48 protein-coding genes, 3 tRNA genes and 4 pseudogenes (2 of these 55 cut by a window edge) are annotated in these 56790 nt (G+C 68.9%); 18 read left to right on the top strand and 37 right to left on the bottom strand.

Annotated features, from left to right (window positions below):
• Positions 1–360, bottom strand: the 5' portion of a protein-coding gene (locus tag FHS42_RS00725; RefSeq protein ID WP_184569002.1) for a DUF2243 domain-containing protein. It extends 129 nt beyond the left edge of the window; the window shows 360 of its 489 coding nt (coding positions 1–360); its start codon is at positions 358–360; its stop codon lies beyond the left edge, outside the window.
• 169 nt (positions 361–529) lie between these two features.
• Between FHS42_RS00725 and FHS42_RS00720 the strand changes: the two genes are divergently transcribed.
• The gene (locus tag FHS42_RS00720; protein WP_184568511.1) at positions 530–1063 is read left to right on the top strand and encodes a hypothetical protein; all 534 of its coding nucleotides are present in this window, start codon (positions 530–532) and stop codon (positions 1061–1063) included.
• A 324-nt stretch (positions 1064–1387) separates the two neighbouring features.
• Here FHS42_RS00720 and FHS42_RS00715 read toward each other — a convergent pair whose 3' ends face one another.
• The 3 genes from FHS42_RS00715 to FHS42_RS00705 all read right to left on the bottom strand — a co-directional run bounded on the left by FHS42_RS00715 (position 1388) and on the right by FHS42_RS00705 (position 3438).
• Entirely contained in the window at positions 1388–2443 is a 1056-nt protein-coding gene (locus tag FHS42_RS00715) for a hypothetical protein (RefSeq protein WP_184568510.1), read from the bottom strand.
• Entirely contained in the window at positions 2434–2820 is a 387-nt protein-coding gene (locus FHS42_RS00710; RefSeq protein ID WP_184568509.1) for a hypothetical protein, read from the bottom strand. Before FHS42_RS00710 ends, FHS42_RS00715 begins: the two co-directional genes overlap by 10 nt.
• Before the next feature lie 462 nt (positions 2821–3282).
• Positions 3283–3438, bottom strand: coding sequence for a hypothetical protein (locus FHS42_RS00705; protein WP_184568508.1), 156 nt, complete (start codon positions 3436–3438; stop codon positions 3283–3285).
• A gap of 161 nt (positions 3439–3599) precedes the next feature.
• Here FHS42_RS00705 and FHS42_RS00700 point away from each other — a divergent pair, with 161 nt between their 5' ends.
• Complete coding sequence (locus tag FHS42_RS00700; protein ID WP_184568507.1) at positions 3600–3806, top strand: hypothetical protein; 207 nt, start codon at positions 3600–3602, stop codon at positions 3804–3806.
• A gap of 592 nt (positions 3807–4398) precedes the next feature.
• On the opposite strand, the gene FHS42_RS38450 is transcribed toward FHS42_RS00700, so the two are convergent.
• Positions 4399–5256 carry an RHS repeat domain-containing protein gene (locus FHS42_RS38450; RefSeq protein WP_312866645.1) on the bottom strand — a complete coding sequence of 286 codons (858 nt, stop codon included), beginning with the start codon at positions 5254–5256 and terminating at the stop codon, positions 4399–4401.
• A gap of 384 nt (positions 5257–5640) precedes the next feature.
• Positions 5641–6018: a hypothetical protein gene (locus FHS42_RS00690; RefSeq protein ID WP_184568506.1), complete on the bottom strand. Its 378-nt coding sequence runs from the start codon at positions 6016–6018 to the stop codon at positions 5641–5643.
• 29 nt (positions 6019–6047) lie between these two features.
• On the opposite strand from FHS42_RS00690, the gene FHS42_RS00685 reads away from it, so the two are divergent.
• Positions 6048–6497: a hypothetical protein gene (locus FHS42_RS00685; RefSeq protein ID WP_184568505.1), complete on the top strand. Its 450-nt coding sequence runs from the start codon at positions 6048–6050 to the stop codon at positions 6495–6497.
• Positions 6498–6531: 34 nt separating this feature from the next.
• Here the strand turns inward: FHS42_RS00685 and FHS42_RS36070 are convergent, their stop codons facing one another.
• The 8 genes and pseudogenes from FHS42_RS36070 to FHS42_RS36060 all read right to left on the bottom strand — a co-directional run bounded on the left by FHS42_RS36070 (position 6532) and on the right by FHS42_RS36060 (position 16456).
• Positions 6532–7116, bottom strand: coding sequence for a PDDEXK-like endonuclease domain-containing protein (locus FHS42_RS36070; protein ID WP_221475934.1), 585 nt, complete (start codon positions 7114–7116; stop codon positions 6532–6534).
• Between the two features lie 311 nt (positions 7117–7427).
• Complete coding sequence (locus FHS42_RS36065) at positions 7428–7799, bottom strand: DUF6093 family protein (protein WP_221475933.1); 372 nt, start codon at positions 7797–7799, stop codon at positions 7428–7430.
• Positions 7800–7850: 51 nt separating this feature from the next.
• Positions 7851–8972 carry a hypothetical protein gene (locus tag FHS42_RS00675; RefSeq protein WP_184568504.1) on the bottom strand — a complete coding sequence of 374 codons (1122 nt, stop codon included), beginning with the start codon at positions 8970–8972 and terminating at the stop codon, positions 7851–7853.
• 99 nt (positions 8973–9071) lie between these two features.
• The gene (fxlM, locus tag FHS42_RS00670; protein ID WP_184568503.1) at positions 9072–11153 is read right to left on the bottom strand and encodes a methyltransferase, FxLD system; all 2082 of its coding nucleotides are present in this window, start codon (positions 11151–11153) and stop codon (positions 9072–9074) included.
• A gap of 23 nt (positions 11154–11176) precedes the next feature.
• Positions 11177–12448, bottom strand: a pseudogene (locus tag FHS42_RS00665) (lanthionine synthetase C family protein).
• Positions 12445–15516 carry a lantibiotic dehydratase gene (locus tag FHS42_RS00660; RefSeq protein ID WP_184568502.1) on the bottom strand — a complete coding sequence of 1024 codons (3072 nt, stop codon included), beginning with the start codon at positions 15514–15516 and terminating at the stop codon, positions 12445–12447. The pseudogene FHS42_RS00665 and the gene FHS42_RS00660 overlap by 4 nt, the downstream one beginning before the upstream one ends.
• 86 nt (positions 15517–15602) lie before the next feature.
• On the bottom strand, positions 15603–15776 hold the full coding sequence (locus FHS42_RS00655; RefSeq protein WP_184568501.1) for an FxLD family lanthipeptide: 174 nt from the start codon (positions 15774–15776) through the stop codon (positions 15603–15605).
• Positions 15777–16018: 242 nt separating this feature from the next.
• Complete coding sequence (locus FHS42_RS36060; RefSeq protein ID WP_221475932.1) at positions 16019–16456, bottom strand: DUF6082 family protein; 438 nt, start codon at positions 16454–16456, stop codon at positions 16019–16021.
• On the opposite strand from FHS42_RS36060, the pseudogene FHS42_RS38935 reads away from it, so the two are divergent.
• Positions 16340–16621: pseudogene (locus FHS42_RS38935) on the top strand (Arm DNA-binding domain-containing protein); the annotation flags it as partial. The gene FHS42_RS36060 and the pseudogene FHS42_RS38935 sit on opposite strands and share 117 nt — an antisense overlap.
• Before the next feature lie 251 nt (positions 16622–16872).
• Here FHS42_RS38935 and FHS42_RS38930 read toward each other — a convergent pair.
• On the bottom strand, positions 16873–17292 hold the full coding sequence (locus tag FHS42_RS38930) for a hypothetical protein (RefSeq protein WP_184568499.1): 420 nt from the start codon (positions 17290–17292) through the stop codon (positions 16873–16875).
• A 192-nt stretch (positions 17293–17484) separates the two neighbouring features.
• Here FHS42_RS38930 and FHS42_RS38925 point away from each other — a divergent pair.
• Both FHS42_RS38925 and FHS42_RS36050 read left to right on the top strand, forming a co-directional pair.
• Positions 17485–17724: pseudogene (locus FHS42_RS38925) on the top strand (site-specific integrase); the annotation flags it as partial.
• A 69-nt stretch (positions 17725–17793) separates the two neighbouring features.
• The gene (locus tag FHS42_RS36050; RefSeq protein WP_221476099.1) at positions 17794–17964 is read left to right on the top strand and encodes a hypothetical protein; all 171 of its coding nucleotides are present in this window, start codon (positions 17794–17796) and stop codon (positions 17962–17964) included.
• Positions 17965–18087: 123 nt separating this feature from the next.
• Here FHS42_RS36050 and FHS42_RS00635 read toward each other — a convergent pair.
• The 3 genes from FHS42_RS00635 to FHS42_RS00625 all read right to left on the bottom strand — a co-directional run bounded on the left by FHS42_RS00635 (position 18088) and on the right by FHS42_RS00625 (position 18522).
• A tRNA-Ile gene (locus FHS42_RS00635) sits at positions 18088–18164 on the bottom strand.
• 207 nt (positions 18165–18371) lie between these two features.
• A tRNA-Asn gene (locus tag FHS42_RS00630) sits at positions 18372–18444 on the bottom strand.
• Between the two features lie 5 nt (positions 18445–18449).
• Positions 18450–18522, bottom strand: a tRNA-Asn gene (locus tag FHS42_RS00625).
• A 235-nt stretch (positions 18523–18757) separates the two neighbouring features.
• Between FHS42_RS00625 and FHS42_RS00620 the strand changes: the two genes are divergently transcribed.
• Both FHS42_RS00620 and FHS42_RS00615 read left to right on the top strand, forming a co-directional pair.
• Positions 18758–19057 carry a YtxH domain-containing protein gene (locus FHS42_RS00620; RefSeq protein ID WP_184568497.1) on the top strand — a complete coding sequence of 100 codons (300 nt, stop codon included), beginning with the start codon at positions 18758–18760 and terminating at the stop codon, positions 19055–19057.
• Positions 19058–19345: 288 nt separating this feature from the next.
• Entirely contained in the window at positions 19346–20788 is a 1443-nt protein-coding gene (locus FHS42_RS00615) for an FGGY family carbohydrate kinase (RefSeq protein ID WP_184568496.1), read from the top strand.
• 135 nt (positions 20789–20923) lie between these two features.
• Here the strand turns inward: FHS42_RS00615 and FHS42_RS00610 are convergent, their stop codons facing one another.
• The 5 genes from FHS42_RS00610 to FHS42_RS00590 all read right to left on the bottom strand — a co-directional run bounded on the left by FHS42_RS00610 (position 20924) and on the right by FHS42_RS00590 (position 28266).
• Positions 20924–22279, bottom strand: coding sequence for an RNA polymerase sigma factor (locus tag FHS42_RS00610; RefSeq protein WP_184568495.1), 1356 nt, complete (start codon positions 22277–22279; stop codon positions 20924–20926).
• Between the two features lie 80 nt (positions 22280–22359).
• On the bottom strand, positions 22360–24333 hold the full coding sequence (gene dnaG / locus FHS42_RS00605) for a DNA primase (RefSeq protein WP_184568494.1): 1974 nt from the start codon (positions 24331–24333) through the stop codon (positions 22360–22362).
• Positions 24334–24378: 45 nt separating this feature from the next.
• Positions 24379–24933: a GNAT family N-acetyltransferase gene (locus FHS42_RS00600; RefSeq protein ID WP_184568493.1), complete on the bottom strand. Its 555-nt coding sequence runs from the start codon at positions 24931–24933 to the stop codon at positions 24379–24381.
• Between the two features lie 253 nt (positions 24934–25186).
• On the bottom strand, positions 25187–26476 hold the full coding sequence (locus FHS42_RS00595) for an NAD(P)/FAD-dependent oxidoreductase (RefSeq protein ID WP_184568492.1): 1290 nt from the start codon (positions 26474–26476) through the stop codon (positions 25187–25189).
• A gap of 413 nt (positions 26477–26889) precedes the next feature.
• The gene (locus FHS42_RS00590) at positions 26890–28266 is read right to left on the bottom strand and encodes a deoxyguanosinetriphosphate triphosphohydrolase (RefSeq protein ID WP_184568491.1); all 1377 of its coding nucleotides are present in this window, start codon (positions 28264–28266) and stop codon (positions 26890–26892) included.
• 76 nt (positions 28267–28342) lie between these two features.
• Here FHS42_RS00590 and FHS42_RS00585 point away from each other — a divergent pair.
• Positions 28343–28624 (top strand): annotated as a pseudogene (locus FHS42_RS00585) (molybdopterin dinucleotide binding domain-containing protein); the annotation flags it as partial.
• Between the two features lie 150 nt (positions 28625–28774).
• Here FHS42_RS00585 and FHS42_RS00580 read toward each other — a convergent pair.
• The 3 genes from FHS42_RS00580 to cutA all read right to left on the bottom strand — a co-directional run bounded on the left by FHS42_RS00580 (position 28775) and on the right by cutA (position 30928).
• On the bottom strand, positions 28775–29230 hold the full coding sequence (locus tag FHS42_RS00580) for a MarR family winged helix-turn-helix transcriptional regulator (RefSeq protein ID WP_184568489.1): 456 nt from the start codon (positions 29228–29230) through the stop codon (positions 28775–28777).
• 141 nt (positions 29231–29371) lie between these two features.
• On the bottom strand, positions 29372–30373 hold the full coding sequence (locus FHS42_RS00575; RefSeq protein ID WP_184568488.1) for an adenosine deaminase: 1002 nt from the start codon (positions 30371–30373) through the stop codon (positions 29372–29374).
• 180 nt (positions 30374–30553) lie between these two features.
• Positions 30554–30928, bottom strand: a complete 375-nt coding sequence (gene cutA, locus FHS42_RS36465; protein ID WP_376772489.1) for a divalent-cation tolerance protein CutA — start codon at positions 30926–30928, stop codon at positions 30554–30556.
• Between the two features lie 163 nt (positions 30929–31091).
• On the opposite strand from cutA, the gene FHS42_RS00565 reads away from it, so the two are divergent.
• Positions 31092–31436: a cupin domain-containing protein gene (locus tag FHS42_RS00565; protein WP_184568487.1), complete on the top strand. Its 345-nt coding sequence runs from the start codon at positions 31092–31094 to the stop codon at positions 31434–31436.
• A gap of 196 nt (positions 31437–31632) precedes the next feature.
• Here the strand turns inward: FHS42_RS00565 and FHS42_RS00560 are convergent, their stop codons facing one another.
• Complete coding sequence (locus FHS42_RS00560) at positions 31633–32064, bottom strand: ATP-binding protein (protein WP_184568486.1); 432 nt, start codon at positions 32062–32064, stop codon at positions 31633–31635.
• A 317-nt stretch (positions 32065–32381) separates the two neighbouring features.
• Here FHS42_RS00560 and FHS42_RS00555 point away from each other — a divergent pair, with 317 nt between their 5' ends.
• Complete coding sequence (locus tag FHS42_RS00555; protein WP_184568485.1) at positions 32382–33350, top strand: helix-turn-helix transcriptional regulator; 969 nt, start codon at positions 32382–32384, stop codon at positions 33348–33350.
• A 22-nt stretch (positions 33351–33372) separates the two neighbouring features.
• Here the strand turns inward: FHS42_RS00555 and FHS42_RS00550 are convergent, their stop codons facing one another.
• The 4 genes from FHS42_RS00550 to FHS42_RS00540 all read right to left on the bottom strand — a co-directional run bounded on the left by FHS42_RS00550 (position 33373) and on the right by FHS42_RS00540 (position 36230).
• The gene (locus tag FHS42_RS00550; RefSeq protein ID WP_184568484.1) at positions 33373–33912 is read right to left on the bottom strand and encodes a hypothetical protein; all 540 of its coding nucleotides are present in this window, start codon (positions 33910–33912) and stop codon (positions 33373–33375) included.
• A gap of 2 nt (positions 33913–33914) precedes the next feature.
• Positions 33915–34418, bottom strand: a complete 504-nt coding sequence (locus FHS42_RS00545; protein ID WP_246494130.1) for a SigE family RNA polymerase sigma factor — start codon at positions 34416–34418, stop codon at positions 33915–33917.
• 64 nt (positions 34419–34482) lie between these two features.
• On the bottom strand, positions 34483–34956 hold the full coding sequence (locus tag FHS42_RS36460) for a hypothetical protein (RefSeq protein ID WP_246494086.1): 474 nt from the start codon (positions 34954–34956) through the stop codon (positions 34483–34485).
• Positions 34957–35192: 236 nt separating this feature from the next.
• Entirely contained in the window at positions 35193–36230 is a 1038-nt protein-coding gene (locus tag FHS42_RS00540) for an AraC family transcriptional regulator (RefSeq protein ID WP_184568482.1), read from the bottom strand.
• Positions 36231–36335: 105 nt separating this feature from the next.
• Between FHS42_RS00540 and FHS42_RS00535 the strand changes: the two genes are divergently transcribed.
• Positions 36336–37199, top strand: coding sequence for an NAD(P)H-binding protein (locus FHS42_RS00535; protein ID WP_184568481.1), 864 nt, complete (start codon positions 36336–36338; stop codon positions 37197–37199).
• Between the two features lie 181 nt (positions 37200–37380).
• On the opposite strand, the gene FHS42_RS00530 is transcribed toward FHS42_RS00535, so the two are convergent.
• The 3 genes from FHS42_RS00530 to FHS42_RS00520 all read right to left on the bottom strand — a co-directional run bounded on the left by FHS42_RS00530 (position 37381) and on the right by FHS42_RS00520 (position 40241).
• Positions 37381–37842, bottom strand: a complete 462-nt coding sequence (locus tag FHS42_RS00530) for an ATP-binding protein (protein ID WP_312866643.1) — start codon at positions 37840–37842, stop codon at positions 37381–37383.
• Between the two features lie 437 nt (positions 37843–38279).
• Positions 38280–39059 (bottom strand): sulfite exporter TauE/SafE family protein, encoded by a 780-nt coding sequence (locus FHS42_RS00525; RefSeq protein ID WP_184568480.1) that lies wholly within the window; start codon positions 39057–39059, stop codon positions 38280–38282.
• An 87-nt stretch (positions 39060–39146) separates the two neighbouring features.
• Positions 39147–40241, bottom strand: coding sequence for a TauD/TfdA family dioxygenase (locus FHS42_RS00520; protein ID WP_246494085.1), 1095 nt, complete (start codon positions 40239–40241; stop codon positions 39147–39149).
• A 170-nt stretch (positions 40242–40411) separates the two neighbouring features.
• Here FHS42_RS00520 and FHS42_RS00515 point away from each other — a divergent pair, with 170 nt between their 5' ends.
• The 6 genes from FHS42_RS00515 to FHS42_RS00490 all read left to right on the top strand — a co-directional run bounded on the left by FHS42_RS00515 (position 40412) and on the right by FHS42_RS00490 (position 51613).
• On the top strand, positions 40412–41677 hold the full coding sequence (locus FHS42_RS00515) for a cytochrome P450 family protein (protein WP_184568479.1): 1266 nt from the start codon (positions 40412–40414) through the stop codon (positions 41675–41677).
• 564 nt (positions 41678–42241) lie between these two features.
• Entirely contained in the window at positions 42242–43174 is a 933-nt protein-coding gene (locus FHS42_RS00510; RefSeq protein WP_184568478.1) for an oxidoreductase, read from the top strand.
• 219 nt (positions 43175–43393) lie between these two features.
• Positions 43394–44809 (top strand): helix-turn-helix domain-containing protein, encoded by a 1416-nt coding sequence (locus FHS42_RS00505; RefSeq protein WP_184568477.1) that lies wholly within the window; start codon positions 43394–43396, stop codon positions 44807–44809.
• A 359-nt stretch (positions 44810–45168) separates the two neighbouring features.
• Entirely contained in the window at positions 45169–48681 is a 3513-nt protein-coding gene (locus FHS42_RS00500; RefSeq protein ID WP_184568476.1) for a M28 family peptidase, read from the top strand.
• A gap of 336 nt (positions 48682–49017) precedes the next feature.
• The gene (locus FHS42_RS38060; protein WP_184568475.1) at positions 49018–49872 is read left to right on the top strand and encodes a PepSY domain-containing protein; all 855 of its coding nucleotides are present in this window, start codon (positions 49018–49020) and stop codon (positions 49870–49872) included.
• Positions 49873–50455: 583 nt separating this feature from the next.
• A complete protein-coding gene (locus FHS42_RS00490; RefSeq protein WP_184568474.1) occupies positions 50456–51613 on the top strand; it encodes an alkaline phosphatase PhoX in 1158 nt (385 codons plus the stop codon).
• Here the strand turns inward: FHS42_RS00490 and FHS42_RS00485 are convergent.
• From FHS42_RS00485 to dusB, 3 genes are all read right to left on the bottom strand, one after another.
• Positions 51579–52655, bottom strand: a complete 1077-nt coding sequence (locus FHS42_RS00485; RefSeq protein WP_184568473.1) for an ArsR/SmtB family transcription factor — start codon at positions 52653–52655, stop codon at positions 51579–51581. The genes FHS42_RS00490 and FHS42_RS00485 overlap by 35 nt on opposite strands.
• A 531-nt stretch (positions 52656–53186) precedes the next feature.
• Complete coding sequence (gene ppdK, locus FHS42_RS00480; RefSeq protein WP_184568472.1) at positions 53187–55919, bottom strand: pyruvate, phosphate dikinase; 2733 nt, start codon at positions 55917–55919, stop codon at positions 53187–53189.
• A 451-nt stretch (positions 55920–56370) separates the two neighbouring features.
• Positions 56371–56790: the end of a tRNA dihydrouridine synthase DusB gene (gene dusB, locus FHS42_RS00475; protein ID WP_184568471.1), read on the bottom strand. It continues 816 nt past the right edge of the window; the window shows 420 of its 1236 coding nt (coding positions 817–1236); its start codon lies off the right edge, out of view; its stop codon occupies positions 56371–56373.

Raw genomic sequence — 56790 nt, 5'->3', positions numbered from 1 at the left:
GTGCAAACGCAGCAGTTTGTGGTCCACGATCCCGTCGAACAACTGGAAGGTCCCCAGGCCCAGGAAGAACCCGGCCCAGGCGCGGACCGGGACCAGGGCACGGCGGCGGCGCAGATCGGCGTACAGGAAGAACCCGGCGACCAGGGCCAACAGCTCAGCGGTGTGCAGCAGCCCGTCCGAGAGCAGACCCACGCTGAGGGTGGAGCGGTCGTAGAAGTGGTGCCAGCCCAGGAGCTGGTGAAAGACGATCTCATCGACCGCGGCCATTACCGCCACCCCGATCACTCCGCACACCACCATTGACCTGCGCGGCTCGGGCCGTGCACCGGGGACCGTGTGCGGGTGGTCCGATGCGCTCATGAGTCTGCCTTCCTGCCGTACCGGGACCAGTTCGCTGCCCGTCACGCCTACCCCCTCGCCCAAGCCGCGCACCCGCCAGCCGCGGTATATGGGCGAATCGTCCGGCGGTGGGGTGGAGTCCCGCCCCGACCGGTGGGTCAGAGCACTGGCACCGGGTACCCGCAACAGCATGATCAAGCGCGCACTGTGGCAGGGACTGATCGCTGGCACCGCCGGCGGCGTCGTCATGACTCTCGGCGAGAAACTCGAACAGGCCATCACAAAACGGCCCGACTCCCACGTACCCGCGCGGGTCCTCCAACGCCTGACCGGCATGCCCGAACACCCCGGAAAGCAGCCGCTGCCGGTGAACTGGGCCATGCACTTCGGCCAGGCCGCCCTCCTCGGCGTGCTGCGCTCGACCATGGCCCACTCCGGACTGCGCGGACCGGCCGCCTCGGCGAAGTTCACCGTCGTACGCCTCACCAACGACCAGATCCTCGAAAACGCCACCGGTGTCGGCGCCCCGCCGCACACCTGGCCCCGCAAGGAACTCGTCATCGACGTGCTGCACAAAGCTGTCTACGCCTTCGCTACCGGCGCCATCGCCGACGCCCTCGCCGCACGAAGCGGCCCCGGCCCCGGACAAAGCCACGCCGCCATTCGCCCCGGTCGGCATGCCGATGTCGGGCCCCTCCCCCGCCACGAGGCTCACGGCCGATAGCCCCGCAGTGCGCCGCATGACGAACCGAGACCCCGCGTCAACCCTGCGCCTCTCTCCACGCACGGTGGAGCAACACATCGCCCGTGCCTTGCGCACAACCGACGCGCTCTCCCGACAAGACGTCGCCCGCCTTCACCTGTGACAAACACCGCGGGGCTCTGAGACGGTTCGGCGCAGCCGGTGACAGGTGCGCGTTTCCCGTCCCGTTTCACAGACGATGTTCTATCCGTCCTCTTCCGAACGGTGAGAGACGGCCCGAGAGCGAGCCGAACCGTCGCCGTGCGTCAGTGCTGCGGCATCTAGGCGTTCCTCGTGGCTTGTCGTTCAGATGTCGGATGAGGCGAAGTCGAAGGCACGGCCGTCGATGGTGATGGTCCACGCCACGGCGTCGCGGGGCCCGGACACGAGCCCGAGGACGATGGCGGGCATGTGCCACTGGTAGGACAGCAGGTGGCCCCGTTCGGGATGTTCGGCACGTCCGCTGAAGAGTGTCACGTCTCCGTAGTTGTTGACGAAGCAGCGGCTGGGCAGGTCGTGCAGTGCGGGCAGCACCGCTTTCCCGGCGGTGCGGAAGGCTTCGTCGCTGTCGAGGGCGGCGATCTGCCGCAGCACGATGTCTTCCTGGGCTCGGCAGTACGCGCGAAGGCCGTTGCCGTCGGTGGAGTGGACCACGTCGGCGGGGACGTTCAGGAAGAGCATGAAGCTGCCGAGGGGGACGGTCGTCGCCCGCAGGGCGTTTTTGACAAAGATGAGGTTTTCGCAACCCCGGCGTGAAAACCGCTGGACCACGTTGTCGAGGTAGGGGCCGGCTGGGGTGGCGGGACGAGTGGATTCTTCGATGGCGAACGGAATCTTCTGGGCGGTGGCCGACTGCGGGTCCTTTTCCCACCGGGGGACCTTCCGGGCCAAATCCGCCACGTCAATGCCCAGTTCATCCAGTCGCTGGGAGATGCGGAAAGTGTCCTGCCCGGCTTTCAGCGTGCTCATGAGCTGCTGGTGGAAGTGGAAACAGCGGTAACCGTCCTGGAGTCCCATCGGGAAGGAGGTGAAGATTCCTTGCAGGGTGGGGTCGCTGCGGAAGGTCACGGACGCCAGGAGGAAACCGTCGGCGCACGCGGGATACCACCGGTTCACCGTGTCCTGGAAGCTGGAGACAGGGAAGTCCTCGGGACTGTCGAACGTCCAGTGCGCGTGGTGGACGGAGTGGAACAAAGGATTCCCGCGCAAGAAATACGCGGCGGCTCGGTCGAGCTCTTCCGCCGAGTAGGGGCGCTCGACGCGATAGAGGGAGAGTGCCGGGTAGAACTGGACCAGGGAGAAGGGAGCCGGATGCGTCTGGAGCGACAGCCGCATGACGGCATCGGCGAGGCTTAGCTGCATGATGCCTCCACGAAAGCGAGCTGCTCGTGCGGCATCGCGGTGAACAGAGCGAATAGGCGGTCGGCCATCGCCACCGCGTCCCCCGGCTGATTCCCGGTCGGCGTGACGGGACTCAGTTCGCGGTCGATGTCGTCGGCGCCGATGGCGTGATCGGTGCCCAGCTCGGCTTGTTCGGCACCGAAGTGGTGCAAGGTGTGCCCGGTGGCGTGGGTACAGGCGTTAGCCGCAGGCAGGAATGCCGGCAAGGTGGTGACTTCGAAGCCTTGTTCGGCACGGTAGACGGCGTGCGTCACGGTGCCGCAGTCCGCGTCTGGGTACAGGGCCTCGTATTCGGCATGGGTCGGTTTCACCTGATTGTCGGCGTGGACTTGTGGCATGACTGGGGCACCTTCGGGTGGGAGCTTTGCTTATCGGATAGGTCCGGGAGCCGGCGGGCAGAGCAGGTAAGCCAGACGTGGCCTAGGTCAAAGCCTTCTCCATACGGTTGAGGGCTTCTTCCGGGAGGAGGAGGCGACTAGTCGCGTAGCTGATGCGGATGCGGGGCGAGGCTGCGGGGCGTACGCAAGGTGAATTCGAAGAAGACTGATCCGAGCAGATTGGGCGGACTGCACGAGCAGTTGACGCTAGTACGCGCGACATCAGCGAGGCGAATGGGTCGGGGGCGAGGCGTCCGGTGGTCTTGCCCATTGGGCAGTACGCGGGAGTGGCTCCGGCTGCCTCAATGGTCTGGCCGAAAAGTGGAAACACGGGGTCCAAAAGGAGGCACTTGCGGCGCAGAGAATCGCGGTAAACGTGGGAGTCGCGCACCACCCGGGTGCCGAGGAGGCGGGCATCGGCCATCATTCTTGCTGGTAGCGCACGGGCGGAAGACGGTCACACAGCTCGGAGGACCGGCAGACGGTGACACGGGGCAGGCCCGGCTGGGTGCGCAGTGAGGCCTGGATGTGGATGCCTCGGGCCAACTCCAGCAGATACCGTAAGACTTGATCGAGCATCGCCAGGTACGGCCCGTGAGGCAGCCCCGTTTCAGTGAGTGCGTGCGGGACACGATCACAGATGACGGCGTCGCTGTCCGCGTAGGGCCACAGCGGCACGTAGGCGGTAGCGGTCGCTGCCTCGGCATGGGTCTACCGTAACCGAACCTCACCTCTAAGTGGTGAAGTTCTGGGGAGAGTTGGCGCCACATCGCCTCACCTGGGCCCGGTCGCGGCTGTTCTGTCTCGCCGCATCGACCGGATTGGTCGGCGACGCATACGACAACACCCTGATGGAGTCCGTGATCGGCCTGTTCAAGAGCGAGCTGATCAGGCCCCGCCGCCCTCGGAAAACACCCTCCGAAGTCGAGCTGGCCACCGCCGAGTGAGTTGACTGACATTGCCACCACCGGCTCCACGGTGGAATTGGGCACATCTCAACCGTCGAATACGAGACCGACTATTACAAAAAGATCGCAAAACGCCAGGCCATAGTCAGATCCCGAGCCTCGATTGCACCCGGAACGACTCACTGTGCCCATAGCGGCAAATGCCGCGCGTCCCCCACCCACTCCCAGCTCAACCACCCGAAATCACAAGCGTTTCGGATCAATAGTCTCGATCGTCCATGAGGGTCTCATGAACGATCGCGGCTAGTCTCCAGAGATCCAAAGATACCCCCTCTGCTTGATTACCTCTTCAATTAGCTTCGCTACTCCAGTAGCTGCCGAACTCAGCTTTGGCTGTTCTGCAGAAATGCGCTCAATCTCGACTAGCAGCCAACGTAGCTGGACGACGTTAAACATGGTGTCACCGTAAACGTGCACACCTGCCAGTTGCCCATGCCCTGCTGCCGCTGATACCAGACTGCTCAGCCACTTTCCTGCCTCGGGGCCCGCGTATGAGCGCCCGTGTACTTGATCTTCTATATAGACTGCTAGTCCCATGCGAAACCCTCTGAGTCTGCTAGTATTTTTCGCCTCAGCTGGCAGGCTTAGATATCGGGTGCATGGTAATCACTCCACCCCACTTGTCCTGCACGACCCGATACCACGTGGTGGGCAACCCTCCGACATCCGGAGAGAGATTGCCAATATCACGCTTGGCATCAACATCACGTTCGTAGAATCCATTCTCGTTCGGGCCGCGAGGTTCAACCTTGCCGGCAGTTTCAACCAGGTCGTCAAGATCTTCATCGGATCTGAATATACTTTTGTCGCTTGTGGCACTTGCGCCGCCAGGCATATGCTTACCTCTAATGTATTCTTCGGATGCGTCATCCAGCCCCGGCTTGTCGCATGAATAAAGGCCAAGGGGGTCAATCTGGCGGAGAGGGTTATCTATATACCTGTGGTGATCGGGACCGGCCGCGAGACCGAGGGGGTCGGGACTGATATAGCGGGCGGTTTCGGGGTCGTAGTAGCGGAAGTAATTGTAATTCAGGCTCGTTTCGCGGTCGGTATACTGGCCCGGGAAGCGTAGCGGGCAATCCACCCCATCCGCCGGGGCAGGCAACGGTGAGCCCCAGAGGTTGGTGCGATGTTGCCAGGCCAGGTTGCCCGCTGGCGTGACCAGTTCCGTTGGGGTGCCGACGAGGTCGGTAATGATGGCGTGGAATTGGGCGTCCACCTCGGTTTTGGAGAGCTTCGCAGCACGGGGTATCGCGCCTTTGCCTGGCTCTCCCTCTCCTGGTTCTCCCTCCCCTGGCGTGTAGCGCGATGTCTGGGTCAGCGGCCGGTGTGTCCCCGGCATGTATTCCCATGTGGTGGTCCGGCCGTCCAGCGCGGTCTGTTCGGCTATGCGTGTGCCGTCCCACGTGAACCGAACTTCCTCCAGCACCGTGCCGTCGTCCGCTATGCGGCGCTTACTGGCTCGGCGGCCTAGCGGGTCGTACGTGTAGCGCCAGACTGCACCGTCTGGGGTGACGGCTTCTGTGAGGCGGTCCTCCGCGCTCCACCGGTAAGTTCAGGTACGGCGCTGGCCGTTGAGTAAGCGACGGGTACGGCGGGTCAGGCGGCCTTGGGCGTCGTGTTCGTACGTGGTGCGATCGACGCGCCGGATCAGGGTGCCGGTGAATACGCGTTGGGCAAAGGAGGGGTGGGCGGGAACATCAGCCGCTGCAGCACGACGCCTGTCCAGCGGCACGCTCGAATGCCGAGGGCGGGGGGCCTGGCACACGGAGCCCACCTCATCAACTGCGGGAAGTTGACCTTCCAGAATGCACTAGCGGCGCCAATCCTGAACATCTTCTTCGCTGGACGCTGGCGCCTGATCATGCTCGTGCACGCTTCGACAAGTGCAACCGTGGGTGGCTTGCCGCCAGGTCATTGAGAACAGCGTTGACTGCGACCAGCACAGATCGGCCGTGTCGAAGTCTGCTCTGTGCTTGGTTCGCTTCTCCGCGAGGGGATGGACCAGGGTGCGATAGGTCCGGAACAGCTCCGATGCCAGCTTGGCGTCGTGGTCGATCCCCTCCTTGGTGTGCGCGTGCTGGACGAGTTCCTGCAACCCAGCGGCTCGTAGCGGCTTGGGGAAGGGCAGGTTTGCCTGCCTGGCTTCGGCTGCATGGACCAGGGCGCCTTCGAGAAGGCTACCGAGCATGACGACCGCGCCGTGTAGGCATCCTGTTCTTGACAGGTGCGTGCCTCATCGAGGCGCAGTTGCACCGCGCGAGCCAGATACGGGTCGGAGACGATGTCGGTAATGGCGACCTTGAGTTCCACACGTTGTACGCGTGGCGGCTCTTCGGGGTCGTACTCGACAAGGAGGGGCTGCCCGCCTCGGTAGTCGATGCGGCGGCCTTCCAACTCCAGAACTTCTTGGAAGCGTTCGATGACAGGGTCGTACTCACTGGGCTGTTGCTGATACTCCCGTCGATCAGCCAGGCGCAGGACAACGTGCTCAATGTCGCCGGCGTTGCCCTCTTTCCGTTCGCGCAGGATGTCGAGGGTCCAACGATGGCGTGGACTGCCGTCGTGATCGGGGACGTCTTCCCAGCCGGTCCGTCGCAGGAAGAGCGCCAGCTCCCAGCCACGCCGTCGTTTCACGCCGGGCTCGTCACCACAGATCAAGGCGGCTAGTTCGTCGAGGGTGCTGTCGTCGAAGTTCTCCATGTCAGGCCGCCTCGCCGTCGTCGTCCGATTCACCGTCGTAGGCATCCATGTCTTCGTCGTCGGGCTCGGCTTCAGCTAGCCCGACCGGTGTCCATGACCCGTGTGGTTCTGCGTCCTCCTCAAGGATCTCCGGCGTAGCGCGTGGGTGAATGGCCAGCTCGGTCAGGCGTTTCCACAATGGCGCCAGGGCCTCTTCCGGCGACATAGCAAAGGCACTGCTGCGTACACGGCAGAATGTCCAGCCAGCGCGCCGGAGTTCACGCTCCCGCTCTGCGTCGTCGTGCATCTGCTGGCGGGTGGAGTGGTAGGGGCTTCCGTCGCACTCGACGGCGAGGCGCCTGTGGTCGCCAGTGACGACGAGGTCGATGTATTTACCGTCGACTTCCCACTGCGGCACCACGTCGTAGCCGCGTTCCTTGATGCGCAGAGAGACGCTCTGTTCGAAGAGCGACTGGAAGGGGGCGCAGACTCGATCGGGGCTGACATGAACCGGCTGGTGGGCGTGGGTGTAGGGCGGAGGCGGGCTCTGCATGTAAGTGAGCAGCGAGTGCCGCAGCTCCTTGCTGCTGAGCTGGTCGGCAGCCATGGAGTGGAAGAGCCACATCTGGTCGCGGGCTCGGCTGGCGGCGACGTTGAAGCGTCGTTCGTGATGGCGGCCAGTCGCGGCGATATCATTGCGGCCATCGAGAGCAGGATGATGTCGCGTTGATCGCCCTGGAACTCTTCGGGTGTGCCGATCTGGATGTTGTGGCGCTCTCGGGCGGGCATCGGGATGCGTTGATCAACGAGGTCTTGAACGAGTCGTGTCTGGGCGCCGTGGCGCAAAATGATGATTCCCATGGTGCGATCGGCGTAGGCCGGGTCCTGTGTGAGGCGGTGAAGTTGGCCGACGACCTCTTACGCTTCTGGCCGGTTGATCAGCTTGTCTCTGCGTCCTTCGCAGTGGCCCTCGGGCACGACCACTTTGACCACGGTGTCCTCGCGCCAGGCGACCGGCGCCGACAGCGGGGTAAGCAGTCGGTAGCGGGACAGGGTGTCGTCCACGTACGCCTGTCCCGCGAGGTGGAGGACGACGGAAGGACCGCCAGTGGGGAAGATTGCCCCTGGGCCTTCGTAGATGGTGACGGGCGGACCGGGCTCGTACTGCCCCGTGTCCGGATTGAAGACCGGCTCGCCAGGCCGATAGATGCGGATCTTGTTGGTGAGGATCTTCTTCTCGACGATCGCGCTGACGGCCCCCAGAGTCAGCCCCTCAGTAGGCACGCTCATGTGTTCGAGCGTAGCCGCGTCTACCGACAGGCCGAATCCTCAAAGCCCGGCTCAACCGGTCGCCGTGTGCAACGCAGACTGGGTGCCCAGAGAGCGAGTGATCACCGCTTCACTGGAGTCGAGCGCGGCGGATAGACCGGCGGACAGATCGTCAGGGAGAGTGCCGCTCCCCAGTCCACAGGACCGAATTAGGTCTCGGCAGTCCCGGGCTTGGTTGCCTGTGAGGAGTGTGCTGCACATAGCGTGGGCCAGAATCTCGCGGGCTGCGTATCCGTTGAGCGTATCCGTCGTACGTCGGAGCAGGTCCTCCACGAGCCGAGGCGCCTCGTAATGGTTCGGGCCGATCACGTCCAGGACTGTGAGGCCGAGGCGGATATCGAAGACGGTCAGCCCTGGTTGCTCATCGTGGTCGAGATAGGTGCTCACCAGTCCGGTCGCGCGGGCATCGAGGTCCTGACTGGTGCCGCGTCGGCACAGTGCGGTGAGACACGCGGTGACAGCCTGTTCCCACGGATCGCCTGGCGTCGTGCTGCTGAGCAGTCCGACAGCGCGTTCGGTGTCGCCTGCGGTGAGTGCTGCGACTACGGCGACTTGGCGTCCGTCGAGCATCCGTGTGCCGACGCCGCGGTGCAGCTCGATGTGCGCGAGGGCTTCGGACCAGCGGCCCGTGGTGGTGAGGCTGCGCGTGCCGTCGGCGAGCACTACGCGCCACAGCCAAGCGTGGACTTCCCGCCGGTCCTCGTCGGAGCGAGTAAGCCTCCCCGGCACGGTGATGCCCTCGAAAACGGCGGTCCGGTCCGCACCGACGGCCTCGTACAGGTCCAGTAGTCGTTGGCGGCCGTCGTCGTTGTGGCCGGCGCGGATCTGCAAGCGTGCCAGGTTGACCAGAGGTTCCAGCCCACGGATGGCGCTCATGGCGGGCAGCGGGCCTGCGCGCAGGTACGCCTCGGCGTGCCAGTGGCACATGGAGCGGGCGAGGTCGGGGAGGTCGATGTCGGAGGCGAGTAGGGCGGCCTGATTGAAGACGGCCGAGGCAACGCCCTGGTCGCCACGTTGCACCGCTTTCTCAGCCAGTTCCACCAGAGCCGTCACGCGGGCGTGCAGCGGCAGGCAGGCGGGCCGGAATCGAGCGACGAGCGGAAAGCGCCTGGCTATCGGGCCGTGCGAGTCCATGTGTGCCCCCTGGAGCAACGTGACGGGATGAGCTGGGGCGAACCGGTGGTGCCCGTCGGATACGCGACGGGCACCACTTCCTTCACTGCCGGGCGGGTATCACCGCCAGTCGACGACGATGCGGTTCAGCGGGGTGTCGAGAGCGAACAGGCCGGGGGCCTGCTCGATGGCCGGGGCGTCGAGGGACTGGATCTCGAACGTTGCTTCGCGGTCGCGGTACTCGCGGTCCCAGGTACGGATGGAGTCTGCGACCCGCGCGGCCAGCTCGTCACTGCCGGGGCCGTGGCCGATGACGCCGAACTCCCACAGCTTGCCGCCCTCTGGAGTCTTCTTCTCCGACAGTCGGCGGGCGAGGTAGGTAACGGCGCCCTTGTCGACCACGGCAGTTGAGGACGGGTAGGGGTCTTCGGTGAGCAGCGCCCCCTTGGCTTCCTTCGGGAACAGCATCCGCATCAGGCCGCTGGGCAGCGAGCAGGTGACGAACAGCTCCATCCACTCCGGGGACTCCATGACGCGGACCATCATCCCGGTCCACTCCTCGGTGCGCGGCTGCTCCAGCACTGCGGCCAAGGCCCCAGCGTCGATGGGCTGTCCGGCGGAGGTCTGGAGCCGTACGGTGCCGTCGGCGCTGAGCGGGATGACGGGTCGGGCGTCGTCGGCGATGCCCCTGCGCAGCGGCATGAAGGTGTTCATCTTGCTGCTGACGCTGGTCCAGCGGCCGTCGCGCTGCTCGTAGGCGATGGATCGGGACACGCTGCCCTTGAGGCGTTGGGGAACCACGAGCCTTCCACCGGGCGCGAGTTGGTCGATCCAGGCGTGAGGGACGCCGTGTGCGCCGACGGTAGCGATGATCCGGTCGTACGGTGCGCCCTCGGCGTGACCGATGGCTCCGTCGCGGGTCAGCGCCTCGACGTTGGTGAACCCGGCTGCGGCAAGGTGCGCACGCGCTCCTTCCACGAGGTCGTCGTCCACATCGATGGTGGTGACGTGGCCGGTCTCACCGACGAGATGAGCGAGCAGCGCGGCGTTGTAGCCGGTGCCGGCGCCGAGTTCGAGGACGCGTTCGCCGGGCTGGACCTCCAACTGGTCCAGCATGATCGCGACGATTTGCGGCTGGGAGGCGCAGGAGATCGACGTGCCGTCGGTGTCGAATTTGACGTCGACCACCGTGTTGGCGTATGCGTCTTCAAGCGTCGCGTCGGGCACGAACAGGTGGCGGGGCACGGTGCGCAGCGCGGTCTCGACCGCAGGGGTGCGGGCGTAGCCGGATTCGCGGATCTTGTCGACCAGGGCGTTGCGGAGCTGGGCCGCGTCGGCCTCGGAGTTGGCGAGCGTGTCGGTATTCACCACCTTGACGCTAGTGGTTTCGGGCGTCCCCTCGGCGGACGACGCGGTGTTGTCACTCGATCCCATGACTGCCTCTCGTGCGATGTTGAACAGGGCGCTCTGGTCATCGGGAAGAAGACCGGCGCGGTTGGCGTGGAAGATCAGGTGGTGGGTGATGACGGTTCGTAGGCCGCGCCTGATCCCACCGTTGGCGGCAAGGTCGGCCAGCGTGGCACCCGCCCGTTCGAAGGCAGCTACCCACTCGTCGTGTCCGGCCATTGGGCCGGCCGGGCGGGACAGGCTGCGCGTGTCAACGGTCATCAGCTTCTTGACCGCCGCGCCCAGGGCAATTGCGCGATCAGGTGGCAGTGTTCCCGGCACCGATCGGAGTGCGGCTGCCTTCGCCCAGACGTCGCCTTGCTCGAACCAGTCCAAGCTGGCGGCGCGCATCATGGCGCTGATCAGGAGGACGGCTGTCTCCAGGCGGCCCACGTGCCCAGGACCTGGCTGATAGATGAGCAGGTGGCGGCTGTCCTCGTGGAACAGTTCGTGGGCGGCGTTCATGGCACATGGACCGCCGAAGGCAGCCGTCTCCGGCTCGTAGATACCGGGCAGCCAGGTCTTCACCAGCCCGCTCTCTACGAGTTCACTCAGGACTGACTGGGCCGTCGGCGACGGCCGGGTGGCGCGATACCGGAGCGGCCAGGGCTGCTTGTTCATGAACCACCAGCCGTCGAGCTCCCCGGCCTCCTCGGCCGCGAGCAGGGCCGGGCCGAGGTGTTCGGCGATGGCGCGCTTGCCGGTGTCGCGGTCGGCGAAGGTGATGTTGTGCTGGTGCCAGCGGTCCGGGGCCATAGTGAGGTCCTTCGGTCGGTGGGTCAGGCGATGAGGAGGCAGGTGTCCCAGCCGGATTGGGGCGGGGCGGTGGTGGCAGGGGCCAGCAGCGCCAGCGCCATTCCGGCGGCGCCGTTCAGGAATCCGGGCCCTGCTTCCTCGTCCTTGATGACCGCCCCTGCTGTCTCCTCCGGGACGGTTCCGGGCGGGCAGGCGGTAGCCAAAAGCGGGGGTATCGCCGCGCGGAGCTACCCGACCGTGGAGGGGTGCGCGTCGTCGGCGATCCGGGCCGCGATGTGGGCGAGGCCGGCGGAGCCGTGGCACAGGCCGTTGTCCGTGGTCGCCTTGAGCTGCGCACGATCGGTGAGGGCGGACACAACCGCGTTCTCCGCTTCGACCTGGCGGCCGGTGTCGCCGAGGGCGAGTGCGGCAAGTTGCCGGGCACGGGCCAGACCGGCGGTTCCGTAGCACCACGACGGTCGCCGCGGCGGGGACGGGTCGAGACGTCCGGTGCGCAGCTCGTCTCTCCTGACCCAGTACGGCCACGCTTCGCCTTGGCCCGTCCTCTCTTGCCACCGGCCCAACCAGGCCAGGATGGTGCGGACGGCGTCTCGGTGGCCACCGACGGTGACGCCCCGTCGGGCGGCGAGGGCCAGCAGGGCGAGCACACCGCCGATGCCGTGCGCCATACCGTTGTTGGCGTGACCGCCCGGATAGCGGTCGTCTCGTCGGCCGGTGGGTCCGCTGAGGGTCCACCACCCCGGCAGGGCGTCGCCGTCGTGGTTCGTCGATTCGGTGAGGCGTACGCAGTAGTCGAGAACAGCACGTACGTCGATGCCGTTGGGGTCTCGGCGCAGAGCGTAGGCACCGTAGCCCGCCAGACCCCGGATCGTGTCGAACTCCGCGTACTCCGGGAGGCGTCCCGTGTCGATGCGCCGGTGCGCGGCCTCCAAGCGGCGGCGGATGTCGGCCCCTACCTGCTGGTCCAGGGTGGTCAGGGCGCGCCGATAGGCGCCGGGAAGCTGGTCAGCGGCACAGGCCATGACGTGCGCGAGGGCGGGCGCACCGTAGAAGGGGTGGCTGTCGGGGCCGCTGGTGATCGGCTGCCGGGTGGCCGCGGCAAGCCAGTCGTGGGCGCGCTGCCAAGGTCCCAGGCCGGCGGCGGCCCGTTCGATGTGCAGCAGGGCAATACCGGTCGGCCCGTACGCGAGGTGCTGGCGGTGAAGCGGCGCGTCCGGCCCCAGAGGTGCGGTCGCGGGGTCGGCCAGGAGGTCGGCGACGGCGTCCGCGGTCTTGAGCGCGACGGGGTGGGTCATCGTTCCCTCCGGGCCATCCAGGCCAGGGCGGCGGCGCGGGTGAGATAGAGGCAGATCTCTTCCTCGGCGAAGTCGACCGCCACGTGCCGTACGAAGTGCACATGCAGGAGCGAAGAGAGGACGTCGTCCAGGCCGATGCCCTTGGTATCCGGGCCGGGGAGGTGCGACCGGTAGGCGCTGAGTGCCATGTCCCGTTCGGCCCACGCCTCTACGATGGTGTGCCCGCCGGGCGCGCCGCGCAGCGCCGACCAGTTGCCGGACGGATCGGCCAGCCGTACGGTCTCGGTGAATTCCGGGCGCGGCACCGTCGCGGGTGCGGCGGGCGGGATGTGGTCGATCAGCCATGGCATTGCCTTCTCCGTGCCACCGAGGAACGCGGAGGCGATGGCAATGGTGTGCGCGGCCACCAGTGCACGTCGAGGCGGACGGTGCGGCTGGGAGAGCTGGGCGACGACGACACGCGAGTCCGCGCGGAACACCTCCTCGGCCGCGTTCCAGGCATTCCCTGAACCCCAGCGCCCCATTTCACGGTAGGAGGTGGGGAAGCGCATGTCCGACAACAATCCGATGGTGCGCAGCTCATCGGCCCAGGTGCCGACCGTACGGGCCGCAGCGGCGAAGGCGTCGGAATCAGGCAAAGCGATCCGCAGCCGCACGTGCTGATCCGGGTCGCGGAAACGGATGCACCACCACGGCGGGCCGCCGAGCCGATCCAGCAGGACCGGGAGGTGCTGGGCGAGCAGGGCATCTTGACGGCGTAAGTCGCCGTACAGGGTGGCCAGCAGCAGGGACGAGACTCCGGGCGTTTGGATCTGCTCCGGCGAGAAAGCGCGGGCTGGTGTGGGGGTCGGCAGCGCGGGCCACGCCGGCGGTCGTGTCGCCTTGAGCGGCATGACGACCTCATGCGCACGGCCGTCGGACCAGCCGTACGCGTCGGTCGCCTCGGCTTCCACGAACACCGCCAGGGGGGCGTGGTTCAGGTGCTGGCGCAGCAGGGTGCGGTGTCCGGCCTGGTCGAGGTCGAGGTGAAGGCGTCGGTCCTCCTCGGCCATCAGCACTCGCTGCGGCATCCGACGCCGCGTCCGCCATTCCTTCAAGACGGTGTCCCACTGGTCCTGGGGCCGGTCGCGGCCGGGTAGCTCGGCCGCCCCCAGCCGCCACCGTGCGGGGGCGAGCACCGTGCGCCCGTAACGGAGCCGGGGCAGGAACGGCATTGCGCTCGCGGCGCCCCAGTTGAACAGGGTGACCTGCGCGCACTGGGCGCGGGACAGCTCCGTGAGGAACCGGACCAGTGGCGGGGTGTGCGTGGTGAGGTTCAGCGCGTGCATCCCCACGGCCTCGACGCGCTGACCGAGTTCGGGTGCCGCCAGATACATACGGCGCCCGTCGCACGCCACCGCCAGGTCGCCGGGCGTCAGGACGTCGCTGCTGGTAGCGCGGTGCTCCTGGACGCTGATCACTGTGGGCAGCACCTGCGGAGTTCGCGTGACGTGGGCGCTGGTGGACAGCAGAGGAGGGAACGACAACTGCGCGGCGATGGTGCCGCCGTCAGCGGTCGGCAGATCGGCCAGCTCCGCCGACAGCACATCGCGGTCCTCGGGAGCCAGCACGCTGAGGAAGCGGCCGGTGGTGACCCCAACACCACGGGACACGCTTGTGATCTCCAAGCGAAAGTGCCCGCGGTGCAGCTCCTCGATGCTGGCCGCGTGCACGTGAACGCCGACCTCTAGGTGCGGCGGCACCCTGGGGCGCTCCGGCCCCAGGTCCATCGCGGCGATCAGATCATCGGTGAGCACCACCTCGTTGCGGCCGTCGAGAGCGGCGGCCTGCGCCAGCCGAACCAAGGTGTCGTCCCGCTCGGAGAGGCGGGAGCGGTCTTCGGCGGTCTGGGTGCCCGGGTACCCGTCGGGAAAGCCGGTACCACTGTCGGCGACGACCTCGCGGAGCGGCACCATCGTGCCGATGCCGTACCGCTCGTAGAACCGCCGCTGGTACGCCTTCCAGGCCGTTGTTCCGTACGGGTGGGCGCTGATCCGGGTCAGGACGCTGGCGGCACGCTCGATCTCCTGCGCCACGGCTTCGGGCAACTCGACCTGAGCGTCCAGCCGCAGATCCAGCGCCAAGGGGTGCCGCTTCAAGTCCGGGACCAACGCCCGCATCCGGGCACTGGCCCGGGCCCGGCCCCTTCGGGAACCGCATCCGCTGAGTTCGTTCTGCACGGCGCGCAGTTCGCGGACCGTCTCAGCAACCGGTGCCACACTGTCGGCACCCACCTCGTCGAGCCGGGTCACCAGGTAGCGCAGAGCGTCGGTCTCCGTACTCGGTGCGTGCAGGTTCGTGATCAGCACCTGGTGCTCAACCAGTTCTCGTACCAGTCGTTGAACCTTCTCCGCCCCTGCTGCGGGGAACTCGGCAGCGAGCTTGTCCGCGAGGATGCCCGCAGGGATCGGCTCGCGTGCTGCGTCCAGGACTGCCCGCACCGGACCGGTCAGAGCCACCGATGCCTCGACCGCGCGCCGACGGGCGCCCTGGGGGTCGGACTTGTACGGCACGATGAGCCGGTCACCGCGTTCCGCCGTGGTGTTGTTGACGGCGACCATAAGCCGTTCCATCAGTTCACAGCAGGACTCCAGCCGTTCGACCACGGCGGTCAGCCACTCCGCACTCGCCCGGCCGACAACCGTGTGGTCCGTGCCCCACGCTGCCTGCGCCCTGTGCCCGACGGTGGCCGGGGCCACGCCGGCGAACAGGCCGAACGGTGTCGCCCGGTGTTCGGCGCGCAGCACATAGCGCGCCACTGAGGCCACGGCGCGCCGCACGTCACGCGCTGCCGGATCGCTGGACGAGCACAGTGCGCGCACCTGCGAAGCAAGAGCAGGGCTGGCGTGCTCCAGAGCCTCAGCGATGTCCGCCTCGGACCACACCTCGCGCAGCCATTTGAGCCGGGCAGCCGTGCTGCGAGGAGAGGGGTCATCAAGGTCCGGGCACACCGAAATGGGAAGTTCCGGGTGGGCGACCGCGCGGAGGAGAACGGCCCTCCCGGCGCGAAACGCAGTGCTCGAAGCCATCACAACCTCCGTGGTCCTGGCGGGCGGCAGGTGCCTTCGCGCGGTGAGTCGCGAAGGCACCGGCCTGAGATGACGTGCGCCTCAGATCAGGCGACGTTGGTGGTGCAGGCGCCGCAGGTCTCGCCGCAGCCGTCGTTCGTCAGGCTGATCAGGCCGGCGGTGTCGGAGACCTCCACCAGGGAGACGTCCAGGTCGAAGCCGTCCGTCGTACCCGAATCCTGGGGGGTCACCTGCGTGGTGTGTGCGATCTGGGGACTCATACGAACTCCCGTTTTTTCGAATCGAATTGCGGATGGTGGTACTGCCGGGCCCTACGTGCGGAGCGTATGGAGACCGCAACGCAGCAGGAGTGCTTCCCGGCCACCCGACCCGGCCTCGGCGCTGATCGCGCGGACGCATCAACTCCGCTTTCCGGAGCGGGAGTGCTACCGCCTCGACGAGCCGGGCTCAGGGCAACCGGCCCGCCGGGGCGGAGTCTGTGGGCGGCAGTCGGCTGGAGGGGTCAGGCCGCTGCCTTGTCCGTGGCGTTCAGCTCGAACTCGTCAGCCATGACCGCGTTGAAGGCTCGGTCGATACGGTCTGCGGCCTCTTCCTCGCGGAAGGAGCCGAATCGCGACCAGTATGAGCGCGCGATGCCGCGGTCCATCAGCCGGCGAACGTTCGTCCGCAAGGACTGACGATCGAGCAGGCCGACGCGGTACTTCACCGCGAGGAAGGCGACCAGGCGGTTGCACTGCGCGTACTCCTCACCGGTGGCCTCTCCGGGGATGGCCCACACGGCCTGATGGTCGGTGTCGGCGGCCACGTCGGAGATCCACTTCGCGTGCATGGACGCGGCGTCCAGAGCGAGCTTCTGCCGGTGCCGGTGCTGCCCCCCGGAGAGCACGAGTTGCGCGGTGCCGACGGCGGCGACGATCAGCAAGGCGTGCGCCAACTTCATCCAGCTTGGCCTTTCATCGTTGTGGGTGCGGGAACCGCCCCGGTGACGCCGCAGAAGGGGCACGGCACCTGGTACTTCTACTTCGAACTCGAAGCCGGGGAGGGCGGCAAGCGTCGGCACGTACGACGAGGGGGATTCGCCACCAAGAACGACGCGAAGGCGAAGGCCGAGGAGATCTACCGCGACGCTGTCGGAGGCGCTGACGTCCTCAGAGACGCCACCGTGGGCGAGGACCTGCACACCTGGCTCAAGAGGAAGAGGGGCCTGGCTCGCACCACCCGGCACGGGCACGAGGAGCACATCGCGCTCTACCTCGAACCGCACCTCGGGCACATCAAGCGTCGCGACCTCAAGCTGCGCCACGTCGAGGCTCTGTACGACGCGATCGAGCGCGAGAACTCCGAGCGGCTGCTTCACTACGCCAAGATGGTCGAGTTGCAGGAGGCGCGCCCTGTCGCCCATACCGCGTGGGTCCGGTCCGCGGGCAAGAAGGAGGAGCGGCGGCGCACGCGCCGGGCCTGCCTGTGCGCCAACGCCGCGCTGCGCGAGGGCCGCAAGGGCAAGCGAAAGATCACCAGCGCCGCGACGATGCACCGCATCAACGCCACCCTCAGCTCGTTCCTAGGCAGCGGCATCAAGCGCGGCGAGTACGCGACCAACTGGGCGGCGATGGTCGAGCTGCCGGCGGTGAAGCGGCCCAAGGCACTGGTCTGGACGCCGGAGCGAGTCGAAGAGTGGAAGCGGACAGGCCAAAAGCCCAGCCCCGTCATGGTGTGGACACCGGAGCAGACCGGCCAGTTCCTCGACTCCATATGCGATGACCGGCTGTACGGCATGTGGCACGGGTTCATCTTCCGTGGTCCCCGGCGCGGTGAGATGGCAGCTCTGCCCTGGCCGGAGATAAGCCTGTCCGGACCATGGTTCCGGATCTCCGCACAAACGGTTGAGATCGCGTACCGGCAGTACGACGAAGCTCCGAAGCAGGACAGCGTCCGTACCGTCACTCTCGATGCCCTGACTCGCGGCCATTGCAGAACTGGCGGATCACTCGCAGCAAAGAGCGTGAGCAGTGGTCCGGAGAGGAAGCATGGGTTGAGAGCAACCGGGTCTGGACCCATGAAAACGGCGAACCACTGCACCCCGACTGGATCAGCCGACGGTTCAACCGGCTCGTGCAACTGTCCGGGCTCCCCCCGGTCCGGCTGCACGACACCCGGCACCTGTCGGCGACGCTGGCGCTCCTCGGCGGGGCGGACATCAAGGTCGTCCAGGAGCGGCTGGGACACAGCTCCCGCCAGATCACCTCGGACACCTACACGAGCGTCCTGCCTCAGCTCATGACCGCTGAGGCGGAGTCGACGAGCGCAGTCGTGCCCCGGTCCTCCCAGAAGGAGAAGCCTCCGAACGAGGAAGGCAACAAGCCCGAGGGTGAGAACGAAGAGGGCCCCGACGAGGCACCCGAGGGCGACGACGGTGGCTCGAACGAGGAACTACGTCCCGCCGCTTGACCTGCGTCCTCAATTTGTCCTCACGATCATGAAACAGTGATCGCGAAGGGCCGCCGAGACCCCGTCATACCCGCCCCTGACCTGCTAAGACCCTGGTCAGAACGATTCCTCTGCCACTTGAGGTGGTGGGGCGGGTGGGACTCGAACCCACGACCGACGGATTATGAGTCCGCTGCTCTAACCGGCTGAGCTACCGCCCCGTAACGGCGCGTCGCGCACATCTGTGCGCGCCGTCTGCCGCAGCATAGCCGCTCATACGATCTGCTGCCCCTGAGGGTCCGCATCGCGCATCTATGAGGAGTGTGGGCTGCTCGGGTGCGGTTCCCCGGTGGGAGAAATTCGGGTCTACGGGGAGGTGGGCAGGGCTGCGGGCATGAAAAAAGCCCCTTGCGGGGCTCTTTCTTCAGCTCCCCCGACTGGACTCGAACCAGTAACCCTCCGGTTAACAGCCGAATGCTCTGCCAATTGAGCTACAGGGGACCGAGCTCCCCCGACTGGACTCGAACCAGTAACCTGCCGGTTAACAGCCGGCTGCTCTGCCAATTGAGCTACAGGGGATTGCTCTGTGTGCCTCGATCGCGCTCCTGTCCGGCTCCTCCGGGCGGCGCGCGCTCGCTGCGACACATACATTAGCGCAAGCAGGGGGGTGCTTCGCCAATCGGTTCCCCGTGGATGATCAGGGGGGTGGTCAGTGGGTGATCACCAGCCGCGGCGGGTAGACGGGCAGCACAACCCAGCGGGTCTGTTGTGTTCCGTGTGGTCCAGCAGCGGAGAAGCCAGGAAAGGTGGAGTGATGCGCTACCGGCTGACGTTCATCACCGGAGTCGCCGTCGGCTACGTGCTCGGCGCGCGGGCGGGGCGCGAGCGGTACGAGCAGTTGCGCAAGAGCGCGCAGCGAGTCTCCCAGAATCCGGCGGTCCGCAATACGGCCGAGGCCGCCGCGCACAGCGGGCGCGAGGCGGCGGGCAAGGCGTTCGATGCGGTCAGCGCGAAGCTCGGCGACCGGCTCCCCGACTCCGTTTCGGAGCGGGTCCAGTCGCTGCGTGAGCAACGCAACGCCACGGAAGATGACTGGGGCACGAGCAACACCTAGTGCCGTGCAGCGGCTCACGCCGCTCGACAGTTCACGTCGCGGGCCCGGGGCAGCACGTCCCGGGCCCGCCTCGTCTCCCCGGGGGCACGTCTCGGGCCCGCTCCGGATGCCCGGGGGGGCGACGCCGCGCGGTCATACCGGGTCCAGGTCCGTACCGCACGCCGGCCGGCAGGTTTCGCCGAATCCTGGGATTCGGGCAGGTCAGGAGCCATGCGCGGGGCGGCCTGTAGGGCGTTGACCCTTCCCGCGTGGCGGCGACTGCCGGGCGATAAGGCATTATCGGGGCCCATGGGGATAGTCGCCGGGTTGGACAGTTCGTCTGAGTGCACGCGCGTCGTCGTCTGCGACACGGACACGGGCGCCGTACTCAAGCAGGGTTACGCTCCGCATCCCGCGACCGGGACCGATGTGGACCCGCAAGCGTGGTTGCTGTCGCTGGGGGAGGCCGCGGACGGCGGATTGCTCGAAGGTGTGCAGGCCATCGGCGTCTCCGCCCAGCAAAACGGGCTGCTCGTCCTGGACGCGGGCGGGGTGCTCGTACGTCCCGCGATGCTGGGGAACGACAAGCGTGCGCAGACCGCCGCCGCCGATCTGGTGGACGCGCTCGGCGGGCGGCCCGCTTGGGCCGAGGCGGTGGGAACCGTGCCGCACGCGGCGCAGGCCGTGGCGAAGCTGCGCTGGTTGGCGCGCTCCGAGCCCGATGCTGCGCGGCGGGTGGCCGAGGTGCTTCAGCCGCATGACTGGCTCGTGTGGCAACTCCTTGGGCGGCCGGCGCGACGTACCACTGACCGCGGGGCCGCGTCGGGCACCGGCTATTGGTCGGCCGCGACCGGTCAGTACCGCTCCGACCTCGCCGAGCTGGCGCTCGGGCATCCGCTGCGGCTGCCGGAGGTCATCGCGCCGGCCGAGCCCGCGGGGCACACGCCGGAGGGGCTGCTGATCTCGGCCGGCACCGGCGAGACCATGGCCGCCGCCTTCGGGCTCGGGGTTTCCCTCGGGGACGCGGTGGTCTCGCTCGGCGCCTCGGGTTCGGTGTTCGCCGTCCACCACACGGCGCTGGCCGATCCGACCGGCACGATCACCTCGTACGCGGACGCCACCGGCATGCATCTGCCCGTGGTGCACACGCTCAACGCCGTACGGGCGCTGCGCGGCACCGCCGAGTTGCTGGGCACCGACCTGGAGGGGCTGTCCGAGCTGGCCTTGAAGTCCACGCCCGGTTCGCACGGGCTGGTGTTGCTGCCGTATTTGGAGGGCGAGCGCACCCCGCACCTTCCGCACGCTGCGGGCACCTTGTCGGGTCTGCGCCGGGAGAGCATGAAGCCCGAGCACCTGGCGCGGGCGTCGTTCGAGGGGATGTTGTGCGGGCTCGCGGACGCCCTTGATGTGTTGCGCGCGCGCGGCGTGGAGGTGCGGCGGGTGTTCCTGCTGGGCCCAACAGCCGGGCTGCCCGCGGTGCAGGCCATAGCTCCCTCGGTGCTCGGAGCGGCGATCGTGGTGCCCGAGCCTGCCGACTATGCGGCGATCGGGGCCGCGCGGCAGGCCGCGTGGGCGCTCGGCGTCAGCCACGGCACTCTCGCCCCGCATACGCCGCCGACCTGGCCCGCTGCCGCCAGCCAACTCTTTGAGCCCGGTGACGAACTAGCGGTGGGGCAGTCGGTGCGGCAGCAGTTCGGGACGGTACGCGAACAGACCCACCCGGACGCCTTCACTTGGAATCCAGCGGGATAAGCGAGGTGAGGGGCGCTGCCCTCCCCTCCACGGCAGTTCGGGCCGGCCCCGGATCGGACTGCCTGTCGCCGACCCCGCGTCAGCGGATCGGGGCAGGTAGCCGCGGGCCGCGTTGAGCGGTCGTAGGGGTGGGCGTCAGTCCAGGTAGCCGCGGAGTTGGTCGGCGAAGGCGTGGTCGCGGAGCTTGTTGAGGGTTTTGGATTCGATCTGGCGGATACGTTCGCGGGTGACGCCGAAGATGCGGCCGATCTCCTCCAAGGTGCGTGGGCGCCCATCGGCGAGTCCGTAACGGAGTTGGACGACCTTGCGTTCGCGTTCACCGAGGGTGGACAGGACCGCCTCCAGGTGTTCGCGTAGCAGCAAAAAGGCCGCGGACTCCACCGGGGACGCGGCGTCGCCGTCCTCGATCAGGTCGCCGAGTGCGACATCGTCCTCCTCGCCGACCGGCGCATGCAGCGAAACCGGCTCCTGAGCGAGCCGCAACACATCGCAGACTCGTTCCGTTGGCAGCCCGAGTTGGTCGGCGACCTCGGCGGAGCTGGGCTCGTAGCCCCGTTCCTGAAGCATCCGGCGCTGCACCCGCACCACGCGATTGATCAGTTCAACGACGTGTACCGGCACCCGGATGGTGCGGGCCTGGTCGGCGAGCGCGCGGGACATGGCCTGGCGAATCCACCAGGTCGCGTACGTGGAGAACTTGTAGCCACGTGCGTAGTCGAACTTCTCGACCGCGCGGATCAGGCCGAGGTTCCCCTCCTGGACGAGGTCGAGCATGGTCAACCCGCGCCCCACGTACCGCTTCGCCACCGAGACCACGAGCCGGAGGTTCGCCTCGATCAGGCGGCGCTTGGCCATGCGGCCTCGCACGACCAAGGTGTCGAGGTCGAGGGCGAGTTGGGAGTCCACGTCGGATGAGTTCGTGAGCTTCGCCTCCGCGAAGAGGCCGGCCTCGACGCAGCGCGCCAGCTCCACCTCCTCGGCCGCCGAGAGCAACGAGATTCGGCCGATCTCGCGCAGGTACTGCCGGAACAGGTCCGATGACGGGCCGGAGGTGTCCGGCCGCGGCGGCGCATCCAGTGCGGTGTCCTGCTCGGCTGCACCGGGCTGAGCTTGTGCCTCGGCCTCGACGCTCGGTTCGGTGGCTGGCTCTCCGTGGCGTGTGGGGCCCGTGGCGGCTTCGGTGGCTACGGGGCCGGGAAGATCGCCGGCGTCCGCGGGAGAGTGCGGCTCGGCGGTGGCAGTTAGCTGCCCGGCTCCCGTCTCCGGGTGGCGCGAGGCGAGGCTTTGTGGCGGCACGAGGGGCGCCGTGGTGGTGAGGGTCTGGGTCTGCACGGGGGCGACCTCCAGGGTGATCACCGACAGATCGTGGGCGGCGTTCGGCAGCAGGACGGCTGCGGCCTGGCCGCCATCCGTCCCGTACGTCATGAGGGGATCTGCGGGGGATTCCGGGCCCGCCTGGCCAGCACCGCCACGCTCCAAAGGCTCAGGCACCGGCTCCAGTGTGGGGCACGACACACTGTCGCCACGAGGGGCGTGCGCGCACTTTCTGAGACCGGTGCGTGACCGGGCGGCTACAGTGCGGCGGCCCCGCGCTCGCGCAGCGACTGCCCGTACTGCTGGAGGACCCACAGCTCGTTTTGTACGGCGGTGAGGTGGGCGGGGTCGGCGTGCTGGTCGAGGCGCTGGAGGTTGCCCCGGATCTCGGTGACTCGCTGGTTGACCGCGGCCAGCCGCACGGCCACAAGCTGCACGCCCGCGTAGATCTCATCAGCGTCGCGCCGGGTGTGCAGCGGCTCCACGGCCAGCTCGGTGACCAGCGCCCGCACCGTGTCGTCGGGCGCGGCCTCGCGCACCCGGGTCAGATAGCCCGCGTCGGCCGACGTCACCCCACCGGCCTCCTCGATGACGCCGCGGACCACCGCGTAGGGCGGGGCGGTGAACTCATCCGCGCCGTACGCGTCGAAGGTCGGGGCGACCAGCTCGGGCCGCTGTAGTGCGAGCTTGAGCAGCTCGCGCTCGACGCGGTGGGCCGGGCTGCGGAGGTTGAGCGCGGGACCGCGCGACGTGGGCGGAGCGGCGGGGCGCTGCCCCACTGTCCCGCGCTGCTCGTCGCGTCCTGCCGAGTCGTACGAGCCCGGCCGGCCGTTCTCGCCCCGCTGCTGGCCGTACGCGCCGCCACGGCCGCCGCTGGAACTGCCGCGTTGGCCGTGCTGACGGTTCCACTGGGCGAGTTGGCTCACGCGCTTCACGACGAACTGGTTGTCGGTGACGTAGCCGAGCAGTCCGGAGAGCATGACGGCGTACCGGTGGCGGATGGCGGCGTCCTTGATGTTCGCCACGATGGGCGCCGCTTCCTCCAGCGCCGCCGCCTGCCCTTCGGGCGATTCGGCGTCGTACTTGACGATGACGGACCGGATGGCGAACTCGAAGAGTGCCGTGCTGCGCTCAACGAGGTCACGGACGGCCTCGTCACCTTGGGCCAGGCGCAGATCGCATGGGTCCATGCCGCCGGGGCTGATGGCGATGGACGTACGCGCCGCGAACTTCTGGTCGTCCTCGAAGGCGCGCAGCGCGGCACGCTGCCCGGCGGCGTCTCCGTCGAAGGTGAAGATCACCTGGCCGCGGGAGTTGTCCATGAGGAGTCGCCGCAAGATCTTGATGTGCTCGCTTGCGAAGGCAGTGCCGCAAGTGGCGATGGCCGTGGTCACGCCGGCGAGGTGGCAGGCCATGACGTCCGTGTAGCCCTCGACGACGACCGCCTGGTTGGTCTTGGCGATCTCCTTCTTGGCGAGGTCGATGCCGTAGAGCACCTGGGACTTGCGGTAGAGCGGGGTCTCGGGCGTGTTCAGGTACTTCGGGCCGTTGTCGTCGTCGCGCAGCTTGCGGGCGCCGAAGCCGATGACCTCGCCGGTGATATCGCGGATGGGCCACATCAGGCGGCCCCGGAAGCGGTCGATGGGCCCCCGGCGGCCCTCCTGGGCCAGGCCGGCGAGCAGCATTTCCTTGTCGCTGAAGCCCCGGCCGCGCAGGAAGCGGATCAGCTGGTCCCAGCCCGCTGGGCTGTAGCCGACGCCGAAATGCGCGGCGGCGGCCTGGTCGAAGCCGCGCTCGGCGAGGAACGCGCGGCCGATCTCGGCCTCGGACCCGGCCAGCTGCTCGGCGTAGAACTGTGCGGTCACCTTGTGGGCCTCGACCAGGCGGGTGCGCTCGCCCTGCTGGCGGCCGGGGGTGTATCCGCCCTCCTCATAGCGCAGGGTCACGCCGGCGATGGAGGCCAGGCGCTCGATGGTCTCGGCGAACGAGAGGTGATCCATCTTCATGATGAAATCGACCGTGTCGCCGCCCTCTTGGCAGCCGAAGCAGTAGAAGAGTCCCTTGCTCGGACTGATCTGGAACGAAGGGGACTTCTCATCATGGAACGGGCATAGGCCCTTGAGGTTGCCTCCGCCGCCGTTGCGCAACTGGAGGTACTCGGACACGACGGCGTCGATCGGGACCGCGTCCCTGACCGCCCTCACATCGTCGTCATTGATCCGTCCTGCCACGCGTGAATTCTACGGGCGGCCACCGACACTCCGATCCCGATACGGCTAGAGCTTGCTCACGAAGATCAGATGACGGCCGCTGGGTGCGAGATCGAACTCCTCCCCCACGGCCGTGAAGCCCTCTCGCTCGTAGAAGCCACGGGCGCCGGTGCGGCCATTGCACCAGGCCCAGCGGGCCCCGCGCGCCGCAGCCTCGGCGAGTCCGGCGCGCAGCACGGCCACGCCGTAGCCCTGGCCGCGGACGGCGGGATCGCTGGCCAGGCCCCGAAATTGATGGCACGCCCCGGCCTCCGCGCCCGCTACCGGCCCGGTGATCTCGGTAGCGGCGGCCGGCAGCGGACTCGGGAAAGCGGTCATGCAGGCCAGCGGCCGGTCAGCGGCCAGGAGCCGGCCAGGCCCCGCGAGCGGGTCACGGCCGACGAGCGGGCCGGGCGGGACCGCGCCGTCCGGTGCGGCCTCCGCGTACGCCGCCACATGGAAGACACCCGCGAGGCCATCCTGCGGATAATTAGCGGCCTCGCGGGGCAACCCGGGGCGGAGGACGGACCACCGCAGGTGGAAGATCTCCGCCACCGGGACCACGGACGTACGGATCGACATATGGCCACGCTACGTGAGCGGGCCCGGGTGTGACATGAGCGTCCTCAAGGGGCCAGAGAGGTTTCGGGTATCTCGGGTATCGGTGAGGTCTCTGAGATACCAGGGATCTCGGCGGGTCTTTGGGGTTTGTGGTGTTCCTGCCGTTTCTGGGATTTCTGCGATCTCAGGGTCCGCTGGTATCTCGGGGGCACAGCCCGCTTCGGAGGCGTCAAGGGCATCAGACACATCGCAGGCATCATGGATATCGAGGACATCAAGCCAGCAGTGTGGCCAGCGGGACCGATGGGTCGGCGAGGGCGTGCGGATCGATGGGGGCGCCGGAGCGAATGAGGGCCTGGATCGACTCGGTGACATCCCACACGTTCACGTTCATCCCGGCCAGCAACCGTCCATCGGCGGTGAGCCAGAAAGCGATGAACTCCTGCTTGCCGACATCGCCCCGGCACACCACCTGCGCATAGCTGCCGGGCGGCGCGTAACCGGAATACTCCAGGCCCACGTCGTACTGGTCCGAGAAGAAGTACGGCACCCTGTCGTACGTCACGCCCTGGCCGAGCATGCCGCGGGCGGCGGCCGGGCCGCCGTTGAGGGCGTTGGCCCAGTGCTCGACGCGTAGCAGGGAGCCGTGTGGGGGGCCATCGGGGGACAGCGAGAGCGGAAAGGCTGCCGCATCGCCGGCGGCGAAGATGTCCGGGTCCGAGGTGCACAGGCCGGCGTCCACGGCGATGCCGCCGCGGGAGGGTCCGGTGCGCGGGGCGATCTCCAGGCCGGCGGCCTCGGCGAGCGCGGTGCGCGGGGCTGCGCCGATCGCGGCGAGTACGGCGTGTGCGGGGTGCTCCTCGCCGTCGTCGGTGTGCACGGCCAGGACCATGCCGTCTTGGCCGGTGATTTCGGTGAGCCTGGCCCCGAAGTGGAAGCGGACGCCGTGCGCGCCGTGCAGATCGGTGAACAGGGCGCCGAGTTCGGGGCCGACGACGGCGTGCAGGGGGCAGGGCTCGGGCTCGACGATGGTCACCTCGGCGCCATAGCCGCGGGCGGCTGCGGCCACTTCGAGGCCGATCCAGCCGGCGCCCGCGATGACCAGGTGCCCGTTGTCCCGCCCGAGCGAAGCGAGCACGCCGCGCAGCCGCTCAGCGTGCGCGAGGCGGCGCAGATGGTGCACGCCGGCCAGGTCGGTGCCGGGGACCTCCAGGCGCCGTGGCTCGGCCCCGGTGGCGAGCAGCAACCGGTCGTAGTGGATGCGGGTGCCGTCGCCCAGGCGCACGGACTTGGCGGCCCGGTCGAGTTGCACGGCGGGCTGGCCGAGGTGGAGTTCGATATCGGCCTGCGCGTACCATCCGGGCTCGTGTACGAAGACGCTTTCGCGCTCCTCGGTGCCGTTGAGGAACCCCTTGGATAGGGGTGGGCGTTCATAGGGGTGGTCGCGCTCATCACAGATGAGGATCACCCGGCCGGTGAACCCCTCGGCCCGGAGTGTCTCGGCGGCCTTCGCCCCCGCCAGACCTCCTCCGACGATGACGAACGTCCGATGTGCATCGACCACTTGTCGCCTCCTCGCTCGCGCGCGGTACGCCTGCGCCCCGAGTACGCCCCGGGCACGCCTGTGCGGGCGTACGCCCCTTGGTACACCCAGCATGAACGCTCGGTATACACCCGGTCGTACTAGCCACAGGGAGGGTCCCGCACGGAACGAGCCGCGGGAAGAGGCACTACGCCGGACGGGCCAGCGGATCGCCTGCCCAGCGACGTCGCCGAGGCTGTGCGGCGGGCCGAGTGGGGGCCGGCACGGGCTGTCCGTTGGCCCCTGCGCGGCTGCCGCGGGCCGTTTGCCTGGCTCCTACCGGCGGCTTGCCTGGCCCGTACGTGCTGCGCACCGGCCGCGTACCGGCTGCGTACCGGCCGCGTACCGACAGTGAGTCGGCCGGCCGCGCAGGAAGCCAGTCTGGGCCGGTCGGGTCAGCGGGGGGTGGCCAGGCGGGCGCGCAGGGAGCGGGCTGAGGCGTCGGTGAGGGCCGCGATCTGGTCCACGATCGCGCGCAGCCTGGCCGTATCGTCGGCGGCAGCCGTGAACAGCGCGCGGAATTGCGGGTCCAGGCCGTGTGGGGCGCGGGCGATCAACACGTCGGCCAACTCGGCGATGACGACCCGTTGATCGGCGCGAAGAAGCTCCTGGTCCGCTCGCTGGATGACATACCGGTCGGCGACGGCCTTGAGGACCGCGCATTCCAGCCGTACGGAACGGGGGACGACGAGCGCGGCCCCGTAGCGGGTGAGCCGCCCCGCCCCGTAGCTGGCCCGGGTCGCCTCCTCGGCGGCCAGGCAGAAGCGCCCGATGAGCTGGCTGGTGGCGTCCTTGAGCCGGGCCTGGGCGATGGCGGAGCCGTCATAACCGTGCGGCCACCACTCCTGGTCGAGCAGCCGGTCGAGTGCCTCGGCCAGCTCGTCGTGCTCGGCACCCGGGGCGTACCGGCTTGCGGCGACCGCGAACACCTCGCGCCGCTCCGGCTCGGCGAGCAGCATGCCCGGGTCCAGGTGCCCGGCGTGCAGGCCGTCTTCGACGTCGTGCACGGAGTACGCGACATCGTCGGACCAGTCCATGATCTGGGCCTCGAAGCAGGTCCGGTCGTTAGGGGCGCCCTGCCTGAACCAGTGGAAGACCGGCAGGTCGTCCTCGTACACCCCGCACTTGGGCGACGCGGGATCGGCGGGGTGGCCACCGCGCGGCCACGGGTACTTGGTGGCGGCGTCGAGCACCGCGCGAGTGAGGTTGAGGCCGACGCTCACCGGCTCGTCCCCGTTGGTGCCGGTGACGAATCGCTTCGGTTCGAGCCGGGCGAGCAGCCGCAGCGACTGGGCGTTGCCCTCGAATCCGCCGCAGGGCTCGGCGACCTCGTTGAGCGCCTGCTCCCCGTTGTGCCCGAACGGCGGGTGTCCGAGATCGTGCGCTAGGCAGGCCACCTCAACCAGGTCCGGGTCGCAGCCGAGCGCGGCACCTAGTTCCCGGCCCACCTGGGCGCATTCCAGGGAGTGCGTCAGCCGGGTGCGCGGGCTCGCGTCCCACGCCTGCGCGCTCGTGCCGGGCGTCACCACCTGTGTCTTTCCGGCGAGCCTGCGCAGCGCGGCGGAGTGCAGCACCCGGGCCCGGTCCCGTTGGAAGGCGGTGCGGCCCGGCCGCTTGTCGGGCTCGGGCGCCCACCGCTCCAGGTCAGCGGTCGCATAGCCGGGGACGCCTGGCTTCCTTTCCTCGCCGGTGTCGGCGAAGGGTTGAGTCGCTTGAGCGGGCTGACCGGATTGACCGGGCTCGCCGGGCGCTGTCGGTGATGTGCCGTTCATACCTCGACGGTAACCGCCGGGTGTGACACCCGGTGGGGACGGGCAGGGGCGGTGGCCTCCTCGGAGCAGCGCAACAGCGATCGCGCCGGGCCCGTTCGCCGAGTTGCATCCGCTGCTCGCGGAGCGCATCGGGGCCTCGGACGGCGATGAGCTCGCCGTCGTTTCCCGCCGGGGCCGGGCCGTCGCCCCGGCCATCATCAGCCGTGGCATCCGGCCGGACACCGTCTTCAAGCCGTTTCCCTTGCCAGGCCAGGGCCGCGCCAACTCCCTCACCGACCCCGCCATCGACCCGATGTCGCGGATGCCCGAGCTCAAGGTGTGCGCCGTAGGGGTGGAGTTGGCGCGCGGTACGGCCTAACGGCAGCCCGCCCCGGGCGACGCCACGGTGAGACCGATAAGACCGGTGAGACCGGTGAGACCGGTGAGACCGGTGAGACCGGTGAGACCGGTGAACGCAGCGGAAGCAGTGAGAGCGGGTGCGAGTGCGGGAGCAGGCACCGGATGGTGGTCAGTGGTGCCACGCCTCGCCCCCCGTGTTGTGGATCATCCGCTGGAGCACCTTCAGCGTGGTGAGGTAATCCTGGTCGGGGATGCCCTCGTGCACCGTTTCCCGGTTGGCTACCTGGATCTCGACGGCCTGCGCGTAGACGGCCCTGCCCTCGTCCGTCAACTGAAGCCGTTGGGCCTCGTCCACTACGAGCAGCCCTCGCTCCAGCGTGGCATCGATCTCCGGGCCCAGGGCGTCGCCGACGCCCAAGTACCCCTGGAGGACGGCCGCCACCTCCTCCCGCGTTTTGCCGTGCGTGCTCTCGGCCACCTGGTGCAGCGTCCACCACTGCGGCTGGGTGAGCCCGACCGTTTGGAGGCCGGCCCTGATGTAGGTGACGACCGCCGTGCTCGCGGCCCAACTCCAGTAGCCGATCGGCTGCTTGACCAATTCTTCGTCGCTGTGTGAGAAGTCCATGTCCCCGACCGTAGGAGTTGAACCATTGTTGAAGTCAAGCGGTCGGGGGAACCGCGATGGTGCGCCAGGGGAGCCGCGCCCGGGCCAGACAATTCAGGCGGGGTCGGGGTGGCCGGGTGGCTCCCATCGCGCACCACCTCGCTACCCCCCGTACGCGTCCACCTCCGCCAGGTATCCGGCCCGGGTCTCCTCGTCGATGAAGGCCGCCAGGAACGAGTTCCGGGCGAGGGTGCGCAGCGTGGCGCCATCGAGCCCGAGCGCGTCGCGTACAGCGGTGTAGTTGTCGCCCACATAGCCGCCGAAGTACGCCGGGTCGTCGGAGTTGACCGTGACCAGCAGCCCGGCCGTGAGCATCTCGCGCAAGGGGTGATCCGCAAGCCGCTCGTGCACCCGTAGCCGTACGTTGGACAGCGGGCAGACGGTCAGCGGCACCTGTTCCGCTACGAGTCGCGCCACCAGGTCCGCGTCCTCAAGGCAGCGCACGCCGTGGTCGATCCGGTCCACGCCGAGGACGTCGAGCGCCTCCCAGACGTATCCGGGCGGCCCCTCCTCCCCCGCGTGCGCCACACACTTCAAACCGGCGTCCCTGGCCCGCTCGAAGACCTCGCGAAACTTCGACGGCGGGTTGCCCACCTCTGCCGAGTCGAGGCCGACCGCGGCGATGCGATCCAGCCAGGGCCGGGCCGCCTCAAAGGTTGTCAGCGCCGACTGGGCACTTTCATCGCGCAGGAAGCACATGATCAAGCGGGTGGTGATGCCGTATGTCTGCGGGGCCTCGTCCAGCGCACGCGACAGGCCGTCGATGACCGTCCCGATCGATACGCCCCGCACGGTGTGGGCCTGCGGATCGAAGAAGATCTCGGCATGCCGTACGCCCTGCGCCCGGGCCCGCGCGAGGTAGGCGTGCGCGAGTTCGGCGAAGTCGTCCTCGGTGCGTAGCACCGCCATCAGCGCGTAGTAGAGGTTGAGGAAGGACTGGAGGTCGGTGAAGGAGTACGCGCCGCGCAGCTCGTCCTCGGAGGCGTACGGCAGCGAGATGCCGTTGCGCTGGGCGAGGGCGAAGGCCAGTTCCGGCTCCAGCGTGCCCTCGATGTGAAGGTGGAGCTCTGCGGTGGGAATCGAGGGCGTTGGCAGGTCGGACATGGCACCTATTCTTGCTCTGAGCTGCGGAAAGAAGCTCCAAGCGTAGTTGGTGCCGCTACCGGTCGCCGCCGGCGATCACCGTGCCGAAGGCGCGCCACCGGGCCGCGAGCCGGGCCCCGCACCGTCCGCGCGGCCGGATGGGTGGCGGGCTCGCACTCCCGCGCTCGACGGATGGGTGGCTCACTGTGGATGGGTCTCGTCGCCGACCCACGCCAGGTAGGCCGGGTCGCCGTGGGTGACGGGCGTCGCGATGATCTCCGGGGTGTCGTAGTCGTGCGCCGCACGCAGGTACGCAGCCAGCGCCTCGAACCGTACGGCCGTCGTCTTGAGCAGCACCTGCCACTCCCGCCCGATGATCACCTCGCCCTTCCACCGGTAGACGGAGGTGACCGGCCCGCTGATCTGCGCACAGGCCGCCACGCGCTCCGCCACCGCGCCGCGCGCCAGCGCCTCGGCCTTCTCCCTGGCGTCGATGGTGGTCAACACGGTCAGGACGGCGGTCGGGGCGGCGTCCCCGCTGGGCGGGTTCGCGAGGTCAGAGGCGTTCTCGGCCACGGCTGCGGCTCCTTCGGCTTGAGGTTGCGCGACCGGCCGCCCATGCGGGCGGCGGTCGCGCGGAATGCACACGCACACGCGGGGTACCACGGTAGTCGCGCGGGTCGTCCAGGCCCGCGGTACGGTCAAACCGGACATGCCCAGCGCAGCGAAAGGACGGTCCATGGACGACCTCACCGCACTCGCCCGTGAGCATCTCGACAAGGCCAGGATGGAGTCACACGGGCGCAGCGCGCACCTGTTCCTGCATGACGGGCCCCTGCGGCAGAGCCTGATTGCGCTGGTCGCCGGTACGGAGTTGGACGAGCACAACGCCCCGCCCGCGGCAAGCCTTCAGGTGTTGCACGGCCATGTGCGGCTGGTCGGCCGGGAGAGCGGCGACTGGGAACTGATCGCGGGCCAGATGCAGGCTATTCCCCACGAACGGCACGCGCTACGGGCGGTAGAGGATTCGGTGATCTTGTTGACGGCGGTAACCGCCACCCGCGATTGCGAGTTGGAGCCCTAACGACCGACCCCGTCCGCTCCCATGTCCAACGGACTTCCGCCACCTGCAACCGATCTCCAGCCAGCCCGCCCCATGTCAGGACAAGCCAGTAGCCGGGCCCGGGCCTGCGGGCCCAGCCGCACGAAGGCCACCAGGCCATCGGTTCATAAGGCCACCGGAATCACTGGGATCGCTGGAGCACTGGGATCACTGGGTCTCAGCGCGGCAGGTGGACCGTGCTCGTCTTGCCAAGGCCGTCCTCGTCCGGCGCCACCCGCAGCCCGCCGCCCACCTCGTCGGCGAGGGCGGCCACGATGGCCAGGCCCCGGCCGCCGCTGCCGTCGGGGCGCGCCTCGGGGAGCGGGGCGGGGAGGGTGGGGTGTCGGTCATGGACGGCGATGATCAGCGCGTCCGGCGACAGGGTGAGCGTGATATCGGACAGCGGCGATGACACCGCCGCGTGCCGGACGCTGTTGGTGACCAACTCGCTGAGGATGAGCAGCGCGGCGTCGGCCAGCGGGTGCTCGTCGGCGAGCAGCCAGGCGACCAGCAACTGCCGGGCTTCGCGGCGTGCGGTGGGCACGGAGGCGGCGATGGTGGGCAAGCTGAAGGATCTGTGCGCGAGGCTGGGCGTTTTCGTGACGGTCATAACGCCGAATTCACGTCCTTCACGTCATCAACGGCATCCACGACATCACGTCCCTCACGCGTCCTTTCGGCGTACTTCCGACGTCTCGCAGGCCCCCGAGCGATCTGCTGACACCCCTCGGACGACCTTGAGGCGGTACGAGCGGTTTCTACGGTCCAGACCACTGGGCAAATGGTTCGCTCAGACTTCTCTGGCCAGGATGAATCGGGCAGATGGAATTCCGTGCACCGTAGCGTGAATGGCCATCCGCCGGAATGCCGAAAGCTAGACGATGGCCACAACTAGCCGCCCGCGCTGTGGGTTCCTATGCTGGGCCGATGCCGGATGCTCTGCTAGAGCCCGTGGGGCTCGGCGCCACCGAGAGCGCCCTCTACCTCCACGTACTCTCCACTCCACGATGTACGACCGCGCAGCTCGCTGAGGCCGTTGGGGCAACGCCCGCCCAGGTCCGGCCCTGTCTGCGACGCCTTGAGGACGCTGGGCTGATCTCCCGGCTCGCCGGGAAGCCCGCCCGGTACGCAGCCGCCCCACCCAGTGTCGCCTTCGATGCGCTGGCCGAGCGGCGGCACCAGGAGCTTGAGGAGCTTCGCGAACACATCCGTGAGCTGTCCGTACGGTTCCAGGGCGCGACGGCGAACAGCCCCGGAGACCTGATCGAGTTGGTGGAGGGCCCGCACGCGGTGCGGGACCGGGTGGAGCAGCTTCAACTCGGGGCCCAGCGGGAGATGCTGGTCGTGGACTGTCCGCCGTACTTCAGTTCCTCATCGACCGAGAACCCCATCGAGGACCAGTTGCTACGGCGTGGGGTCGATTGCCGCGTCATCTACGACGCATCGGACCTGGAACTGCCCGGTCGGATGGGTTTCGTCTTGGACTGCATCGCCAAGGGCGAGGATGCGCGCAGCCTGCCATCGGCGCGGCTGAAGATGCTGATCGCGGACCGGTCCAACGCCATGATTCCGCTCGTACTTGAGGCCAGCGAGTCATCGGCCGCCATCTTGGTACGCCCGTCGCCGCTGTTGACGGCCATCGTCACCTGCTTCGACTTGATGTGGGAGCGGGCGTCTCCGATCGCCGTCAGCGCGCCGCCCGATGGCCCGCTGGACGAGCGGGACCGGGAGTTGCTGAGCATGCTCGCCGGCGGCATGAAGGACGCGTCGATCATCCGTGCGCTCGGCATCACCCAGCGCACCATGACGCGACGCGTGGCGCAGCTCATGACGCTCATGGACGCCCAGACCCGCTTCCAGGCCGGGTTGCAAGCGGCCCGCCGCGGCTGGCTGTAACCGCCCACCACAGCGCGCACGCCTACGGGTTGGGGGTGGGGCCGTGCACCGAGGGCTGGTTCAGGTTTTCGGGGACCAGGGTTCCCGAGGTTGAGGTGGGCGGGGTTGTGGTTTTCGGGACTGAGGTTTCTGAGGTGGGGCTTTCTGGGACTGTGGTTGCGGGGGCGGGGGCCCCTGAGACCGGGGTTCCCGGGGGCGATGCGTCGGCAGAGCCCGGCGTCGCGTTCCCCGACCTGGTCGGCTCCGGTTGGTGCGGCAGCGGTTCCTCCGACGTCCGGATGGGCTGCGGTATCGGTACGGAGGGCACGGGGGCCGAGGGGCCTACACCGCCGGCTGGTGGGGCGGGGGTGGTGCGACCGTCGTCGGTCAGCAGGGCGGGCACCGTACAGCCGATGCCGATGACGGCCACCGTGGCCACCACGCCCGCCACCACCCGGCGGCGCGCCGCGCGCTCGGCCGCGGCACGTACGGCGGAGGGCGGCGGAACCGGCCGTGCGGAGTGCCGTGCCAGGTCGGCCGCGTCCCGCAGTGCGCGGGTCACTTCTTCTTCGATGTCGCTCATGGTCACCGCCCTGAAATGGTCGTCGCCGGCAGGGAATGGTCGCGCAGTTGGCGGGCGAGGGCGGCGCGGCCTCGGGACAGCCGCGCCTTGACCGTACCGACCGGCGCCCCGGTCTCCGCCGCGACCTCTTCCACGGGAAGGTCACACAGATGGTGCAGGACGATGGCGCGGCGCTGCTCCGCAGGAAGCCGTTTCAGCGCCTCGATGACCGCCACGCGCTCCGGGTCGGGCCCCTGCGCGTGGGCGGGGGCGCCGTGTCGGCGCCAGGCGTTGAGCGCGGATCGCGCACGGCGCCAGCGGCTGACCGCAAGGCGCCAGGCAACGGTGCGCACCCATGCTTCGGGGGAGCCGGTCGCGCTGAGTTCGGCGCGTCGTTTCCACGCGCGAATGAACGCCTCCTGCACCACGTCCTCCGCCTCGCTGAGATTGCCCGTCATCGCGTAGATCTGCCCGGTGACACGGTGCACGGCGGCGAGGTAGAAGGCGTCGAACTCCTCGGGACTCAGACCGGGTCCCGGCCCGGGGGCCGGCGCGCTGGGCCCCGGCCCCCAGGTGTCATCGTTGACCACGTCAGCGAGCGGGGCGACTCGTCGGCGTCGAGGGTGGCTCCGCCCCGCCCGTGCCCGGCGCGCTCGGCACGGGGCTGCCGGGCGAGACCACCTCTGGGACGGCGGTGGGCACGCTCGGCACAGGGACGGACGTGGCGGTCGGCTCCGGCGCACCATCGGGCACGGTCGGCACGGGGGCGGGCGTGCTCGGCGGCTCCGGAGTGGCGGTGACGGTCGGCTCGACGGGGTCCGGGGTGGCGGTCGGCTCGACGGGGTCCGGCGTCGATACCGAAACGGAGGGCCGGGGCGCGGGCTTGGAGCCGGAGTCGTCGGACGACGCGACGGCAACGCTGGTGGCGACCCCGATGGCCGCGAGGATGACGAGCCCGGCGGTAACGGCTCGGCGTGGGCTGGACAGGCGGATCATGGTGTCCTCGGTCAGGTCGGAGGGGTTCTGTCGTGACCCATACGCACCACCCGCCCCGTCAGGTTGCATCGACTTTTCGCAGGCCCGACATCGCCCTTCGCCCGGCTCGGCCGCCAGGCGCTCGCAGACGGCCGATGTCCACGGGAGCGTAACCCGGGGCGGGCGCGGAGCCTCAGCCGTTGGTTGGGGCCGGGGCTGGTGCTGGTGCGCGGGCTTCGGAGCTGGTTTTCGGGCTTGGTTTACGGGCTCGTTTTACGGGCCTGAGGCTGGGTTTCAAGCTTGGTTTACGGGCTGGGGGCTGGGTTTCAGGCTTGGGGCAGGGCCACGTGGCGTGAGGAGGGCTGGACCTGAGCTGGCTGGCTCGGCGGTGTGTGCTGCGAGCGCCCAGGCTGCGAGCGCCCAGCCCGCTGGGCCTGTGCCCGGTGGGCGCTTGGGCTCACGCCCCGTACCCGCTTGAACGCCACACTCAGCGCGAAGGCGTTGGCGTATCCGACCCGCCGCGCCACGGTCTCCACCGTCGTATCCGGCTCGCGTAGCAAGTTGGCGGCCAGCGTCATCCGCCACCCCGTCAGATACGTCATCGGCGGCTCGCCGACGAGCCGGGTGAAGTGGCGGGCGAGCGCGGCCCGCGATACGCCGGTCTTCGCGGCGAGCTCAGCCACGGTCCAGGCGTGCGCCGGGGCGTCGTGCAGCAACCGCAACGCGCGCCCCACCACGGGATCGCTCTGCGCCCGGTACCAGGCCGGAGCTCCCGCCTCCGGTCGGGCGAACCACGCGCGCAGCGTCGAGATGAGCAGCAGGTCCAACAGCCGGTCAAGGACGATCTGCTGGCCCGGCGCATCCCGCACGATCTCCTCGGCGACGACCGGCATCAGCGGGCAGTCCCAGCACTCCTCGGTGAGCACGATCACCGGCGGCAGCGCCGCGAGCAGCCGTTCGCCCACATCGCTGGTGAGCTGATATCCGCCGCTGAGCAGAAGCGCCGACCCTTCCTGGCTCTCCCCGTAGGTCCGCACGCCCAAGGTCAGCGCCTGGCTGACGTCCTGGCCGTCCGGCGTGGTGCAGCAGTCCGCGCTGTGGATCAGCACCTGGGGCGCGCTGCCGGGCCGGTCGGAGATGGTGTACGGCTGCGGGCCGCGCACCAGCGCGATGTCACCGCTACGCAGCGGCACCGGCGTCGTGCCTGCGCCCGGCGCGATCCAGGCGTCGCCGCGCAGCATGGTGACGAGCGCGAGCGGCGTGCCGTGCAGAAAGCGCAGCGACCAGGGCGGGGTCAGGATGGACTGATGGAACAGGGCCCCCCGGGCCCGTGCCCCGTCCAGAAGATCGGCGAGCGCATCCATGGGCGTCAGCGTAGACGGACACGTGTGCGACGCGTAGACGGGCGGACATGTCACAGAGCCTTTCAACCATGGTTCGTCTACCAGCCGACCGGTTGACTGGGGGCCATGACAGAGAACGATCTTTGGCAGGGGAAAGACCTTCTGGTGCTGGGTGGTACCGGCAAGACCGGGCGCCGCGTGGTGGAGCGGCTGACGGCACGCGGCCTGACGGTGCGGGTGGCATCGCGGTCCGCGGATGGTGGGCGGACGCGCTTCGTCTGGGAGGACGAGGAGACCTGGGGCCCGGCCCTTGCGGGCGTGGCCGCGGTGTATCTCGTACCGCCTGGTGAGCTGACGAGTTCGGAGTCGGCGCGCACGGTACAGGCGTTCGCGGGACGCGCCGTGGCCGCCGGGGTGCGGCGCATCGTGCTGCTGTCGGCGCGCGAGGGAGAGATGCTGATTGACGGCGAGCGGGCGGTGCGGGAGTCCGGGGTCGCCGAGTGGACGGTGCTGCGGCCGAGTTGGTTCGCGCAGAACTTCAGCGAGGACTTCTTCTACGAAGCCATCATCGCCGGCGAGCTGCGGCTGCCGACCGGGGCGGGCCGCGAGCCGTTCATCGACGTGGAGGACATCGCCGATGTGGCGGTGGCAGCGCTGACGCAGGACGGACACGCAGGCCAGACATATGACCTGGCCGGGCCGCGGCTGCTGACCTTCGGCGACATCGTCGCGGAGATCGCCCAGGCGACGGGGCGGGAGATCAGCTACACACCGCTCAGCGATGAGCAGTTCACCACTGAGCTGACACAGGCGAACGTGCCGCCGGAGTTCATCGCGGTGTTGAACCGGCTGTTCACCCAGATCAGGACCGGCAAGAACGATCACCTATCGGACGGCGTCCAGCGCGCGTTGGGGCGCGAGCCGCGCGACATCAGCGGCTATATCGAGACAACGGCGGCCTCCGGGGTGTGGGCAGCGCACGCGGCGTGAACCGTGGGCCGCTTCATGCGGCGTGCGCGCCGTGAGCCGTGCACCACACGCACACGCCATGCGCCGTGAGCCGTGAGCCAGTACGGTGCACTACACGCCGTGCGCCGTGCACCGTGCGGAACCAGCGGGCCAGGAACGGGTGGGCCCTCGCCGGCATGGCGAGGGCCCGTTGTGCCGCGGCCTAGGAGCGGACGTGAACGACCCGCTTCAAATCGAATTCCGCCCATACGTCCTTGCCGATGTTCCGCTCTTGTACGCCCCACCGGGCCGCCACCGCATCCACGATGAGCAGCCCCCGCCCGAACTTGTCCTCGGGCGTCGGCTGCCGGGTTCGCGGCAACCGCTCGCCCTTGGGGTCACTGACGGCGATCCGCAGCACCGCGTTGGTCAACGTGAGCTGCACCCGAAACAACCGTCCGCGCAGCGCGCCATGGAGCACGGCATTGCTGGCCAACTCCGAGACGATCAAGGCCGCGTCGTCCGCGAGGGCGGACTGCCCCCACTCAGCGACGACTCGCGCGGCACGCCGACGAGCTTGCGATACGCTTTTCGGATACGGCGTGTAATCGAATCGGTCATACGCTACGGCGGATTGGCCGGGGTCGCCGTCTAGACCGGACGGGCCTTGGGGCGCCAATGTCACCACACACCTCCAGGAAGAACGGTCCTGCGCACGCCAACTCGGTTCGCCCAGCGATCTCCGCGGGGGCCGGTCGCTGTGCGAGCGATCAACTACGGAATGTAGTGCCACACGGCTGATCCTTTTACTCGCCCGCGAGCCGATTCCCTCCGTTTTCAGCCGCTTGTGGCGCAGCGTGCTCCACCGCCACCCCCGATTCGGCCCACACCCTTCGTGCCGACGCCGCTACGCCAGCGGGCAGCCGGCTGAGATCGCCCGTGCCGACACGTGGCGTCACCGCCACCAACGTGCGGGAACGTGCACGCCAAGACCGCGAGAACCTAGTCCGCGTCCCCTCGGGGACACCGGCGCTCGCGGACACCGGCGCTCGGGCACACCGGCGCTCGGGCACACCAACGATCGAGCACCTCGGCGCTCGGGCCCCGAACGGTCAAGGACGGTCAAGCCACCCACTCGTCGTACCCGAGTTTGCACACCAGCGTCACCACGACCACCACCAGCACCACGCGCACAAAGCCACTCCCCCGCTTCAGCGCCATATGGGCGCCGAGCATGCCGCCACCCAGGTTGAAGAGGGCCATGGGGGCGGCGATGGACCACAGGACCTGGCCTTGGGCGCTGAACGTGATCAGTGCGCCCAGGTTGGTGCAGGTGTTGACCACCTTGGTGGTGGCCGAGGCCGTGACCAGGTCCATGTGGAGGATTGCCGCGAAGGCGATGACCAGGAACGTACCGGTGCCCGGGCCGATCAAGCCGTCGTAGAAACCGAGGCCGAGGCCCGCCACCAAGATCGCCACCAGGACGCGTCTGCGGGTCACCGGGCCCGTACCGGAGACCGCGCCGAAGGTGGGGCGCAGCAGGACGAAGGCCAGCACCACGAGCAGGATCACCATGATCAGAGGGCGCAGGACGTCGCTGTTTATGCCGGCGGCGAAGAACGCACCACCGAGGGAGCCGACGATCGCCGCCAGGCCGATGCGGATGGCGGTGCGTACGTCTACCGGGGCCTTGCGCGTGTAGGTGACCGCGGCGGCGGCGGTGCCGACGATCGACACGGCCTTGTTCGTGCCCAGTGCGTGTGCCGCGGCCATATGCGGGAGCCCGACCAGCAGGGCCGGAAGTTGGAGGAGGCCGCCGCCGCCCACCACCGCGTCGATCCAGCCCGCCGCCGCGGCGGCGAGGCACAACAGGAGAAGCGTCAGCAGGGATATGTCGTGCATCGTCGCCTCTCGGGCCGTCGCGCCCGCACGACCGCCATGGTCCCTACCGCCGGTCGGTGCCAGCGGGTCGGGCCGAACGTCAGCGGGTCAGGCTGCGGCCGTACGCGCGTAGCAACGGCGCAGCCAGCGCGCGTGATCCGGCGCGGCGGGCTCGAAGGGGAGCCGCCGATGCATCACCCTACGGTTGTCAAAAACATGGAAGCCGCCCGCCTCCACCATGATGGGCACCCCCTTGCACGCGGCGACCCGTTCCGCAAAGCGCGTCAGCGCCTCCTGCGCCGCCGCCGTACGGCCGGTGACCCGCCCCGGCCCGTACCGCACACCGGTGTGCCCGTCCGGCAGCGTCCACAGGATCGGAACTCCGCTGCGCACCGGCGGCGCTGCGGGCCGCCCCCCGCAAGGCTCCGACGCGGCCCCGTAGGACTCAGGCGCCGTCACGTCGAAGGCAGGTTGCCGCAGTGCGGTGGCCGTCGTGGCGGGCAGGTCGGCCAACACCTCGTCCACCGGCAGCAACCAGGTCGGAACGCGCTCGGTGTTGCGCATGCCGTAGAAGGAGAGAAAGTGCGGAATGGATTCTTCTGGGGCACCGTCCGGGTGGTGATCGAGCACCGAGTCGTCGGTGTGCCAGTCCAGACCCGTGGCGTAACCCCATGAGGTTTGGCTGCGAGCGGCGCCGGCGCTGGGCGCGACGTTACGGACGAGCCGGCCGTGGTTTTCCCACCGGTACGCGACCGGCTCCAGGCCCAGAAGCCGCAGCAGCCCGAAGTGGACCAGGTTGGGAATCCTCAACAGCGCCTCGTCGCAGAACCCGGCGCGTGGCGTGGGCACATCGGCATCGGTCTGCGGCAGGCCCGTCAGCTCCAGCCATGGGGCCGGGGCGCGCCGCCAATGGGTGAGCCGCTCCAACGTCGCGGTGGGCAACTGCTCGCCCAGCATCCGCGCGCCCTGCTCCAGATAGCGCCCCGGGTCGTCATCAGGCAGCGGCTCATCAGGGCGCGGCTCAAGGAGGGGCGCGTCAAGGAGCGGCGCGGCAGGTCGCGGCGCGTCAAGAGGGAGCCCGTGCGGGAGGGGCGCGTCAAGGGGGCGGGCGTCGGGCAGTGGCGCGGGGGCCGGTGCCGCCGTGGGGTGGGCCGCGGCGGGTCGTCGTTTGCGTAGCGGCCCGGTCGCCGGTGTTGCCGTCATGATCACGAGGGTAGGAACATGACGGCGGCACGTCCGCGAACTGGCTGATTATTGAGGTAGTTCTGAGGTTTCCGATGTCCTGCCTGTCAGCTCTTTTTCCGCCGTACCGTGGTTACGCTGAGCCCCACTGGACTGGCCTCAACGGCCGGCGCGCAACGGGGAGATAGCCCATGACCGATCACCAAAGATGCCCTGTCACCCTTCCGCATCGGCTTGACCCCGGTGGGGCCAACCAGCATGGCGTCAACGCTGGCCTGCGGGAACACGGTGCGGCCGTGCCCATCGTGTTGCCGGGGGAGGTATCCGCTTATGCCGTCGTACGGCACGAGGAGCTTGAGGAGTTCCTCGGCGACCCCGCCGTCGCGAAGGATTCCTGCCACTTCGCAGCCCTGCACGCCGGGGAGTTGCCCGCGAACTGGCCGCTGACCGCGTTCGCCACCGTCCAGGGCATGACCACCGCCGATGGCGACGAGCACCGAAGGTTGCGCGGCCTGGTCACCAAGGCGTTCACGCCGCGCCGGGTGGAGGCGCTGCGCCCGCGCGTGAGGGAGCGGACCGAGCAGTTGCTCGACCAGCTTGCCGATACCGCATCCGCCGCCCCCGATGGCATCGTCGATCTGCGCGAACACTTCGCCCTGCCGCTGCCGCTCGGCGTGATCTGCGAACTGCTCGGTGTGGACCCCACACACGAGAAGCGGCTGCACGAGCTGTCACACGACATCGTGAGCACCGCCGCAACCCCGCAGCGGGCGAAGGCCGCAACCCAGGAGATGTACGGCATCTTGTCGCAGGTGGCCGCCGATCGGCGGGCCGCCCCCGGGGGCGATCTGACCAGTGCCCTGATCGCGGCCAAGGAGGAGGACGGCGACCGGCTCAGCGAGGAAGAGTTGGCCGCAACCCTGCTGCTGATGATCATCGCCGGGCATGAGACCAATCTGCATCTGATCACCAACGCGGTGCGCGCCCTGAGCGGCCACCGCGACCAACTCGCGCTCGTATTGTCCGGTGCGGTCGGTTGGGATGCGGTGGTCGAGGAAACCCTGCGCTACGACAGTCCGGTCAGCTTCTTCCCGTTCCGCTATCCGACCACCGATGTGACCGTCGGCGACACGGTCATCCCGCGCGGGGCCCCGGTGCTCGCCTCGTACACCGCCGCGGGGCGCGATCCGCTGGCTTACGGGCCGGACGCCGACCAGTTCGACATCACGCGCGAGACCGATGTGCGCAACCTTGCCTTCAGCCACGGCGCGCACTACTGCCTGGGCGCCCCGCTGGCGCGGCTGGAGTCCACGATCGCGCTGGAGATGCTGTACGCGCGCTTCCCCGACCTCACGCCGGCGGTGCCCGAGGCCGAACTGCCGCCGCACCCGAGCTTCATCGGCAACAGCACGCACACCCTCCCGGTCCGGCTCACTGGCGGCGACGAGGCGCGCTGAGGGCAACGTTGCCTACGGGAAACGGAGGTGATGCGGCCGGGCAACAGCGGCGTCGCACGCTACGGGGCATGACGTCGCCCACCCGGTCGCACGCCGGTCACCCACGAACACGCCCAGCGCAACCGATGCGCCGCCCGGCACCTCCGCCCGGCACCTCCGTGCGGGGGTGAGACGCGGTGGCGGTACGCGGTGCAGTACTCGGGGCAGGTACGCGGGGCAGGGCTCGGTTCGGTTGACGATCGATCTGGAGCTGCGTATCGGGGCCCGCGCTCCCCGCACAAGCTCAAGTCCGCCGTCTTCGGCTGCGCCCGCGAGTGTGCCGAGGCGTGGCGATCGTCACCGGGCCCCACCGCGACGCCGGCGTCGGTCTGCCCTAAGCTCGTGCCGCGAGTACGTAAGTTACCCGGCGGTTACGAAGCGCGGCGGCCCGGCTCTGTCGGTTCTGGCAGCTCTGGCAGCTCTGTCACCTCTAGCAGCTCTGCCGGTTTCAACAGCTCTGCCGGTCAGGTGCCCGCGCCGCGTACCCGCCCACTGCCGTGCCGAGTGCGAAGGAGAGCCAACACCATGGGCTGGACCGCGCAAGACATCCCCGACCAGAGCGGCCGTACGGCCATCGTGACCGGCGCCAACAGCGGCATCGGCCTCGTCACAGCCCGCGAACTCGCCCGCAAGGGCGCCCACACGGTGCTGGCCTGCCGCTCCGCGGCCCGCGCCCGGGAGGCCGAAGAACTCATCCGGCGCGAGGTGCCCGGCGCGGATATCGCCTTCGCCCCCCTCGACCTCGCCGACCTTTCCTCCGTACGGGAGTTCGCGGATTGCGTGGAGCTCCCGGGCAACCGGCTCGACCTGCTGATCAACAACGCGGGCGTGATGGCGCTGCCCCCGCGCCGCACGGCCGATGGCTTCGAGCTACAGATGGGCACCAACCACCTCGGCCCCTTCGCGCTGACCGGGCTGCTACTGCCGAGGCTGCTCGCGGCCGGCGCCGGCGCCCGCGTGGTGACCGTTTCCAGCGCCCTGCACTACACGGCCAAGGTGGACCTCACCGACCTCCACATGGACCGGCGTTACCGTCGCTGGATCGCCTACGGCCGCTCCAAGAGCGCCAATCTCCTGTTCACCCACGAGCTCGCGCGCAAGCTGCGCGCCTCGGGCTCGGACCTGGTCGCCGCCGCCGCGCAGCCGGGCTACGCGGCCACGAATCTGCAAACCCGCGGCCCGGCGATGGAAGGCCGGCGGATCGCCGAGCGGGGAGCGGCGCTCATGACCCGGGTCGTCGCCCAGAGCGCGGAGGCGGGTGCGCTGCCCAGCCTGTACGCGGCGACCGCGCCCGGTGTGGGCCCCGACTCCTTCATCGGGCCCCGCGTCCAGCTCTGGCGTGGCTCGCCGACGCGTTCTTGGCGGGCGAGGTGGACGCTGGACGACCGGCTGTCGCAGCGGCTGTGGGAGGCGTCCGAAGAGTTGACCGGAGTGCGGTACGGGGCTCCGATCCCGTGAGGCAGCGACCGGGTGCCGGTTCGGCCGGCGGATCGGTGTCCCCGTTGTCTCACGCGCCGTGACACGTCCCGAAGTCAGCTTTGGGTAAAGCACGTATACGCCGCATTCCCTGAACCGTTAATCTCCGGGCTCAGCCGACGCAGCAGCACCCGGTGTGTGAGCCCTACGCAAGCCGCCGTCGGCAGGTCGGCGAGCGCGCAGTCACGGACAGGAGTGGCCATGCCCGTCAAGGATGCCCCGGTGTCGGAAGTATGGGCCGAGTTCGGACGGCAGCTTCGGCACTGCCGGCGGCGGGCCGGTCTGACGCAGCAGCAACTCGGGGTGCGGGTGGGCTTCCACCACAGCCTGGTCAGCAAGTGGGAGAGCGGAAAGCGGGAGCTGCCGACGCCCCTGGTGCGGCGTCTTGACTCGGTGCTCGGCGCCGGCGGCGCGCTGTCGGCGATCGCAGCGGGCGCACACGGCTCGCCCACGAGCTGGCCCGGCGGCTCGCCCTGGGATACCGCGTCGCTGTTCTTGCCGGTGCCGGGCGGGCGGCAGCCCGGGCTGCTGGCTGCACTGTTCGTGGACGACTGGCCGGCCAGCTTGTCCGTACAGGGTCCGCGATGTCCCTTGCATGCGCGTATGGACTGCGCCGTGCCCGCGCTGGGTGAAACTCGCGTGCTGCTGGCCCGGCTGCACCGGGCCGCCGAGGACCGGCTACCGGTGGCCACGGACCCGGATACCGTGCACGGGTTGGCGGGCCTGCTGAGCTGCCAGGTGCGGATGAGCCTGGGCGGCACGCCAACGGCCCTGCTCGTCGGCACCGTCGAACGGGTGCTGCGCTCGGTCCTTTCCTGGGCGGAGTCCGTCCATGCCACGGGCACGTTCCCCACCGCGCAGCTCCGGCTGGCGGCCGACTATGCGCAGTTGGCGGGCCGGCTGCGCATGGAGCGGGGGCAAAGTGCCATCGCGATGGCCTGGTTCTGCCACGGGCTGCGCTGGGCCCAAAGCGCCGACGACGTCGTGGCGCGCGGCATCTTGCCCAGTGATCTGAGCACCCTGGCCCGGCTCGACGGCGATGCGACCGCCGCCCTGGGGTATGCCCGGGCCATCGCGTCGGTGGACCCGGGCCGGGGGTGGATCATGACGCTGACGCATGTGTACCAGGCGCGTGCGTACGCCGTGCTGTGCGATGGCGCCGAGACCCGCCGTCAGGTCACGCTCGCCCGACGTAGGCTCGCCGCGCTGGGCCGGCAAGATGAGGCCGAGGCGCCCTGGCTGTACGGCGCCGAGGGGGTGCTGCGGGTCGAGTCCGCGGTGGGCGGGGCGCTACGAGATCTGGCCGCCGCGACCGGTGACCGGGCGACGGCCAGGGACGCGGTGCAGGCCACGGCCGACTCGCTGGCACAGGTCCCGGCCCGGATGACCCTGGCCCGTCTGTTGTTGACGGTACGTCTCGCCGACTGCCACGCGAGTGCCGGCGATCCGGACGCGGCGCTGGCGCTCGCCGGCCCGGTGCTGGAACAGGCGGGCCGCGCGCGGCAAATGACGATCTCCCGCGAGCTGCACGGCCTGGAGTCTCGGCTCACCGAGCGCTGGGGGCAGCTCCACTCGGTACGCGACTTCGGCGAACGGCTACGAGCCAGCACCGGCTGACCCTGCACTACCACTGCCACCACCCCCGCGCCGGCGATCGGCACCCCCGCGCCCCTTCACACAGCTACAACCGGCATCATGGCGCTGCACGGCCCGGCCGCCCTTGGCGCTTTGCGCCCTTCTCTCCCTGCCCGGTGCCCGGTTATCGGTCAGCACTTTCCGGTTGTTGACAGAAGCCGCTCACGCCCGGCGATCCGTTGACGCCGCAGGCCCCCAGATGTGACGGTGCGGCGGCTTAGTCATGGACATGTTGTGTACGCCGCGTACGACCGTGCCCCTGCCGGTCGGTGAGCGATCCCACACATGGCCCTGACCAGGTGGCTCAACTGAAAAGCTCGCGATCCCCCCAAGGAGCCAATGTGCTACGAAGAATCACGGTGGTCGGCGTGTCTTTGGCCGTCACCCTCGGCATAGCCGCGCTGCCCGCCGTTGCGACCGCGACGGCGACACCGGCGGACACCCCGTCGAAGTCCCCCGCCGCTGCCGCCGATCCGACCCAACGGGCGATCGCCGCAGCCGACAAGGCCACCGCCAGCGGCCTCGACGCGCTGGCGAAGGGCCCGAACGAGCGGTTCGAACGCCGCAGCGTCACCCCGTGGCTGCGCGGCTTGTACTCGATCGCGTACGAGCGCAGCTACCACGGGCTGCCCGTTGTCGGCGGTGACGCCGTCGTCCTCGCGGACAGCAAGGGCTCGGTGCGCGGAACCCAGTCGGCCAGCTCCGGCAAGATCAACGTCTCCACCAGGGGCAAGATCAACGCGGAGTCCGCCGAGAAGATCAGCCGCACCAAGCTGAAGAAGGTGGACCGCCGCGAGTCGCGCCGACTGGTAGTGCGGATCTATGAGGGCAAGTCGCACCTGGCCTGGGAGACCGTCCTCATCGGCTCGACCGCCACCAGCCCGAGCCGGCTGCATGTGTTCGTGGATGCGCACACCGGCAAGGTCGTGGACTCCTACGACGACGTACGCGCCGGCACCGGCAACAGCAAGTGGAACGGCCCGAACCCGCTGACCATCGACACCACGGCTTCGGGCAGCCAGTACCAGCTGAAAGACCCCAAGCGCCCCGGTCTGAGCTGCGCCGACTACAACGGCGGCAGCGTCATGACCAAGTCAACTGACAGTTGGGGCACCGGCAATCCCACCAGTAAGGAGACCGGCTGCGTCGATGCGATGTGGGCGGCCCAAAAAGAGTGGGACATGCTCAAGGAGTGGCTCGGTCGTAACGGGCACAACGGCCAGGGCGGAAGCTGGCCGGTGCGCGTGGGCCTGAACGAGCAGAACGCCTATTGGGATGGCTCCCGGATCACCATTGGCCACAACCGCGCCAACGAGTGGATCTCGGGCATGGACGTCGTGGGCCATGAGTTCGGCCACGGCATCGACCAGTTCACCCCGGGCGGCGCCAACAACGAGGCCGGTCTCGGCGAGGCGACGGGCGACATCTTCGGTGCCCTCACCGAGGAGTACGCCAACGAGCCTTCCCCGTACGACACTCCCGGTGACTACCTCGTCGGCGAGATGATCAACCTGAGCGGCAACGGTCCGATCCGCAACATGTACGACCCCTCCAAGGTCGGCAACCACCCGCGGTGCTACACCTCGGCCATCCCCAACACCGAGGTGCACGCGGCGGCCGGCCCCCTCAACCACTGGTTCTACCTGCTCTCCGAGGGCTCCAACCCCGGGGGCGGCAAGCCGACGAGCCCGACCTGTAACAACTCCTCGGTCACCGGCGTCGGCATCCAGACGGCCGGCAAGGTCTTCTACGGCGGCATGCTGCTCAAGACCAGCGGCATGACCCACAAGAAGTACCGTACGGCGACCCTGACCGCGGCCAAGGGCCTCGACCCGTCCTGTGACCTGTTCAAGAAGACGCAGGCCGCCTGGGACGCCATCAGCATCCCCGCCCAGTCCGGTGACCCGTCCTGCACCAGCCAGGGCGGCGACTTCTCGGTATCGGTCAGCCCCGCAACGGGCAGCGTCGATCCGGGCTCGGCCGCGACGGCGACCATCGGCACCTCGACCACCAGCGGTGAAGCGCAGTCCGTCACCCTGTCCGCGTCCGGCGCTCCGGCGGGCGCGAACGTGACCTTCACCCCGTCGTCGGTCACCTCCGGCGCCAGCTCCACCATGAAGGTCACCACCTCGGCGAGCACCGCCCCCGGCACGTACACGATCACCGTGACCGCCAAGGGCAGCGCCACCCACACCGCGCAGTACACGCTGACCGTGAACGGCAGCAACCCCAGCCCCGGCGCCCCGGACATCGACGTCGCCAAGGTGCAGGCACATCTGTCCGAGTTCCAGAGCATCGCCAGCCGTAACGGCGGCAACCGCAAGTCCAACAGCCAGGGCTATCGCGACTCCGTCTCCTACGCCAAGGGTAAGCTCCAGGCCGCGGGGTACACCGTCACCGAGCAGCCCTGCACCTCCGGTTGCAGCTCAGGCTCGGGCCCGAACCTGATCGCCGAGTGGCCCAAGGGCGACGCGTCGAAGACGTACATGTTCGGTGCGCACCTGGACAGTGTCGGGGCAGGCCCCGGCATCAACGACAACGCCTCGGGCTCGGCCGCGCTCCTGGAGACGGCCCTGGTGCTCGCACAGAAGAACCCGACCATGGCGAACCGGGTGCGGTTCGGCTGGTGGACGGACGAAGAGCAGGGCCTCAACGGCTCGAAGTTCTATGTCGGTTCGCTCTCCACGACGCAGAAGTCGCAGATCAAGGCGTACTACAACTTCGACATGATCGCCTCGGTCAACGGCGGCTACTTCGTCAACCACATCAGCTCCGCCGCGGCGCAGCCGATGAAGGAGTACTGGGAGTCCCTCAACCTTCAGCCGGAGGAGAACACCGAGGGCGCAGGCCGCTCCGATGACTACTCCTTCGAGCAGTCGAACATCCCGACCTCCGGGTACGCCACGGGCGCCAGCTACCGCAAGACCGCGGCCCAGGCCACGAAGTGGGGCGGCACCGCGAACGGCGCTTACGACCCCTGCTACCACCAGTCATGCGACACCACCAACAACATCAACGCCACGGCGCTGAACCGCGGCGTGGACGGCATCGCGTACACCCTGTGGAAGCAGGCGGTCTCCGAGACGGTGCCGGACGACGACTTCTCGTTGTCGGTCAGCCCCGCGACGGGCAGCGTTGACCCGGGCTCATCGACCAACGCCACCGTCGTGACGGCGACCACCAATGGCTCGGCGCAGCCGGTCCAGCTGTCGGCCTCGGGTGCTCCTGCCGGCGTGCAGGTGTCCTTCGATCCGCAGACGGTGACCTCGGGCGGCAAGTCCGCCATCACCATCACCGCGTCGTCGGCGGCCAAGGCCGGTACGTACACCCTCACCATCACGGGTACTGGCAAGTCCACCCACAGCGCCACCTACAGCCTGACCGTGGGCGGCGGCACGCCGGGCTGTGACGAGCAGCTCATCGTCAACGGCGGCTTCGAGAGCGGCAGCACGCCGTGGACCGGAAGCACCGGGGCGATCGGCGCGCACGCGGGCCAGTCCGCGCACAGCGGCAGCCGCTTCGCGTGGCTCGGCGGTTACGGCAACGCCACGAACGACACCATCAGCCAGTCGGTCACCGTGCCCACCGGCTGCACCAATGCCACGCTCAACTACTGGCTGCACGTGGACACCGACGAGACGGAGAACACGGCGTACGACACGTTCACCGTCAAGGCCAACGGCACGACAGTGGCCACGCTTGACAACACCGACGCGGCAAGCGGCTACCAGGAGCGCAGCGTTGACCTCAGCTCGTACGCGGGCCAGAAGGTCACGTTGACGTTCGCCTCCACCGAAGACACCAACCTGCAAACCAGCTTCGTCGTGGATGACGTCACGGTGAAGGTCACCTGACGGCACCACGCGACGAGGTCTAGTGCGGGCGGTCGGTCCCTGACCGGCTGACGGCACATGACCGGCAACGAAACGACACACGGCAAGCGGCGCCGCCATGCGACATGGCGGCGCCGCGAGCATGTGGGGGCGGTCCGCTGGCGCACGCAATGAACGGCGCGCGGGTATGTGCGCGGGCGCCGGTGCGGGCCTGGAGTGCGTGCGCGGGTGCGTGCGCGGGCGCGGGTGCGTGCGGGCCAGCTGGCCGGCCATCCGCCGCCCGAGCCGGGTCAGGCGATGGGGTGAATGTGGGCCCGGGCCGAGTGCCCCGGCGGGTCGCCGGTTAGGCGTCACTGCATGAGACGTGTGTGCAGTCGTACGCGGCCCCTGGGCCGCCACCCCCGGCCCCTCCGCGTCGCCACGGCCGTGTGCGCCCTGGCCACCTGTGCCGCGCTGCTGGCCGGGTGCGGGGACGATGGCGACGACGGCGGCGACAAGCGATCCCCGTCCGCGACCATCGCCGAGCCGTCGAAGAGCGCCCCGTCGAGCCCGAACCAGCCCGGCGACCCCTCGGGCTCGGGCCGGCTCACCGAGGATCAGTCCGAGCGTAAGGCGCTGATCCCGATGGCCAAGGTCGGCTACGCCAAGGCGGCCGATACGGCGGTCGCAAAGGTCCCCGGCGGCCGGCTCGCCGACCTTGAGCTCAAGGGCTCGGGCGGCGGCCACCCCAGCGGCGACGACGGCAGGGCCAACAAGACCAACAGGGTCAACGGGATCAACGGGGTCAACGGGGTCAACGGGGTCAACGGGATTAACAGAGCCGGCAGCCCGAGCCCGACGATGAGCGGGCAGCCGAAGGATGCCGAGTGGATCGCCACGGTCGCCGCCAAGGACGGAACCGCGCATACCGTACGCATCGACGCCGCGTCCGGCAAGGTGCTCCACTCCGCCGCCGAAGCCGACCAGGACGCCGACGACAAGCGGGAGCTGGCCCAGCGGATCGCCAAGGCCAAGCAGACGCCCCAGCAGGCGGCCAAGGTCGCCACCGGCAAGAAGAACGGCACGGTCAGCTCCATCGAGTTGGACGACAACGACGCGGGCACGCTCCTGTGGTCCGTGGATGTCGTCACACCGAAGGACTGGAACAAGACCACCTACGACGTGGACGCAACGACCGGGAAGGTCACCCGCGAACACGTCGATCGCGACTGACGCCACCAACCACCAACCAGCACCCCGCGCCCGACCGCCCGGCCGCCCGGCCTAATCTCAAGGCCAAGGCCAAGGCCCGCGCGCCGGCGCCCGAAGGCCCCCACGCTGGCGCCCGTCGCCCGGGCGCGCGCCCGCGCAGCTCCTTCGCGGGCTGCTCCCGGGCTGTTGCCGGGCTGTTCCCGGGCTGTTCCCGGGCCGCTTACGAGCCCGGTCATGCTGCCCAGAATTAACTCGTAGCGCGCAGGTCGGACACCTCATGGCCCGGCCACGCCCCCGCGCGCACCCATGGCGCGTCCGGCACAGACGCCCGGCCTAGCGCCCTCATCAGGCCGGGGCCAAGGCCGTGCTGGGAGCGAGACGGCGCGTGGCTGCGGGAAGGGGCGGGGTGGGGAAAGGGGGGCGAACTTCAGCCATCACCTCGTACTCGCTCCGCCACCAGTTGTTGCTGCTCCGTCAACACCCGCCTTGTAGTCTCCGCGCCCTGAAGGCACCGCCTACCAGCACTTCCCCCAACGGCAGTTGGGCGGCGTCTGACCGGCAGGCCACCCGGCCGCCGGCCGTCTTCGATCCCGTGGAGTGGACCGTGGAACGACGTACCTTCCTGCGCGGCGCAGTCATCGGCACCTCAGTAGCAACCTTCGGCGGCACGTTGATGCGCGGAGCCGCCTATGCCGCCCCGGCCCAGCCGGGCCCCGGCCCGTACGGGGCGCTTGCCGCCGCTGACGGCAATGGCATCCAGTTGCCCAGCGGCTTCACCAGCCGGGTGATCGCCCGATCCGGCCAACAGGTCACCGGCACCTCGTACACCTGGCACAACGCCCCCGATGGGGGCGCCTGTTATGCCGATGGGACGGGCTGGATCTACGTCTCCAACTCGGAGATCAACCCGGGCGGCGGCGTGGGCGCCGTGAAGTTCAACTCTTCGGGCACCATCACCGGAGCGCACCGCGTGCTCTCCAACACGCGGCAGAACTGCGCCGGCGGCAAGACGCCGTGGAACACCTGGCTGTCCTGTGAAGAGGTCAGCCTCGGTTACGTGTACGAGAGCGACCCGTGGGGCGTCAACGCGGCGACCAGGCGCGATGCGATGGGCCGTTTCAAGCACGAGGCCGCAGCTGCGGACCCGGTCCGTAAGGCGATCTACCTGACCGAGGACGAGTCCAACGGCTGCTTCTACCGTTTCGTCCCCACGACGTGGGGCAATTTGTCCGCCGGCACTCTCCAGGTACTCAAGGCGGGTACGGCCACCTCTGGCTCGTTCACGTGGGCCAACGTGCCCGACCCGGACGGTTCGCCGACCGTGACCCGCGACCAGGTCTCGGGCGCGAAGCGGTTTAACGGTGGCGAGGGGTGCCACTACGCGAACGACACCGCCTGGTTCACCACCAAGGGTGACAACCGTGTGTGGAAGCTCAACTTGGCCTCCAGCACGTACGAGTTGGCCTATGACGACTCGCTGGTCAGCGGGAGCGCCCCGCTCACCGGGGTGGACAACATCACCGGTGCCGCGTCGGGCGACCTGTTCGTCGCCGAGGACGGCGGCAACATGGAGATCTGTGTGCTCACTCCGAGCGATGTGGTGGCTCCGTTCTTGCGGATCAGTGGCCAGTCGGGGTCGGAGATCACCGGGCCGGCCTTCTCGCCGAACGGGCAGCGGCTGTACTTTTCCAGCCAGCGCGGCACGACGGGTAGTTCGTCGGGTGGCATCACCTACGAGGTGACGGGCCCGTTCCGCTCGTAACCACGGGTCTGTCGGCCGGCCGGTCCGCCGCAGGAGGGGCGGGCCGGTCGCCTCGTGGACCACCTGGTCGATCCCCGGAGGCGCCGCCGCGCAGCAAGGCGGCGCCTAGCGGCGTGAGCGTGTGCAGGACGGCGCTTCCTTGGCGCAGCGTGACCAGCAATCCGGCGTCCCGTAGCACGGTGGCGTGTTGGCTGGCGGAGGCCAGCGAGACCCCGACTCTGCGGGCGAGTTCGCTGGTGGTGCATCCGGCGCCGATGCCCTCAAGGACGGCGGACCGGGTGGAGCCGACGAGCTTGACCAGCGAGCGTGCGGGCGAGACCAGCGCGGGGCCCGACGCGTGCTCCAGCGGGTAGACGAGGACCGGCGTCAGCGCCGGGTTGTGATAGGTCACTGGCGTACGGCGGCAGAAGAACGAGGGCAGCAACAGCAGGCCGCGTCCGTCCAGATGCAGGTCCCGATCGACGGGGTAGTCCACTTCGAGCACCGGCGACCGCCAGCGCATGGTGGCGGGCAGCGAGCTCAGCAGCCCGTCCACGCCGCCGTCCAGGAGAGCTCGGCCGCGTGCGGCCCGGTCTGCCTCGACGCGGCCGTGAAGATGCGACCAGTGCGGTGCGATGGCGGCCCGGTGGTAATCGCGCAACGTGTCCACGAGTCGGGCCAGGGCCCGATCTGAGCCGTCCCCATCGGCCATGGGCCGCATCCACGCGGGTAAGGGGCGTCCCGCGGGGAGCTTGGATATCTCCGCGCGTAACCTCTCGGGCGGTGTCGCCCGGACCGCTTCCATCGCCTCCTCGACGCTGATGACGCCCTCTGGTGGCGTCAGGAAGTCAGGAAAATAGCCGCGCTGTGGCACCAGTGGTGCCAGCAACCGGGTCTCGGAATTGAGTCGCGCCCGCGTTTGCGAACGCCATTCACCGAAGACCAACTCTGCTTGTTTCTCACGAAGTCGATGGAAACTTAAAACAGTTTCCCAGAGTGCGTCCGGGCGAGCGGCCATCCGCAGCCGCGCCAGATCCACGCTTGTGAAATGGACGCGCAGCACCAAACCCCCACATGTGGCATCCGTAGTCCCCCCAATCCCTGAGTATGCACCCCAACACAAGCAGTCACCACGCCCTTTTGGCCAGAGTTGAAACGGGTCGCGCTCCAACATGTCCAAGCGGAATGCTGGGACGTGGGAAAAGGCAGGGGCATTTTCCCGGTGGGTGCTCAGGCCGGATTGCTCGTTCCCGTGGGGGGTAACGGGCACCGCATGGCCGTTGAGCATCAGTTGCCGCCGCACATCTGGCTGGCGGTAACGGCTCCCGTGGGGGGAGTAGTAGGGGGCGGCGCCTCGCACAGGCGCCGCCCCCTTTCGTACGCCCGGACCGTCCGCTCGCCGTAGTGCGCCTACGGCCGGGGAGCCAACGGCAGGCACTGAGGGGTGAGGTGCCGCGCCACGATCCCCTTGCGACAGGGAACCGGCTCCCGCGGGTAGGCGGTTCAGCGAGGTGGCCCAACGGGCGTGAGCACGCAGGAGCGGGCGAAGCCGCACAAGGCGCTGGCCCCCGCGACTTCGCCCGCCCCGTGGCGGTTAGCGGCTGTCGCTGCCGGCGGACTCCGCCGCCGCCCGACCCGCCTCAAGACGCGCCACCGGGATGCGGAAGGGCGAGCAGGAGACGTAGTCGAGGCCGACCTCGTGGAAGAAGTGCACCGACTCCGGGTCGCCGCCGTGTTCGCCGCACACGCCCAGCTTGAGGTCGGGGCGGGTGGCCCGGCCGGCCTCGACGGCGGAGCGTACGAGCGCGCCCACGCCGTCTCGGTCGATGGTCTCGAACGGGCTGACGCCGAAGATGCCCTTCTCCAGGTACGCGGTGAAGAAGCTGGCCTCCACGTCGTCTCGGGAGAAGCCCCACACGGTCTGGGTGAGGTCGTTGGTGCCGAAGGAGAAGAAGTCGGCCGACTCGGCGATCTGGCCGGCCGTCAGCGCGGCACGGGGCAGCTCGATCATCGTGCCCAGGGTCAGCTTGAGGTTCACTCCGCGCGCCTGCTCGACCTCGGCGATGACCCGCTCGGCCTCCTCGCGGACGATCTCCAGCTCCTGGACGGTGCCGACCAGCGGAATCATGATTTCCGCGCGCGGGTCGCCCTTGGCGTTCTTCCGCTCGGCTGCGGCCTCGGCGATGGCCCGTACCTGCATCGCGAACAGGCCCGGGATGACCAGGCCAAGGCGTACGCCGCGCAGGCCCAGCATGGGGTTTTGCTCATGCAGCTTGTGCACGGCCTGGAGCAGCCGCAGGTCGTTCTCGTTGGCGTCCTGGCGGGCCTCGGCGAGCGCGACCCGTACCGACAGCTCGGTGATGTCGGGCAGGAACTCGTGCAGCGGCGGGTCGAGGAGTCGCACCGTCACCGGCAGCCCGTCCATCGCCTCGAACAGCTCGGTGAAGTCGGCCTTTTGCAGCGGCAGCAGGCCATGGAGCGCGGTCTGCCGGTCGGCGTCGGTGTCGGCGAGGATCAGCCGCTCGACCATCTCGCGCCGCTCGCCGAGGAACATGTGCTCGGTGCGGCACAGGCCGATGCCCTGCGCGCCGAAGCGGCGGGCGCGTGCGGCGTCCTCGGCGTTGTCCGCGTTGGCCCGCACGCGCAGCCTGCGTACCCGGTCCGCGTACGCCATGATCCGGTGTACGGCCTTGACCAGCTCATCCGCGTCGTCGGCGCCCGCGTGCATCCGGCCCTCGAAGTATTCGACCACCGGTGAGGGCACGACCGGTACCTCGCCGAGGTACACCTTGCCGGAGGAGCCGTCGATGGACACGACGTCGCCCTCTTGGACCACGGTGCCGTCCGGCGCGGTCAGGCAGCGCCGCTTGGTGTCCACCTCAAGCTCCTCGGCACCGCAAACACAGGTCTTGCCCATGCCGCGGGCGACGACGGCGGCGTGCGAGGTCTTGCCGCCGCGCGAGGTGAGGATGCCCTCGGCGGCGATCATGCCGTTGAGGTCGTCCGGGTTGGTCTCGCGGCGAATGAGGATGACCTTCTCGCCGGAGCGCGACCACTTGACCGCGGTGTACGAGTCGAAGACGGCCTTGCCGACCGCGGCGCCGGGCGAAGCGGCGATGCCCCGGCCGATCTTCTCCGCGGCGGCGCTCTCGTCGAAGCGGGGGAACATGAGCTGCGCGAGCTGCGCACCGTTGACCCGCTGGAGGGCTTCGGCCTCGTCGATCAGGCCCTGGTCCACGAGTTGGGTGGCGATGCGGAAGGCGGCACCTGCGGTGCGCTTGCCGACCCGGGTCTGAAGCATCCACAGCTTGCCGCGCTCGATGGTGAACTCGATGTCGCACAGGTCCTTGTAGTGCGTTTCGAGCGTTTCCATGATCCGCATCAGCTCGTCGTAGGACGGCTTGTCGATGCCTTCGAGGTCGGCGAGCGGCACGGTGTTGCGGATGCCGGCCACCACGTCTTCGCCCTGCGCGTTTTGCAGGTAGTCGCCGTAGACGCCCTGGTGGCCGCTGGCCGGGTCGCGGGTGAAGGCGACGCCGGTGCCGGAGTCGGGGCCGAGGTTGCCGAAGACCATGGAGCAGACGTTGACGGCGGTGCCGAGGTCGCCGGGGATGCGCTCTTGGCGCCGGTAGAGCTTGGCGCGGTCGGTGTTCCACGAGTCGAAGACGGCACACACGGCCAGGTCCATCTGCTCGCGCGGGTCCTGCGGGAAGTCGCGGCCGGTCTCCTTGGAGACCAGGGCCTTGAACTCGCCCACCAGGGCCTTGAGGTCGGCGGCGTCGAGGTCCACGTCCACGCTCACGCCCTTGGCGTGCTTGGCGCGCTCCAGCGCCTCCTCGAACAGGTCACCGTCCACGCCAAGGACGGTCTTGCCGAACATCTGAATCAGACGTCGGTAGGAGTCCCACGCGAAGCGCTCGTCGCCCGCCTGCGCGGCGAGGCCGGCCACCGAGTCGTCGGAGAGCCCGATGTTGAGGACGGTGTCCATCATTCCGGGCATGGAGAACTTGGCGCCGGAGCGCACCGAGACCAGCAGCGGGTCATTCGGCTGGCCCAGCTTCTTGTCCATGGTGGCTTCGAGCGCGTCGAGGTGTGCACTGACCTCGTCGCGCAGCGCCGGCGGCTCCTCACCACTGTCGAGGTAGACCTTGCACGCCTCGGTGGTGATGGTGAACCCGGGAGGGACGGGCAGCCCGAGATTGGTCATCTCGGCGAGGTTCGCTCCCTTGCCGCCCAGCAGATCCTTCAGGTTCCTGTTGCCCTCGGTGAAGTCGTAGACGAACTTCTGAGACTCAGGCTGTACATGGGGATCGTTGTTTTCCGACACGGTTCTCGACACCTCGCTGAGGTACCCCCGAACGTTGGCTCGGAGGAAGGCTGCCCTGACGGCGGGGAGCGTACCCAGATCGAAGGTGCATGGGTACGTCCACTTGGCGGTCATTCGGCCGTAACTGATTGGCCGCCACGAGATCGACGGTGATCCACACCACGAGACCTGTGATCCATCGAGAAGTTGACACCCCAAGGTGAGCGTTCAAGCCCCGAAGGCAAGCCGCCCGCAATGCCCGATTGTCAGCACTCACAGCAAGGACACGCAAGCGGAGTGCAGTAATCCGTATGATCCTTTAAGGAATCAAGAGTGGCACTGAGTGCCACGCATTGGAGAGGTGTGTGCGCTCAGACGGACGAGTGGATCAACAAATGAGCACGCTCATCTGAGCAAACCACCGATCACACGTGGCGAGAATCACGTCCGTGTTTCCATGTTTCAGGGAAATTCAGCCGCCCGAGGTACTCAACTCGGCCTCGGCGCCCACCGCGGCCCTCTCGTAGGGATCATTGAGCCAGCCATCCGGCAGAACCACTCGATCTCGGCCAGACGTTCGACCCCTGGGCCCGTCCGCACCCGCAGGCCATGCCTGGTCACGGTCCATATCGCTCATCAGAGCGGCCAATTCCTCCAGCGAGGAGGCGATGGCGAGCCGCTTACGCATATCGGAGCCGACCGCAAAGCCCTTGGTGTACCAGGCCACATGCTTACGAAAGTCGATGACGCCCCGCCGCTCATCCTCAAGCCACTGCCCCAGCAGCTCCGCATGGCGCAGCATCACCCGCGTGACCTCGCGCAGCGTGGGCGCGGCGTACCCCGTGGGCCCCTTGGTGAGCGCCGCCCATGCGGGCCCACCGCCGGCCCCCGG

Source organism: Streptomyces zagrosensis (assembly GCF_014203645.1).
GTDB classification, from domain to species: domain Bacteria; phylum Actinomycetota; class Actinomycetes; order Streptomycetales; family Streptomycetaceae; genus Streptomyces; species Streptomyces zagrosensis.
The sequence above is the reverse complement of the archived record's forward strand: the minus strand, read 5'-3'. Positions and strand labels throughout refer to the sequence as shown.

Excerpts from the sequence above, each read along its gene's own strand:
- FHS42_RS00720 (WP_184568511.1), top strand. The coding sequence starts at position 530 with ATGATCAAGCGCGCACTGTGGCAGGGACTGATCGCTGGCACCGCCGGC.
- FHS42_RS00715 (WP_184568510.1), bottom strand. The coding sequence starts at position 2,443 with ATGCAGCTAAGCCTCGCCGATGCCGTCATGCGGCTGTCGCTCCAGACG.
- FHS42_RS00710 (WP_184568509.1), bottom strand. The coding sequence starts at position 2,820 with ATGCCACAAGTCCACGCCGACAATCAGGTGAAACCGACCCATGCCGAA.
- FHS42_RS00705 (WP_184568508.1), bottom strand. The coding sequence starts at position 3,438 with ATGCTCGATCAAGTCTTACGGTATCTGCTGGAGTTGGCCCGAGGCATC.
- FHS42_RS00690 (WP_184568506.1), bottom strand. The coding sequence starts at position 6,018 with ATGCTCGGTAGCCTTCTCGAAGGCGCCCTGGTCCATGCAGCCGAAGCC.
- FHS42_RS36070 (WP_221475934.1), bottom strand. The coding sequence starts at position 7,116 with ATGGCTGCCGACCAGCTCAGCAGCAAGGAGCTGCGGCACTCGCTGCTC.
- FHS42_RS36065 (WP_221475933.1), bottom strand. The coding sequence starts at position 7,799 with ATGAGCGTGCCTACTGAGGGGCTGACTCTGGGGGCCGTCAGCGCGATC.
- FHS42_RS00675 (WP_184568504.1), bottom strand. The coding sequence starts at position 8,972 with ATGGACTCGCACGGCCCGATAGCCAGGCGCTTTCCGCTCGTCGCTCGA.
- fxlM (WP_184568503.1), bottom strand. The coding sequence starts at position 11,153 with ATGGCCCCGGACCGCTGGCACCAGCACAACATCACCTTCGCCGACCGC.
- FHS42_RS00660 (WP_184568502.1), bottom strand. The coding sequence starts at position 15,516 with ATGGCTTCGAGCACTGCGTTTCGCGCCGGGAGGGCCGTTCTCCTCCGC.
- FHS42_RS00655 (WP_184568501.1), bottom strand. The coding sequence starts at position 15,776 with ATGAGTCCCCAGATCGCACACACCACGCAGGTGACCCCCCAGGATTCG.
- FHS42_RS36060 (WP_221475932.1), bottom strand. The coding sequence starts at position 16,456 with ATGAAGTTGGCGCACGCCTTGCTGATCGTCGCCGCCGTCGGCACCGCG.
- FHS42_RS38930 (WP_184568499.1), bottom strand. The coding sequence starts at position 17,292 with ATGCCGTACAGCCGGTCATCGCATATGGAGTCGAGGAACTGGCCGGTC.
- FHS42_RS36050 (WP_221476099.1), top strand. The coding sequence starts at position 17,794 with ATGACCGCTGAGGCGGAGTCGACGAGCGCAGTCGTGCCCCGGTCCTCC.
- FHS42_RS00620 (WP_184568497.1), top strand. The coding sequence starts at position 18,758 with ATGCGCTACCGGCTGACGTTCATCACCGGAGTCGCCGTCGGCTACGTG.
- FHS42_RS00615 (WP_184568496.1), top strand. The coding sequence starts at position 19,346 with ATGGGGATAGTCGCCGGGTTGGACAGTTCGTCTGAGTGCACGCGCGTC.
- FHS42_RS00600 (WP_184568493.1), bottom strand. The coding sequence starts at position 24,933 with ATGTCGATCCGTACGTCCGTGGTCCCGGTGGCGGAGATCTTCCACCTG.
- FHS42_RS00590 (WP_184568491.1), bottom strand. The coding sequence starts at position 28,266 with ATGAACGGCACATCACCGACAGCGCCCGGCGAGCCCGGTCAATCCGGT.
- FHS42_RS00580 (WP_184568489.1), bottom strand. The coding sequence starts at position 29,230 with ATGGACTTCTCACACAGCGACGAAGAATTGGTCAAGCAGCCGATCGGC.
- FHS42_RS00575 (WP_184568488.1), bottom strand. The coding sequence starts at position 30,373 with ATGTCCGACCTGCCAACGCCCTCGATTCCCACCGCAGAGCTCCACCTT.
- FHS42_RS00565 (WP_184568487.1), top strand. The coding sequence starts at position 31,092 with ATGGACGACCTCACCGCACTCGCCCGTGAGCATCTCGACAAGGCCAGG.
- FHS42_RS00560 (WP_184568486.1), bottom strand. The coding sequence starts at position 32,064 with ATGACCGTCACGAAAACGCCCAGCCTCGCGCACAGATCCTTCAGCTTG.
- FHS42_RS00555 (WP_184568485.1), top strand. The coding sequence starts at position 32,382 with ATGCCGGATGCTCTGCTAGAGCCCGTGGGGCTCGGCGCCACCGAGAGC.
- FHS42_RS00550 (WP_184568484.1), bottom strand. The coding sequence starts at position 33,912 with ATGAGCGACATCGAAGAAGAAGTGACCCGCGCACTGCGGGACGCGGCC.
- FHS42_RS36460 (WP_246494086.1), bottom strand. The coding sequence starts at position 34,956 with ATGCAACCTGACGGGGCGGGTGGTGCGTATGGGTCACGACAGAACCCC.
- FHS42_RS00540 (WP_184568482.1), bottom strand. The coding sequence starts at position 36,230 with ATGGATGCGCTCGCCGATCTTCTGGACGGGGCACGGGCCCGGGGGGCC.
- FHS42_RS00535 (WP_184568481.1), top strand. The coding sequence starts at position 36,336 with ATGACAGAGAACGATCTTTGGCAGGGGAAAGACCTTCTGGTGCTGGGT.
- FHS42_RS00525 (WP_184568480.1), bottom strand. The coding sequence starts at position 39,059 with ATGCACGACATATCCCTGCTGACGCTTCTCCTGTTGTGCCTCGCCGCC.
- FHS42_RS00520 (WP_246494085.1), bottom strand. The coding sequence starts at position 40,241 with ATGACGGCAACACCGGCGACCGGGCCGCTACGCAAACGACGACCCGCC.
- FHS42_RS00515 (WP_184568479.1), top strand. The coding sequence starts at position 40,412 with ATGACCGATCACCAAAGATGCCCTGTCACCCTTCCGCATCGGCTTGAC.
- FHS42_RS00510 (WP_184568478.1), top strand. The coding sequence starts at position 42,242 with ATGGGCTGGACCGCGCAAGACATCCCCGACCAGAGCGGCCGTACGGCC.
- FHS42_RS00505 (WP_184568477.1), top strand. The coding sequence starts at position 43,394 with ATGCCCGTCAAGGATGCCCCGGTGTCGGAAGTATGGGCCGAGTTCGGA.
- FHS42_RS38060 (WP_184568475.1), top strand. The coding sequence starts at position 49,018 with ATGAGACGTGTGTGCAGTCGTACGCGGCCCCTGGGCCGCCACCCCCGG.